Genomic DNA, 57,671 nt, shown 5'->3' with positions numbered 1-57,671 from the left:
TTTGCGACAGCACCGAGCGGTAATCAATACGAAAGGTGCGTTGCGGCGGTTGGTGGGCGATAAAGGCCACTACCGCTGCCATTTCAACACCTTTCAGCAAATCCCTGACGTCGTTGTCATTCCGGTCTTCAAGACAGTGCTTGTGGGCCGGAAGGGTAATGGCCAGATCCAGCGGCAAGCCAGCGTCCAGCGCCTCGTCATCAAGGTTGATCAGTTTGCCCCGGTTAAGGGCTTCTTCACGTGAGTTCAATACGGTATTCATCATGCGTCTCTCCGGTAAAAGGCCAGGGAAACGCCCCGGCGGGGAATCTCCCCGGCTGGGTGAATGCTGTGTGTCAGAACTGCGGTACAGGCTCTGCTGGCGGTGCGGCTGGCGCTGGCTGGGAGTCAGCTTCGCGTTCTGCCCGGTAAACCTCTTCACCGTCAATTTTGATGAGCCCGATGTGCAGCAGATGGGCTTTCAGGCTGACACCGGTTTCGCCTTTACGGTCGCCTTTGCTGTAGACAAAGGTGTCGGCATACAGATCGCCGAGGCGGAACTGGATCAGCACCTTGCGTTTCTGCTCGCAGGCGTCGATACAGCGGCGCACCAGTTTCTGCGCTTCCTTGCCGCTGACGCGGCAGTCGAACCAGGTGTGCTCCGCGTTGCTGGCTTCGCCCCGTAGTGCGGCAATGTCGCAACACAGGAACGGTTCGCCTTTTTTCGGGGTCACTTCCCGGATCCGGTTGAGGTAGCCCAGACCGCTGGTGTACAGGTTGAAGTAGTGGGTATCGTTCATGGTGGTATCTCCGTGTTGAAAGGTGCGGAGGCCCCATGCGCGGGGATGCCCCGCTTCGGGTTTGGCTCATGGGCTGCAAGGCCTCTGAGTTACTGGCAGTACGGGCATTCCGCGCTGTGCGCCTCCGCTTTTCAGGAATGCATGGCGGACTTTGTGATAACGGCATTACAGCAACAGCTTTCGGGGTGAGAGGACAGCGAGATTTGTTACCGGTGGCTGAATAATTTCCGTGACAGGCTGGGAGGAGGATATGTGATTTTCATCACAAAATTTCGCTTCGGTGAGTTGAAAAGTAGCCCAGTAACCTTACATAGAAAGCGGGTAAGGAACACCTGCCCATAAGACATGAACTTTTTGAATATTCTTTTTATTGTTCAGGAGGTACATGATGACTCTCAGAACTTTTCCTGTATTACACGATCTCTCCGATTCTCTGTTTGCGGACCGTTTTAACCGCATCGATCGCCTTTTTAGCCAGCTAACCGGCAGTACGCCGTTGCCCTCCACGCCTTCTTACAATATCCGGCGGCTGGGCGATAACCGCTATGAACTGACGCTCAGCGTGCCGGGCTGGAAAGAGAGCGAACTGGAAATTGAAACCGTCGGCGGTCAGCTGAACATCAGCGGTAAACGTGAAGAGGAGAAAACCGAAAACGGCGAAGAAGGGTGGATCCATCGGGGTATCAGCCGCAGCGACTTCCGGGCCAGTTATAGTCTGCCGGAGCATGTGAAAGTGACCGGCGCTTCGCTGGAAAACGGCTTGCTGGCGATTGAATTACACCAGGATATCCCGGAAGAAGAGAAACCACAGCGCATCGCCATCAACAACAACCCGGCGATTGAACACAAGCCGTAATCGTTGGCTGACGTTGTTTTCACGCCCGGCAAACGCCGGGCGTTTTGCTAACCTGATGGGGCGATTTTCTGACCTCTGACTATTTGAGCCGTGAGCGCTGTAACGGCCTCTTGCTGCTGCACCAGGAACGCCTCCAGCCCCATTTTCCCCTTCGAGATGTCATCCAGCATCTGCTCCCACAGCGCAGTGGTGCCCGGATCTTTCAGCGCTTCCGGCAGGGCGTCAATCAGTGTGCTGGCGGTATCCGTTGCCAGCAGAAAGCGACGTTGCTTAATCAGATAACCGCGCTTAAGCAGTGTCTGGATAATCCCGGCGCGGGTGGCTTCGGTGCCGATGCCTGCGTTCTCTTTCAGCCGCTGCTTCAGGCGCTCATCGCTGACAAAACGGGCGGCGTTTTTCATCGCGGCAATCAGCGTCCCTTCCGTGTAGTGCTCCGGCGGTTGCGTCTGACGGGCACGAACGTCCACCTGTTCCACTTTGCAGGTCTGTCCCTGTTGCAGAGCGGGAAGTGCCTGCGTTTCTTCCGGCGATTGGGTTGCCATCTCGCGTAAAAACAGTTGTCGCCAGCCGCTGACAATCACCACTGAGCCACGGGCAACCAGCGTTTCCCCGGCGCAGTTCAGACGCAGAACGGTTTTGTCCACCTCATGGTCCGGCAGAAACTGCGCCAGAAAATGGCTGCGTACCAGACCGTAGACCTTGCGCTCGCTGTCATTCATCTGTGTCAGATCTACCGTTTTACGGGTCGGGATGATGCCGTGGTGGGCGGTGATTTTGCTGTCGTCCCACAACCGGGAGCGTTGCTGCAGATTCAGTTGCGTGGCGAGGGGCTGGAGTGAGGCGTCGCTGGCAACCAGCGCGGCCAGTACCTGCGGCGCTTCAGCGTGCATGGAGAGCGGCAGCCAGCCGCAGTCAGTGCGCGGATAGGTGGTGGCTTTATGGGTTTCATACAGGCGCTGGGCGATATCCAGTACCTCCTGCGCGCCCATGCCCCACTGTTTCGAGCAGGTCTGTTGCAGGGCGCTGAGGGTGAAGGCCAGCGGTGGCGGCGTTTTCTCCCGCCGGGTGGTCACATCCAGCACCAGCGCGGTTCCGGCCTGTTGCAGGCGTGCAGCGGCCTCGCGGGCGGCGGATTCACGGGTACAGCGCCCTTCGTCGTCGCAGTAAGCTCTATCCGGCTGCCACTGCGCCAGAAAGGAATTGCCCCCTGCATGCAATTGGGCATCTACCCGCCACCAGGGACGGGGCGTGAAGCGGGCAATCTCCCGGTCACGTTCCACCACCAGGCGTAGAGTCGGTGTCTGCACCCGGCCCACGGAGAGCACGCCTTTGTGCCGCCGGTTCATCAGCGTGCAGGCGCGGGTCATGTTTATCCCGACCAGCCAGTCGGCGCGGGCGCGCGCCAGTCCGGCCTGGTACAGCGGAAACGTGCTGTCGCCGGGTCGCAGCGCTGCAAGCGCCTTGTGGATGCTGGCCTCATCCAGCGCCGACAGCCACAGTCGCTGGACCGGACCGCGCCAGCGGCATTGTTCCAGAATTTCGCGGGCGATGGTTTCGCCTTCGCGATCGGCGTCGGTGGCAATCACCACCGCATCCGCCTGTTTCAGCAGCTTCTCGATGATGCGGAACTGCTTGCGTACATCCCTGCGGATCACCAGCCGCCATGCCGGGGGAATAAACGGCAGGTGCTCTGCCCGCCAGTGTTTCAGCGCCGGATCGTAATCCTCCGGCGCGGCCATGCTCAGCAGATGGCCGAAGCACCAGGTGATGGTCACGGTGGCGTTATGCAGGTAGCCGTCGCTGCGGTTATGGGCGTCAAGAACGCGGGCGATATCGCGCGCCTGAGAGGGTTTTTCGCACAGGTAAAGTTGCATGGGCTGTCTCCGGTGAAAGGGCGTTCAGCATGGTGTGCCAGAGGGATAAGGTGACAGGGGAAACTGGAGGGAGAAGGTAAAAATTGCACCTTAGAACGTGCATTAAGTGGATAATGCCTGTTTTCAGGTGCATGGGGTGAGTTTAAAATTTTCGCTAAAGTGACACTCAGAGTTTAACTTTGCGCAAAATTTTAAACCAGCGTGCTTAACGGCTGTATCCGCCGTAGCATAAACATCACCACTGAAAGCTGCGTATTCAGTACCTGCCGCCGCCATTCGAGTGCCATCAGCGCGTCGCGCAGTTTATCGCTCGCGTCAGGCTGTTGAATGGCCTCCTGCAACGCCACGCTCCCCGAACGGTTGTTGTCCAGATTTCGCCAGCGCAGATAGCTGACGCCGGAGCGCGCCGGGTTACTGCACAGGATCAGCGGTACGTTACGCCCAGGCAATTCATACACCGCCTGTTTCAGCACTGGCTGGCATTGTTGCAACTGTACCCGTACCTCCCGTAATTCCTGCACCAGCGCTCGCAGCTCTCCCTTACCCTTAAAGGCCTTTAAAAGGCCCTTTAGCGAGCTTTTGCGGGCGGCGCTTTCTTCGTCGTCTTCACCGATCATCACGCAGGATCTCCGCAAGCATCTTTTTGGGCAAATTCCCGAGCTTATGCGCCATCGTCTGCGCCAGCGGACTGTTCGCCCGCACATCAGCGCGGGTCACGCCGGTGGTGCGAAAGCGGTTCACGAAGCTGAAGAGCTGGAGCATCAGGCGTGGGATGGTGGCAATAAAATCGCGCTTCTCCGCCTGGGTGATAAGGCCGAGGTGCCAGGCAAGCAGGGTGCGGCGGACCAGCAGATCGTAATCAATCAACTGTTGCAGCAGGCGCGAACCGGGCGGTGAGAATAGCGCCAGCGGCAGGATGAATTCGGTCGGGGACGGATTACTGATCTGGGTGGTATGGATAGCGCCCGGCAGGCTGGCGAAGGCATGATCCAGACGACGGTTTTTTTGCTTCAGCAGGTGCGCGATCAGGTTCAGGCGGATGCGCAGTTGCTTCAGCCAGTGGGCGGCCCACGGATCGTCGGCCTCTTCGGCGCGTAGCAGGCGCCTAAGTAACGCCAGACAAAGCAGCATGCCGGTGGGATGTGCCTGCCACAGCCGGGTGGCGACGCGGGTGTGCAGGGTAATGCGGATATCGCTGAACAGGGTTGTGCCAGGCATCGGAAATTCTCCATGGATTCAGATGCCCGCAGTGTCGGTCCGCACAATGAGTCAGGCGACGGGAAACCCATCTGGTCCGCAGAAAGTTAATTTCGCCGATGAATGAGGTTTGATTGATAGCTGGTACACCGGCTTTATGCGGTGCGCATAAAATCCGGGCTATCTGCGCCTGCGCCGAAGCTGATTGAACTCGCCCCGTCTGGCTTTCTCCAGCGTTGCCAGCAGATAGGCGAGGGGGCGGTGGATATCGTGGGCGGCGATCCGCCACAGACAGTCGTCCAGCACCTGCTGGCAGAGGGAGGGATCCAGATTGCGCATGGCACGTTCGGCGGCGCGGCGCTCGCTGGCGCTGAAGGGATTATCCACAGGCCAGTGCAGCAGTTGCGTACGCTTTTGATGTTTATTGTTTAAATCTGTACCAGTATGTACGCAATGCGGCTCCGGCTGCCCGCCAGCCCCCGCCACATCACTGAGTCTTAATTGAAGACTCGGGCATTTTTTACTGAGTCTTCGATTAAGACCTGGGGCGGTCTTCAATGGAGACTCAGTGCAGGTTCGTCCACTGTCCACAGGTTGTTGCAGGGTGAGCAGTAACCCGATGGCAGTGGTGCGGATACGCCGGTTGCGGTGGCGGGAGCAGGCGGTGAGCAGCGCCAGATATTCGCTGTCCATCCGGCAGGCATCGGCATGAGTCAGTGGCGCATCATGCAGGGCGTAGAGGTTGCCGGTGATCCTGCCGCTTTGCTCGTCCCGCAGCCGCTGGTACAGGCTCAGCCAGCGGGTGATCCGCAGCATCATCAGCGCGTTGCTGACGGTGCTGCGCGAGGCCTTCGCGCCCTCAGGCTGGTCAGAGAGCCAGCCCTGCAGTTCGTTGTAGGAGGGAAAGACGCCGCTGCCGTCGTCGCAGGCGTGCAGGCGCAGCAGTTGCCACGTGAACTTGTCGCGTGGAGAGAGGTTGCGCGCCAGCAGCAGGCGCTTTGGCACGCTCTGCTGCGGGTTGCCGAGAAACAACAGCCGATCGTCACTCTTCATGCAGCAGCTTCTCCTGAGTCCACTGGCGCAGCAGGTTCCAGATGACCGTCAGCGACAGATCGTGTTCGCGGGCCATCGCCATCATGGCGGTCAGCGCTTCGGGTGAGTCGAGCTTTTTCACGCCCATTTTTTGCCACTCGTTCCACACCAGCGTCTCCACCTGCTCATCCGGAGCATTGTTGCGCCCTTGCCGGACAAACAGGCCAATCAGCCGCCGCCGGGCGCAGACCTCCGGCGTGGAAAGACCAAAGTAGTGGTTGATGAACTCGATGGATGCGCCGAGCGACAGCGCTTCCTCCAGACGCTGCTGGAACAGCCGCTCCTGCTCCATCCTCGCGAGCATCCGGCCCAGCATTTCGTGGTCAATATGGGTGGTGATGAACTGCACCGCACTGTTGCTGAGAAACAGGATGTCATCGGCGGTAAGGTGCGTCAGCTCGCACAACTCCTGGGGGCTGAAACCCAGCGACTCGCAGTAGCGGATCTGCCCCTCCTTCAGCGCCTGGACAATGTGAATGAGTACGGCCTGGTTAACCGAGGGGGTCATGGTGAACCTCCCGCAGCCGCCGCTGGCGGCACAGGCTGATAAGCTGCATCAATTGCTGGATCTGCGCGTTGTCGTAGTCTGCTGACAGCAGAAGCTCCAGGGCGGGCATCGGCGTGCTGGTGTCGCCATTCAGGGCGGCCAGCACCTGATAACAGCGCTGTGCCGCCGGGTGGGGAAAATCGTGGCAGGGCGCGAGGGTGAAACCCGCCGGAGCGCTGTCGTCCGGGTGGATACAGGTGTCCAGTCCCCAGCTGGCACACAGCGACCGTGCCGTATGTACCAGCGGTGAGGGCCTTGGCTCATCGGGCGCGGCAGGTTCAGTCGGTGGCTCAGGCTCTGGTAGTGCTGCTTTTTCCGTTTCCGGCGGTGGCGGCCAGAGGACCTTTTCGGCCGGAGGCCCCAGCAGCGCCTGCCGCCTGCTCTGGCCATCGGTCAGTTCCGCCAGCAATGTATTCCAGCTTATGCCGCTGCGACAGCTCATCTCGCCGAGCAGTTCGTCCTGTACCAGTTGCGGCACCACGCCCTCCGATTCACCGTCGAAGGTGGTGAGAGCGGCACTGAACAGGCCAGCAAACTCCGTCTGGCGTTCCAGTGGCATCAGTTTTGCCCAGACCTGTTCTGCTGCGCTGCGTAGCGCCAGCAGACGATCGATAACGCGCCGTGTAAGGCCACCGTACAGCGCATTGGGGATGCAGGGCAGCAGCCAGTCGACGGTCTGTAACATTCGGCTGATTTGCGACTGGCTGACGGGATAGCCGTCGCGGGTCAGTTGCTCCGCCAGTGCCAGTTGCGTCGTGCAGTTAATGCCAGCTTCACTGTAAAGATCGCGCAGGTGCAGAATACCTTCCGCCCGTTCGATAAACATTAATCCGTGATGCAGGTCGCTTTCGGCCAGGTGGCCGATCAGACACTGGACTTCGCCCTGCTGCGTTGACAGCGTTTCCGGCCACGGATGGAACGGCCAGCAGACGTGGTGAAAACGCTCTTCCTGTGTTTCCAGCCACAGTTCATTGAGGATGGCGAGACGTGTATTCCCGCCGCTGGCGAGCATATATTTTTCATCACCGGGGCGACGGGTCAACGCTGGCGGATTATCCAGCCCGCGGGCGCGAATTGATGCTTTCAACTCATCATACCCAGGGTTGCGTGTGACACGAGGATTGAGGCTAAACGGCTGGATTTGCTCCAGACAGAGCCGAACCATATCTTGTCCAGCAGTGCCTGACGTACCCTGAAACCAGCGGTTGAACAGATGTGAGGCGCACATAATTTACCTCCGGCATTCAGACATCGCGGGTAAGGTGGATACGCTGGCGGATCCACGCATCCACCTCACTTTCCAGCCAGGCGACATGGCGATTGTTGAGTCGGATAGATGATGGAAATTGTTGCAGGCGTATTTGCTGGTAAATCCACGATTTACCAAGCCCGATTTTTTCTTCCACCTGGCGTAAGCGTAAAAGCCTGTCGTTATGCATAACCTTCCTCCTGCGTTCAGGATTGTTTATATACACATTAATCATCTGGTTATTAAAACAGCAACGCCCCTGTAAGGCAGTAAAAATCCTTACATGTCTGAGACAGAGAAGTGAATAGATCTGATTAGTTGACCGTGTTACGGAGTTGCGTGGCACAGAACTGCGTTTTCCTGAGTGACGTGAGGGAAGTATTTATTGAAGCAGTTGATGTCATAGTTTTTATGCCTGCGTCTGCTATAGGGGCTAATTCAGTATTGATATTGCACGTAAATTTCATTCCGGGAATCACCTGTCTGGTTCACCTTGATACCCCATTGACAGCCATCTGTATTTAACGTTGCGTATTGTATGATGACTCTTTTGGGTGAATTAAGTTTAGTACCAGAGCTGGTAACACAAACCGTCACATTGAACCTGGTAGCGAAAAGTTAATGTTAAGTGAGTATTGAAATGATAGCGCTAATGATTTGGTTATTCATTGTTATTAAATGATGTGGGTGACGTAGAGTAACGAAGTGTAATGAGGGGAAAAACTGTGTTTAGTAGAATTTTATTTTGGTGGGGTTATTAATTTTTTTTTGTGGTTGTCATTTTTTATTATCATGACTGTTTTAATTCATTGATTATTATCTTTATGATGGTTGTTCTCTTGTTTTAAATATTAGTTGAAAAAGTTACGTTTTTTCCTAATTTAAAGTCGTTTACTAATAATGATTAGTGTTTTTTTCGTGTGATAGCATCCACATAAAAAATGTTTTTTTATTGAATGTAGATATTAGTTATGAAACTTTAATGTAAATTCGAGATACTTCCTTTCGCAGGCAATAAATTGAGAGGAAATACTCTCGCATTGATGTCATCCTTTTCAGAAGCATCATAAAGACAGGTAGCCAGGATACGCTTCGATTTTTACTTGTTAAGGAGTAACACTGCCTTTATCGGCCCTTATTGTTTTGAGGATTATGTTATGAACTCGTCCTGGTCACATAATGACAGCATAATTTTGGCTGAGCAGAACCCCGGTATTTCTGAAGAAAACCTTTATAAGAAGGTGATATTGCGAATTATCCCTCTTTTTATGGTGTGTTATCTTTTTGCAAATCTCGACAGGGTGAACATCAGTTTTGCAAAATTGCAAATGCTGGAAAGTCTGAAGTTTACCGATACCGTCTATGCCCTGGGTGCCAGTATGTTTTTCTGGGGTTATTTTATCTTTGAAGTCCCGGCAAATATGATCCTGCACAAGATAGGGGCAAGGCGCTGGATCGCCCTGATATTATTTGTCTGGGGAGGACTCTCCGCGTTAACCATGGCAATACAGCCTCTGTCAGTTCTCACCGGCATTCCGGGTACGACACTTTTTTATACTCTCCGCCTGCTGCTCGGCATTTGTGAAGCAGGGTTTTATCCGGGGGTGATCCTCTATCTGAATTACTGGTTCCCGTCCCATCTGATGAGTAAGGCCACCTCCGTATTTTTACTGGCATTACCCGTAGCATCCGTACTGGGCGGGTCGTTATCCGGCTTAATTATGCAATATTCACATCTGGCTTACGGACTGGAAGGATGGCAATGGATGATGTTGATAGAAGGGGTTCCCGCATCATTACTGGGTATTTTCACTTATTTCTGGCTCAGTAATGGTATTGATGATGCCGGCTGGCTGACAGAAACGGAAAAAAACATTCTCCATCATAATCTTGTCAGCGATAACACCCATAAACAACATTCTTTCAGCGTTGCCCTGAAAGACGTCCGCCTGTGGATCCTTTGCCTGATCATTTTGATGTACAACTCCGGATATTATGGAATGACATTCTGGTTGCCCTCTATTATCAGCTACAGCGGCGTGCAGAATGTCTGGACCATCGGCCTGATCACCGCGGTTCCCTATCTTTTTGGTGCCATAGCTATGGTCCTTATCCCCTGGCATTCCCGCAAAATGAATGAACGGCGACTCCATACAGCCCTTCCTCCGTTAATCGGTGGAGTATGCCTGATGCTGAGCGCATTCTGTATTGCCTGGAGTCTGACATTATCGATGTTCTTTATGACGCTGGCTGCTGTCGGCTTATTCGGTATGATGCCGGTCTTCTGGACTCTTCCGGGAACGTTATTAAGTGGAGCGGCGGCGGCGGCTGGGATCGCCATGATTAATTCATTCGGTGCACTCTCTGGATTTATGGGGTCATTTATAAGCGATGTGGCGAAAAATCTGACCGGTAATATTAATAATGGAACGTATCTACTGGGTTTATGCCTGTTGGTATGTGGCGTTCTTTTTTTATTACTGCCGTCAAAAATATTTCATCAGGAAAAATAATGTTCATCACTCAATAAATGAGGTGAAAAATGAAAATTGTCGATATACAAACTTTGGTGGTCAATGCGGATCTCCGAAACTGGGTATTTGTGAAAGTTATTACGGATGTTGACGGGTTATATGGCTGGGGAGAAGGGACGCTGGAATGGAAAACCCGGGCGGTCGTCAGTGCTGTGGAGGATATTAAACCATTAATGATTGGGCAGGATCCTCGTGATATAGAACAGGCGTTTCGCCGGATGACAAAGTTTCATTTCTGGCAGCCCGGGACGATCGCTATGACAGCGATCAGCGCCATTGAGCACGCGCTCTGGGATATTCTGGGCAAAAGTGTGGGACTTCCGGTATGGCGTTTACTGGGGGGTAAGACACACAATGTTATCAAAGCCTATACCCATCTGGGCCAGGGTAACGCCAAAGCGATCTACGAAACCTTTAATAAAAATGCCTTTGTTGATAAGGCCCTTGAAGTAGTGGATATGGGATACCAGGCGATGAAAATTCTGTTTGTTCCCTATTGTCACTATACCTCGGCGTCCTCAGAAATCAGTATGGTTGAAGAGACGATTGGTGCCGTCCGGCAGGCGGTGGGGAACGATATTGATATTATGGTGGATTTCCATGGTCGACCTGCCTCAACGTCCCTTGCCGTCCAGTACATAAAGGCGCTGGAGCCATCGAATCCATTGTTTGTGGAAGAGCCTGTTCAGCCAGGTGATCCTGCCGCCATGCGGGATGTGATGATGAAGGTCAGTTGCCCGGTTGCAACGGGTGAACGGTTGATCCAGTACAAAGAGTTCGAGCAACTGTTTCTGCACCGGGCGGTCAACATTATCCAGCCAGATTTAAGCCACTGTGGCGGGCTGTGGATGGCGAAGAAAATTGCGGCCGCAGCGGAAGGGGCCTATTGCGGCGTAGCGCCTCATAACCCGGCAGGCCCGATTGCTGGCGCTGTGGCACTGCACTTTGATGTCTCCACACCAAACTTCGTGATTCAGGAAGAGATGATTGGAGCCGTACCGTGGTTCCATGATGTGGTGGACACGCCGATACGGATGGTGGATGGCTGCTGGCAGATCCCGGAAAAACCCGGCCTGGGCGTTGAGGTGAACGAAGCAGAAGCGCGCCGACATCCTTATCAGCCGGAGCCACAAAGTGGTGCTGAGGCACAACTGCGCGAAGGCACAATTGTTAACTGGTAGGTAACCTGCAACCGGAGACCTCCAGCAGGGGTCTCCTGCAATTATAGGAGATTTATTCCATGAGCGTCTCTTGTCTGAGCGGTATTATTCCCCCTGTTCCGACCTGCTTTACGGCAGAGGGAAAATTTGATCGTGAAAACCAGTCCAGGTTGATTGATTTCTTAGTCGGCAGTGATGTAGATGGGTTATTTTTTTTAGGCAGTGCGGGTGAATTTGCGGCGATGTCAGAAAAGCAACGCAAAGAGGTGGCGGAATTTTGTATTCGCCATGTCAATGGACGAAAACCGGTGCTGATCGGAACGGGGTACACCGGCACCGCTCCGGCGATTGGGCTGAGCCTGCACGCACAGGAATCCGGTGCTGATTATGTTGTTGTTATTAACCCTTTTTATCATTTACTGAGTGATACTGCATTATTCTCTCATTATCAGTTAATCAGTAGCGAACTCCACATACCTGTTCTGATTTATAATTTCCCGGCACTCACCGGACAGTCTGTACCTGTTTCGGTGATAACCCGGCTTGCCTGCGAATGCCCTGCTATTGTAGGCCTCAAAGACACTGTCAATGCAATGACCCACATTCGGGAAACCTTATGTTCAGTTAAACCACTACGTCACGATTTCGCCGTGTTCGCAGGATATGATGAAAATTTGCTTGGAACTCTGATTCTGGGCGGCGACGGGGCTATCGCTGCCAGTGCTAATTTCGCCCCACAACTGATGTGCGGGATTTTTCGTGCATGGCAGCGAGGCGATTATGCGCATGCTATCAGTTTACATCAGCAGGTAACGAATCTGGCCGGTCTTTATGAACCTCATCTACCTTTTCATGCTGCGCTTAAATTTGCGATATCTCAGATGGCCATCAATATACCGACACATGTACTACCTCCAGCAGAAGTTCTGGAAACACACCATAAGGAGATGGTTCTGTTAATTCTAAAAGCATTTTCCGCGAATGAGTAAACATTATCTATCGGCACAAAATAAAATTATCATATAGAATTTTCATTCACAACTTAGGTATAAAATCAGGGAGGCATTTAATTCCATGAAGTTAAATGTCTCCTTTAATTTATTTGGATGGAGTAGAGTAGTGCAGAAAACCCCTGCTTATTAGTAGTTGATTAATGTTTTTATGGAGGTGTCATTTAATTAATCATAATTGATAGAGTTTTGATATGTATACTTCATCAATCAGTGAGTTTATGCGAGGTTGCTTGGGGGATGTATTTTTAATTAATTATTTTAAAATAAAAGTATAAACTCTTAGGGATAGCACTCACCGCTCAGGGTCACCTCTTTTTATTACTCTTAAATTACTGAGATGTGACTATTAAGCTTGTGGCGAATTAAAAGGCCTTTCCTGTCGCAGGCGTTCAAATTAACCACTCCAGTCCAGTCCTCCAGCAACTCACCGTCAGGGCTCATCAGCCAGGCCATCTGCACATCCGCGTGCACCAGTTTTGCGGTGATTCTCAGTAGTTCTTCTTCGCTGATATCGCCGGTGCGGAGTACTCGGACGTAGAGCGTGTCAGGCCTGGTAATGGTCAGGTTGTCCAGATTGGTCAGTTCATCCGGACCGAGTACCATCGGAGGAATATCATCTTCTTGGTCGGGTTCTTTTCGCTACATGCGTGGGGCCTCCCATGCCAGGCTCACCACTTCGAGCGTGCGGTCGGTCGGGAGACTGTTTGTTGAGACAGGGGGCGTGTTTCATAACGAGGCATCAGTCGGCTCATCCCTGAGCATGGATTAACGGAATGCGTTGCGGCGTTGTTGCCACTGGCGTATTTCAGCGGCATCGAAGACCACCAGCCGGGAAGAGAGATGGACAGGGCGAGGAAAGTCGGTAGCTTTCATCAGGCGGTAAACAGACGATTCGCTCATCGCCAGAAACTGGACCACCTGCCGCATACGCACGTTGCCGCTTTCGGGAAAAGCATTGTTACTGTCAGCACGGGTTTTCATGATTGCACCTCACGGGAACAGAGTGTCGAAGCGGTTATAGCGCGGAACAAGAAGGAGAGGTATATGTCCGGAGGAAAAACTTAAGTCCAGAAAGAAAGTAATGAGTCCGGGAAGAGTTTCTTTGCCATCAAAAATGATGGCGCTATATTAATTTATTGAAAATGAATGATTTTTATTCAATTGAGCCCATCGAGATAAGATTTGCTATTGTTAACGAATGGCAACGTACGACTACAAACATTTCACAATATATGTCGCTATCTCACCGTCAGTTCTGAGCGAAGAGCGGCTGTCCCATCCAGCGTAAGAACGTAAAAAAAACCGCCGTGAGGCGGTTTAGCTGTCTCGTTAGGAGGTTGCGCTTGCGAGTCGTGCTGCAAATCCAATGAAGAACATACCTACCAGCGCGTTTCCAATGGTTGATAATCTACGGTTGCCTTTCAGACGGCTTAGCAGATAAGAGCCGCAGAAAACGAGGAAACCGAAATAAACGAGAGTAATTGCGAACATTACTGCTGCAAGGATGATAAACGCCATCCAGGAATGTTCAGCCTGAACATTGATGAACTGGGCGAAGAAAGAGATATAGAACAGCAGCGTCTTTGGATTCAGTAGAGTAACCAGCATTCCACGCCCGATAATCCCCTTAGCATCAGCTGACGATTTCTTTTCCTGACTTGTTTCAACAGTTGGCTTAAAGATAGCGCGTATCGTCTGGACACCGAGATAGAAAAGATAGGCAGCACCTGCGTATTTGATGGCGTTAAACAAGGCTGGAGTTGAGCTTATGACTGCGGCCAGCCCACACCATGCCAGCAGAACCAGAAGTACGTCACTCATGAGAATGGAAAATATTGCAGCAAAGCCTCGTTTAATGCCGCTCGTAATGCTTGTTTTAATCACGAACATGGTCTCAGGGCCAGGAGCAAGAACTATCAGTGTCGCACCAAGCAGATACGTCCAGAAATTCACGATACCAAAATCAGCAAACATTTTTACTCCAGTTCTCTCGTTTTCATCGAGGCTATTCTAACGTAACCAGCGTTAATGAAAACACATCACGGCTGCTTTCTATTTATTCGGCCAATGTCCGCTCCTGGCACGAAGCCGACTATACGCCTGAAGTATCATAGCTTAATTGGTTCGCTACACTCGCCACTGGGAGCGACTACTTACGTTCTTTTCTCCCGTCCCATCTTCAGTACCTCATAAACGGTCCCTCGCCCAAGCCCGTCTGACAATAATTCCCGATCCTGAGCCAGCGTTTTCAGCTTTCGAAGTATCCGATCCGAAGCCGGCTTATCAGACGTCCCGTAACGCCCGTCAGTCTCCTCAACCAGAAGCTGAACCAGTAGCCAGCAGAGTCGGGCTGTATTCTCCCGTGCTTTGTCACGCTTATGCATCCCACGCTGGGAAGGTTGTGCTGAAGTAGTAAGATCTGGTAGCGCGTCGTCACCGAGCGTCTTCAGCCACTTGCGGCCACGGCTGTTACGTGACAGTTTCATCACCGCCTTCAGGCTGCGGGCCTTAATTTCTGGTGGCGTGAGTTCGTCATCAATAAGTCGCCAGGCCAGTGCGAACATTTCATCGGCATAGAACATGCGTTTATTCGCCGGGGCGCTGACCATGCCCGTTGCTTTGATGGTGCGGCTGATAGCGTCGTGCAGGATACGGTAATTTTCCTGATGTTCTTCCAGCAGGGCGTTTGCCGGTTGGGATGCATCAAGGCCGAGAAGCAGAAGGGCGAGATGCCGCGCTTCCAGCAGCGGCATATCACATTCCCGTTCAAACAGATTCTGACGAATGGGACTGGTCACATTATTCTCCTTCCACGATCCGCAGCGGTTCTTCTTCACCGAGCAGCGCCTGCCGTCTGGCAGCATCAACGTAGTTTCCCCACCACTGCATCAGCGGTCGCCTTTGTTCCAGATAGTCGCTGCGGTTGTATGCCGCTTCGATCTCGTCTTCTTTCTGGTGTGCCAGTGCAGATTCCAGAACTTCACGGGGGAAATGACCTGCGCCTGCGGTCCTGGCGATGCTGCGCATGCCGTGGGCGACCAGTTCACCGCCGAAACTCATACGGATAAGCGCGGCGTTCGCGGTCTGCTGGTGCATATGCTCCAGCGGTTTGCGAATGCTGGGGAAAACCCACGGACGATGGCGGCTGACTGGCTCCATGATCTGAAGAACGCGCAGTGCCTGTTTGCTGAGCGGCACCGTATGCGAACGGTTCATCTTCATAAAGGTGTCAGGGATACGCCATTCTGCTTTTTTCATATCGATGTCACACCAGCGGGCGCTAACGGCTTCGCCGGGGCGAACCCAGGTCAGTAGCTCCCATTCGATAAGGCAGCGGGTTTCCTTGCGGATAGAGGCGTTCTGTAGTGCCAGCATCAGCCTACCCAACTCGCTGGGGTGGAGTGCGGGCATGTTCTGCTTTTTCGGTTTCTTGAAGCGGGCGACCAGGTTGTCAGCCGGATTGAACTCGATGAGCTCTTCGGAGATGGCAAAGCGGAAGATTTCATTGAGCCGCGAGATAACCCGCCGCAGCGTTTCGAGGATGCCCTGTTCTTCCAGCGGTGTGAGGTGTTCCTTGAGTATTTTCGGGCGGATCTCGGTGACGGGCGTATGGCCCAGAGAAGGAAAGACGTGCATCTCCAGCGAACGCCAGATATCTTTGACGTGATCTTCGCTGAGTCCACAGGTCCGTTTTTTCTCTTCCAGCCACTGTCCGGCTACCTTTTCCAGCGTGCATTCATTCTGGATGCGTTTTTCTTCGGCTATTTCAGCTAAGTGTTGACGAGGATCGATGCCCTGCCAGAGCAGTCGTCTGTACTGTGTGCGAGTTTCGCGGGCCATCGCCAGTGTAACGACCGGGTAAGGGCCAAGGCTGGTTTTGGTGCGCTTTTTGGTGACGGGATGATAATACTCGAAATGCCAGGCCTTCCTCCCTGAAGTCTTAACCAGCAAGTACAGGCCTTCACCGTCCCGTAGCTCATAATCTGTGCTACGGGGCTTCGCGCCAGCGATCTCCACATTTGTTAAGGGTTTCAGTTGCTTAGGCATGTTTTAGCACCACACTTTTTTAGCCCCACGATACCGTGGTGCTAAACATGGTGCCAAAAGGTCAAGATTCATACAGAGATCATGACCACACATGCAACAAAAAAGCCTGCAACTCGTTGAAGTTACAGGCTTTTTTAAGGTTCATGATGCATCATGAATGAATGTTTGGTGGAGCTGGCGGGAGTTGAACCCGCGTCCGAAATTCCTACATCCTCGGTACTACATGCTTAGTCAGTCTTTACATTCGCCTGGCACCTGCGGACAGACACGCCACTACCAGACTAGCCTGATTAGTTTTAACGCTTCAACCCCAGGCAGGGCATCCACGCGATCTCTTTTGGGTTTGACCTCTCTTTGATCCCCGTCTTAAGAGCGGAAGCTAGGGAGAGAGGGCTCAGAGCAGGTTATTAAGCTGCTAAAGCGTAGTTTTCGTCGTTTGCGACTATTTTTTTGCGGCTTTTTACGAGGCCAACCGCCCCTCGGCATGCACCTTGGGTTTCGCGAATCCCGTCGAATCCAGAATCAGCCCCAATGTGTTGCAGCAAGTATAACAGACTTGTGACACGCGTGACCAGCCCCCACAACCCCTTAACCGCAAGGATTTACCGCTCGCGCAGTGCTTCTTTTGCACGATTAAATGGTTTGATTAAATAGTCGACGATGGTTTTTTCACCTGTTTTTATATCCACAGTGGCAATCATGCCCGGTACGATAGAAAAATGACGTCCCAGCTTGTTCTGCAAAAAGTCCTGATGGGTACGTATGAAAACACGGTAGTAGAAGATTTCCGGCTTCACTTTGTCCTGAATGGTATCTGGGGAGATGGTTTCGACCACGCCCTCCAGCCCTCCGTAAATGGCGTAGTCATAGGCAGTAATCTTTACCAGTGCCCGCTGTCCGGGGTGAATAAACGCGATATCGCGCGGTGACAGGCGGGTTTCAATCAGCAAATGATCGTCTACTGGGACAATCTCCATCATTTCACCGTTAGGAGGGATAACGCCGCCAATCGTGGTGACCTGGATGTTTTTTACGATACCGCGCATCGGGGCGCGAACGGTCAGGCGGGTGACGGAATCTTCGCGACCTTTTAAGATGGCCGCCAGCATATCAACCTCGGCGTTGGCCTTCGACAGCGCTTCACGCGCCTGCACGTAATATTGCGAGCGCAGGTCGGTTATTTTGAGTCCAAGATCGCTTTTTTGTCGTTGCAGGCGCAGGACTTCCACATGGCTGGCGGCACCGCTTTTCTCCAGCCGTTGGGTGATCGCCAGTTCTTTGTTCACGGAGACCAGCGCATCCTGTAGTTCCACCATCGAATCGGCAAGCTGCGCCCGGCGGCTTTTATATAACCGGGTTTCAGAGGCGATAAGTTCCGGCCAGGCCTGCAGCGAGCTGGGGAACGTTAGCTGCAAATCGTTGACTTCGGCATTCAGTCTGGCGCTGGATGCTAAAGATGCACGGTATCGGGCGGCGCTTTCACCCACGTTGGATTCAGAACGCGTTGGGTCGAGGCGGGCGACAATCTGGTTGGCCTGAACTTTATCACCTTCGTGCACGCTGAGTTCGGCAAGGATCCCGCCGTCAAGCGACTGCAATATCTGTTCACGCGAGCTGGGGATGACTTTCCCACTGCCGGTAGAGACTTCATCCAGTTTACCGAAATACGCCCATCCCCCCAGGATGGCAAAAAGCAGTGTGCTGAGCAGAATAATGCGGCTGGCACCGGAAAAACGGTGTTCCCGGCGGATATCGAGGTCGTCCATGGCGGCATCATGCGGATTGGTTTTCATTTTTCCACTCCCGACCGTGAGTCTGTGCAGGTGCCCGATTTGCATTTAGCGCCTGCGCTTTTGGGGCATCCATGACCAGCTGACCTTCTTTGAGTACCACCACGCGCTCGACCAGCTCCAGAACCGGAACGCGATGTGTGGCGACAATCAATGTGCGGTTGCCCAGCCACTGGTTTAACCGTTGTATAAATTCCCGCTCGGTGTGTTCATCCAGCGAGGCACTGGGTTCGTCGAGCAGTACGATATTGGGCGATCGCAGTAACATTCTGGCGAGCAGAATCGACTGACGCTGCCCGCCGGAAAGCCCATTACCGCCTTCCATAATGGGGTGTGCCAGCCCTTTGGCGAGTTGTTTGACGAATGCAGATGCGCCACTGACCTCCAGCGCTTCGAATATCTGCGTGTCGCTGGCATGCGGTGCGCCGAGTGTCAGATTCTCGCGTAACGTACCGAAAAAAAGCCGAGCGTTCTGGCTGAGAAAACCGATATTGCGGCGTAAATCAGCCATATCGATTTGCGCCAGACTCAGGTTATCGAGTCGGACATCACCCTGAATAATCTCTACGCCGCCCGCCATGGCCTGTAGCAGGGTTGATTTACCCGCGCCGTTACGCCCGAGAATCGCAATCCGCTCTCCGGGCATCACTTCCAGACGCGAGATGCGTAACGGTACGCGCTGGTCGTCACTGTGGTAGCGAAAGTGCGCATTTTCAAACAGATAGTGGCCGCGGAAGATTTCCTGGTGTATCCGGTCTTCATCGTGCTGCGTCTCGGTGGGAAGTTGCATAATGCTGTCCAGCCCCATTTTGGCTGCTTTGACCTGCTGCCAGCGAGCCAGCACACCACACAGGTTAGCCATCGGGGCGATCATCCGTGATCCGAGCATCGAGGCGGCCACCACGGCCCCGGTGGTCATCGTGCCTTCAATAACCATGGGCGCACCGAACATAATGATGGCGGCGTAAACCAGGCTTTGTACTGACATCCCCCAACCGATCAGCCCCTGGGTAAGCTTGCGTGTGCGTAGCCCGGACTCGCCAGTAATGCGGATATAGCTGTTCCATTGCTGTAAAAAGCGGTTCTCCGCCTGCATTAGCTTGATATCTTCCAGCCCCTGAACGCTTTCGACCAGCACCGCGTTGCGCAGAGTGGATTCATGTGCGGCCTGGTTAGCAAGTACCGCCAGTTTTTTCTGTAATAACAGCCCCGGCAGAATCATCAGAATGGCAGCGACGGGGGCTATCCACGCCAGCGGCGGAGCAATGCACGCCAGTACGACAATAAACAGCAGGAAAAACGGCAGGTCGACGATGGTCGACATGGTTGAGGAGGTGATCATCTCCCGGATCTGCTCCAGCTCGCGGAGTTGGGAAATAAAACTCCCTGTTGAGCGGGGAACCGCGCTATTGCGCAACCGCAGGGCGTGGCTGAACACGCGATCGGAAATACGCATGTCTGCACGTTTACCGAGTAGATCCATAATGTGGGTACGTGCTTCGCGAAGCAAAAAGCCAAACAATACCGCGACCAGGACACCGGTCGAGAGAACATAGAGAGTCGGATATGACTGGGCGGGGATCACCCGGTCGTAAACCTGCATTGAAAAAATTATCCCGGAGAGTGACAGGACGTTAATCAGAAACGCAGCAACCATGACGGGCAGGTAAGGGCGGATATCTTGTAAAACCAGCTCGCGTGTCCAGTCGGGTTTAAAGCGCGAAATATAGCGATCAACCCGACTGTCTTTTAACGCCGATAACGGGCGCAGTGCGGTGATAGTATGGATTTCTGGCAGAAGCTCTGTCACCGCCAGCCGGTTGCGCTGTCCCTCGTCGGCAATAATAAAGACATCCAGTGTATCTTCACCGTTGAAATGTTCTATCACCATGATTTGGCCGTCGTGCAGTTCCGCCACCACCGGTAAACGCCACTGGTTAAGTACCTGCTTTGCGGTATCCAGCGTATGAAAGGAAAGTCCCGCCTGGCGCGCTAATTGCGTCAAAGCAAGGGTTTTGCTTTTCCCCTCGAACCATGGGGCGTTGGCCTGGATAGCGCCTGGCGAGCAAGTAAGGCGATAGTGGCTGGCAATGTGGGTAACTGCCTGCGCCCACTGGCTCAGGGCGGGTTCGCCAATAGCATCTTCAACAACAGGCTCGACGTCGCTCATAGCTGGATCTCCACCGATTGAATGCTGCGGTTATTTAAGGCGAACGCCTGGCGCAACGATCCGGTGTTGTAGAGGCAGTTCAGTTGTAGCTGGCGCAGCTGGCTTTGGGTCTGGAGTTCGGCAAAACGGGCCTGGTACACTTCCTGTTCGGCGTTAAGAACATCAAGTAATGGGCGTGAGCCGAGATCCAGATACTGCTGTTGATACAGTTCACGAGTGCGTTCGCTCAGCCGCTGCTGGCGGCGCAGGATCTGTAATGCAGTCGCGAGGCTCATTGCCTGGCTGCGGGATTCCAGTAATTTTTGCCGTACTTCAAGTCGGGTGCGCTGAATAGAGTACTGTGCGGACTCTACCGCGTGGCTGGCGGCGTTGCGCCGGGCGGTGAGACCGCCGCCCTGATACAGCGGCATTTCGACTTTTACCCACGCTGAGTACTGCGTTTTGTCGAGCACCTCATGGCTGGGGTATTTGTCGTTGAGATAGTGCTGAACAGATGGCTCCAGGGAAATGGTTGGCGTCATCTGTGCGTTGGCGTAATCCAGATTGGCCTGTGCGATGTTCGCCTGCGCCCAGGCTGCCAGCACTGCAGGAACTAACTTATCCTCCGGTTTTACGACATCGCAACTGCTGTCCAGTTTTACCGGAAACTCATTGCTGATGCCGTTCAGTGAGCGCCAGCCGAGATAGCTCATCAACGTCGCTTTGCTACTGTCGAGATTGGCCTGATATTGCGCCAGCTGTGAACGAGCAGACTCAATACGCGCATCGGTTTGTACCACGTCAGACAGCGAGGTCGCCCCTTCATCATTACGTTCTCTGGTCAGTCGACCAATACCGTTTAGCGCGACCAGTTGCTCTTCGGCGGCATCCACCATCTGTTGCCATGTCTGAACCTGGACGATTGCATTGGCGGTGGCGTGGGCGACAGTATCGATGCTGAGTAACACGTTTGCCTGTTGTTGCGCCGAACCGGCGGCTTCGGCGCGCACCTGGCTGGCGACTTTGCCAAAGTCATACAGCATTTGTGACACCGAAATGACCAGTGCAGGGCTGAAGCCATGGTCGGTGTAGGTATTGCTGTAGCCGTTGTTCATTCCGGCTGTAACTTGCGGATAATATTTCGCTTTCGCCACGTCTATCTGCTCATTTTGCGAGAGCAGTTTGCCAATGGATTCACGAATAGAAGGATGCCAGCTCACTGCGCGGCTCACCGCGTCGTTAAGCGTCAGGCTTCCGGGAGCGGCAACGCTTAGCGGCAGATCGGCCACAGAGCCATCCAGAGAGGGAAGCATCTGACTGGTTGCCAGCCCTTCCGGCGTAATAATTTGCGGTTCATCTTCGGCATTCGCATGAACGGAACAGAACGTTAATGCCAGCAGTACAGCGACAGGGGCGACATTTCTCATGGTTTATCCCTTGCAAAATAGGGCAGTGACGACTGTTATTGCCCCGGACGTCATGGCATCCGGGGCTGTTGTTATCTCGTTATAGCGGTATGGCGTTCGTTTCAGGTCACAATGTGATTTTGTTGGATCAGCTCATCGAGCGTGGTGTGTACGTTCTCCAGTGTTACGAGGTTAGTGGTGTGGTACGTGCTGCCTGTACCGTCGCGGTCAATGGAAACGACGGTGTTGTTACCGCTGGTGGTCACCGTGAGGTAGTTACCGAGCGTGGCATTTTGTCCGTTCCAGCCTACCAGCAGGTCGCCGATGTCGATTTTGTCGCCCTGCGCCAGCGAGAAGTTGGTCCAGGTGTCTGCCGTTCCGTTACCGCCCGTTGCATCGCTGGCATTAAGCAGGTGATAAATCAGCGTATCGCCGTAGACCGAGCCGATGATTACGTCATGTTGCGCGGTGCTTGCCATCTGTGGATTCATATTGATGGTCAGCGTCGCGGTGTCCGTATGCCCGTTTTGGTCGTTAAGCGTATAGGTAAATGTCTCTTTGCTGGCCATCGACGCCACGGTTGTACCCGGTTTCAGCGTATAGATGTATGAGCCATCCAGATTCATGGTCAGTGAGCCATAATGACCCTGAATTGTTGTGCTACTGATACTGCTGGTCGGATTGAGTGTGGCGGTACTGCCGTTAAAGCCGGTGATAGTGAGCTGCGTATGGACTGTTGAGAGCTGATCGTGCGCGCCAGCGGCATCACTGCCATCAAAAATATTGCCATTCACCGTCGTGGTGTTAACGTCCCAGGTATTGAGGTGCCATGTCGTGCCCGTGACGTTCGGCGTAATGCTGACGTTGCCAACGGCCAGTCCCCCCATCGTTCCTGTGAAGCTGATGCTGTAATGACCCGCGGCTAGCTCGGCATTACCCAGTGAGACGGCAATTGAACTGCCTAACAGGCTGATAGCACTGGCGGGTACAGAGCCTGAAAGCGAGAATCCGTCAGGACCGGTGATTGTCCAGGTCACGCCCAGCGTACCGACGGTGATAAGGGTGCCGATGCTGAAGTTGAGCGTGGCGCCTTTCAGTACGTCATTTGTTGCGATGTCAAACGAACCTGAACCGGTTGCTTTGCTCCCCAGCGTCGGAATTGTCGCTGTGCCCAGCGCGCCGCTTCCGTATGCCGCAGAATCCTGAACGGTACTCACCGCCATCATGCCGCTGACGTCATTTACTGCGTCCAGCGCCTGCGGGGTCGCCGTAATGTTCAGCGAGGCACTACCTGTATCGCCATTGGGGGCTTTGACCGTATAGACGAAACTGTCCGGTGTGCTGATGCTATCTGCACCCAGCCCGCTTTTCAGGGTATAGGTATAGTTCCCCTTCGCATCGATAGTCAGCGTGCCGTATTGTCCGTTAATACTGGTGGTGCCCGTCCCGTTAATCGCAACACCATTCACTTCGGTGATGACGCTGTTTATCGGAGCCGAGTCATTGACCAGAATATTACCGTTGGTTACCGCGCTGAGACTGTCCACCGCGTAGGTATGATCCGCCTGAATATTCAGGGTATAGCTGGTCAGTAACGTCAGGCCGCCAGAGGCGTTAAGCAGGAAAAGATAGCCACCACCCGGCAGCGTGATGGTATACGCTGAAGAGCTGCCGCCCAGCAGCGCCGTAACCCAGTTTGGCTGCACCCGATATTGTTCATACTGCTGAATAGCCTCATTGAAGCGGTAGACATACAGATCAAAGCCGCCAAGCGTCACACCGAGGACATTCGCCTGGACGGTGAGCGTACGCGTTGCTCCGTCATCAACGTTGAATTTGATTGGGTTGGTCAACCCGTTGACCAGGCTGACGTCGAGGACATCACCCAGCCCGACATTTGCCAGTGTGAAGCCAGTTTGTTTTGACGTGACGTGGTCGACTGCGATCACCTGGGTTCCGTAGGTCAGTGACGCCACGTCATCTGCTGCCGTTACCGTGCTGGTGGTTGGGGCCTGGCCTAGCGTGACAACCAGTTTGGCTGAGGAATGGTCAGAGCCATGCGTCAACGTATAGGTGAAGCTTTCGGAGCGGCCATACACCGATATTGCTGTATTGGTCAGGGTATAGGTATAACTGCCGTCCTGGTTAATATGCAGGGTGCCGTATTTACCCTGTACATTCACGCCGCCTGCCGTGACGTTTACCACATTGCCGTTACCATCGGTAATGGCGGTGACCAGCGTACCGGAAGGGGCGTTATCTTGACCGTTAGTGGGATCGGTATCGGTGATGATGTTACCGGATTCTGTGGTCCCCCCGGTGATGGTTCCGCCGTTGGTTTTCACCACGGCAACGTCCAGGCTGGTGTAAGCGCCGGTCGCCAGCAGGTTCGTGTTGAAGCTGACCACGCGATAATCCCCGCCTGTCAGCCCATCATAATTGAGCGTCACTCCAGAGGCTCCGATGGTCAGCAAACTGGCAAAATTGGGTTTCGAAGTATCGACCACGGTTATCCAGGTGTTGAGCAAGGAGTCATAGCGCTGGATAACAATCTCCATTGAGCTTAATAGTGACAGCACAATGCCGGTCGCCGCGGCGTTAATGGTGATGGAGCCACTACCGCCAGACTGGATGCTGAAATTAACACTTGCCGTGTCGTTACCCAGCACGTTGGCGACGCTACCCAGTGCGTTCACCAGCAGGAAACCGTAATCGCTTTGATGCTCAGTGCTGATTACCACGTCAGTCTGTAGCGGCAAACGGGTGACATTATCTTCAGCCAGCAGAGGGAGTACCGGCGCGATGACGCTGGCAGGCGATGACGTATTGCCTGCTGCATCGGTTGCCGTTGCAGATAACGACTGACCTTCAATCTGGCGTACAGGTAAGGTGGCACTGTAGACCCCACTGCTGTTGGCGACCGCTGTCACGCTGGTGCCGCCAGGCAGGGATATCGTAACCGTACTGCCGGCTTCGGCGATACCGCTCACAGTTCCGCCATCGGCGCTGATCAGAATCGTAGGGGGGGGCGGTGGCGTGGTATCCACAATGACGCTGAACGAGCCAGACAAAACGCTCGAGCCGTTGGCATTTGTGGCGTTGGCGGTAAACGCATGGTTGCCTTCACTCAGGGCGCTGCCTGGCGTAAAACTCCAGATCCCATTCCCGTCTGCGGTTGTGCTACCCATCAACGTGCCGTTGTTATACAGGTTGATAACGGCGTTTGCCTGCGCAGTTCCGCTCAGTGTTGGACGAGTATCATTGGTGGTTTTCCCGGCGGTGACCAGGCCCGTGATAGTGCCGACATCATCGAATACGCTGGAGATCACCGGCGCGGGAGGAACACCGGTAAACGGGGCCAGCACGTTGCCGGCGGTGCCGATATTGCCAGCGGCATCCTGTGCGCTGACCTGCAGCGTTTGCCCACTAATTTGCGGTGGATTCAGGGTAAAGGTGAAGTTACCGGAAGCATTTGCTGTTGTGGTGCCGAGTACCGTTCCGCTACCGGAGGTGATAATGACCGTACTGTTCGCTTCGGCCACACCGGTTAACGTCGTACCATTGGTGTTGACCGCCAGCCCGGTTGGAACAGCGGGTGCGATGGTATCGACCACAATGGCTGCTGCAGACGAAAATCCACTGGTATTCCCCGCAGCATCTGTCGCCGTGATGGTAAACGAATGAGCCCCTTGAGCCAGATCAGTGGACGGCGTGTAATTCCAGTTGCCAGTGCTGTCAGCCGTTACGCTGGTGACAAAACTGCCATTATCATAAATATCGACTCGCGCGTTGGCCTCTGCGGAGCCGTTCAGGGTTGGGCGTGAGTCATTGGTGGGCTGGTTGCTGCCAATCGCACCGGTGTTGGGGCCAACATCATCAATAATGCTACTTATTGAAGGCTGTGCCGGAGCAGCGGTGTCCACTACCACGGTAAAACCTGGTGTTGCGCCGCTGGTATTCCCTGCCGCATCGGTAGCGGTCACGGTGAAGGTATGGGACCCGGTCGCGAGCGGCGTGGTCGGGGTAAATGTCCAGCTATTATTGCTTTGCACCAGAGCGGTACCAAGCAGAGTGTTCCCGTCATAGATACTGACAGTGCTACCGGCTTCGGCGGTGCCGTTGAGCGTTGGGCGGGCATCGTTGGTGAGCTGCCCGTTGTTCAGCGCTGCATTGAAAACACCGCCTGCGATATCATCTATGACCGAGATCAGTTGTGGGATTGGCGGTGGGTTCGTATCGACATTAATAATAAATCCGCTTGAGGTGGCACCGATATTGCCGGCGGCGTCTGTGGCGATAGCAGTGAATGTATGTTGGCCGTTGCTCAGTGTGGGGGGCAGATATTCCCACGTCCCATCTATTGTGGCGGTTACCGTCCCCAGCAGCGTGCCGTTATCGTAAATCGCGACCCGGGCATTCGCTTCCGTTGAGCCACTGAGTAGCGGACGGGTGTCATTGGTCCAGGCCCCACTGGACAGAGTTCCGGTGCCGGGCTGTACGTCATCGACGGCCTGGATAATGGTGGGGGCAAACGGGGCAACGGTATCCACAATGATGTTAAATGTGGCGGATGACTGACTGACGTTTCCGGCTGCGTCCGCGGCGGTCACCGTGAGCGCATGGTTACCATTTCCAAGTACAGCTGTTGGCGTGAAGCTCCAGGCTCCATTGGCGTCTACCGGAGCGGTACCGAGATAGGTGCCATTGTCATAAATTTTGATCGTGGAATTGGCTTCTGCTGTTCCACTGAGCGTGGGTTGCGCATCATTTGTGGCCTGGCCGTTGTTCAGATTACCCGTCAGCGGGCCGACATCATCTGCTACCTGAGAAATGATGGGTATACCCGGCGATACGGTATCAACGATGAGCCCAAAGCCGTTCGATGCAGCGCTGGTGTTACCTGCACTGTCGGTCGCGGTGACGGTCAATGTATGCGGTCCGTTGCTCAGTGCATCCGTTGGGGTAAAGTTCCAGATACCTCCCGCCCCCACGGTGGTGGTGCCAATGGGTTGGCCATCGCTCAGAACGGTAATGGTCGCCCCCACTTCGCCCGTGCCGCTCAGTGCCGGACGTGTTTCGTTTGTCGTCTGCCCATTGGTTATCGCGCCTGTTGTGGGAGCCGTATTGTCCAATACCGTGCTAATGATAGGGGGCTGCGGGGCGATGGAATCCAGTTCGAGGGTGAAGGACGAAGATACGCCTCCCATATTGCCCGCCTGATCGGTGGCAACGGCGGTAAAGATGTGTTGCCCCTGAGTCAGCGGGGTATCCGGCGTGAAGCTCCAGTTGCCGGTCTCATCAACCTGGGTTGTACCAATATCAACGCCTTTATCGCGGATGGTGATAGATGCGCCGATCTCTCCTTTGCCGTTCAGCGTGGGTTGTGCATCGTTAGTCAATTGTCCGTTAGTCAGCGATGTGTTGCCGGGTTGATCGTCAATCACCGAGGTAATGCTCGGTGCTGCGGGCGGCAGCGTATCAACAACCAGAACGAAAGGTGGGCTTGCCGGGCTGATGTTGCCAGCACCATCCGTGACGGTTGCGGTGAACGAATGATTGCCTTCACTAAGTGCTGGAGCCGGTGTAAAGCTCCAGTTACCGTTTTCATCGCTGGTGGTTGTGCCAATTACCGCGCCATTATCGCGAATGGTCACTACTGAATCGGCCTCGGTGACGCCAGCAAGCGACGGGGTGTTGTCGTTGGTTAGCTGTCCGGATGTAAGGGACTGCGGGGTACCGACGTCGTCCATTACCGACACAATAGAGGGCGCGCTTGGGATTAACGTATCGACAATAATCCGGAAGCTGTTGGAGGGATCGCCCAGGTTGCCTGCAGCATCCGTTGCGCGTGCGGTAAAGATATGCTCGCCTTCTCCCAACCCATCAGTTGGTGTATAGCTCCAGTATCCGCTGCCACTCACGGTGGTTATGCCAATCGCGATACCTTTATCGTAAAGGGTGATCGTCGCGCCCGCTTCGCCAGTTCCATTGAGGGTCGGGCGTGAATCGTTGGTAATTTGTCCGGTATCTAACGATCCTGTACCCGGTAACACATCGTCAATTACGCTGGTGATCGCAGGGGCTTGTGGGGCGGCAGTATCGATAGTGATGGCGTAATTGGGCGATATGCCACTGTCTATACCCGCAACAGTTTGCGATACGGTGAAATTGTAAGTCGTGCCGTTTGTCAGCGGAGCGGATAATGGATAGCGCCATGCGCCGGAAACGGCATCGGCGGTGACCGTACCGATTACATTCCCATCCTGATAAATTTTGACCGTTGCTCCTGCCGTGGCGGTTCCTTGTAACAGCGGCAAGGTGTCATTGGTGGTTTTACCGTTGCCAATCGCTCCTGTAACAGGCGAGACATCATCAATGATTTCGAGAGTTGGCGGATGCGGAATGCTGGACGTGGCCGCGTTAAATGGCGTAGGGTCGCTGCTATTGCCCGCCTGATCCTGGGCGATTGCGTTCAGATTCTGCCCCGTAGTTTGTGCGGGTGAGATCGTGACGGTGTAGGCACCTGTGACGCTATTCGCAATGCCCTGGCCCAGTACCGTAGTACCACTTCTGATGATGACGGTGCTGCCCGGCTCGGCTGTCCCGCTTACCAGCGTGCCGTTCGGGTCAACACTGGTGACGATTGGCTCGGCGGGAGGCTGTGTATCGAGTATCAACATTACAGGGTTTCCTGCCGCCAGGGAATTACCCGCGGCATCCCTGGCGCCGAACGTCAGCGTGTGCGGGCCATTGCCCGTCAGCGTAATCTCAATACTCCAGCTACCATTCGCTGCAACGAGGGTTTCGGCAATGGGATTGCCACCATCGAAAATGACTACCGTACTGCCCGGCGCACCGGTCCCGCTGACTGTTGGGGTGGTATCATCCGTGACGCTATTGTTGGTCAATGAACCGATAATAGCACCAGCGTCATCTGCAATATCCGTAACCAGCGGTAGGGTCAGCACGGTGCTGCTAACCGTAAACGAGACGCTGTTTGATGAGGTACTGGCGTTCCCCGCCGCATCGGTTGCAATGGCCGTTAGCGTATAACTTCCGTTTGCCAGCGCCGTCCCAGGAGTAATACTCCAGGTGGTGCCAACAACCGTTGTGGTACCGATAATCGTACTGCCGTTGTACAGCGTGATCGTGTCGCCGTCAGTGCCGGTTCCGCGAATAGTTGGCGTCGTATCATCTGTTATTGCGCCAGGCGCAAGATTGCCTTGAATAGTGCCGACATTATCATTGACGGCGATAATGGTTGGCGCTGCCGGCGGCGTGATGTCGATATTCAGGGTGATGGCATTTGATGGCAGGCTGACGTTGCCGGCAGGGTCAGTTGCGGTAATGGTAATCTGATAGCTGTCTGGATTGATGGGGTCGCCAGGTGTAAAGCTCCACTTACCATCTGCGCCCACCGTCGCGGTACCCAACGGTGCGGGATTATTACCAAGGTAGATGGAAATAAGGTCGCCGACACTCCCCGTGCCGCTGAACGTTGGCGTGGTGTCGTTAGTCATGCCGTTGGTGATGACCCCGGTTATCGGATTGACGTCATCCGTAATGGTGGGTGGGAGCGGTTGCGTTGGCGGCAGATTATCCACCGTCAGCGTAAAGCCCGCCGATGGGATCCCTGTGTTGCCCGCGGCGTCGGTCGCCGTGGCGGTGAATTTATGCGGCCCATCTGCAAGTGAGGTTGGGGTAAATGTCCAGGTGCCGTCTGGCTGTACGGTAGTGATGCCGGCGAGGCCGCCATTCTCATAAATCGTAATTGTCGCGCCCGGTTCACCTGTTCCTGACAGTTTGGGGGTGTCGCTTTTCGTGCTGCCGCCATTACTCAGTACTTTAGTTTCCAGGCCAATAAGCCCTTCCGCTGAGGTGATGATCGGGGCTGCGGGTGGCGTTGTATCGACAGTCAGCATGAAACTTCCGGCGGTACTGGCGTTACCTGCCGCATCTGTCGCGATAGCTGACAATGTGTGCGAGCCTTCACTAAGTGGCTGGGTGACAGGGAAACTCCAGGTTCCTCCGGCCACAACGGTGGTCGTTCCAATCGGTGTGGCACTATCGTAGATAGTGATGGTGGAGCCAACTTCACCCGTCCCCTTCAGTAACGGCAGGTTATCGTTTGAGCGGCTACCAGAAGGCAAGTCAACGGGGGCATTTCCGATGTCATCGGTGGCGGCTGAAATGGCTGGTACCCCTGGAGGCTGGGTGTCAACGGTAATGGTGACAGTGACGGGGGAGGTGACGACGTTACCGGCGGCATCCGTTGCGGATACGGTAAAACGATGGTCGCGATCGGCAAGCTGCTTGTTGTCCGGGACGGTATAGCTCCAGGTACCTGACTTGTCGATGAGCATCACCGTCATCAGCAAACCGTTATCATACAGGTTCACCAGCGAGCCTGGCTCGCCGGTCCCTGAGAGGGTTGGCGTGTTGTCGTTGGTTACCCCGTTGTTATTCGCGATGTTACCGGTGATGGTTCCGACGTCATCGTTGATCAAAGTAATAGCCGGGACGGCCGGCGCGACGCTATCGACAATGATTTTCCAGCTGGCGGCGCTACTGGTGTTGTTGGCGGCATCGGTTGCCGTAACCGTAAACACGTGTGCGCCCTGGCTCAGCGCGGTGCTGGGCGTGTAGTCCCAGTTACCATTGATGTCGGCGGTAACGGTAGTTAGCAGGGTGCCATTATCGTAAATTTTGACCTGCGAGCCTGCTTCCGCGGTGCCTTTAATTTCCGGTTTATCATCGTTAGTCAGCGTGTTGTTATCAATTTTTCCGATGACATCGGGAACATCGTCTAAGACGGCAATAATAATCGGTTGGTCTGGCGCGGTAATATCTGGAGCCAGTGCGGAAGCGGGCAGACTTTCGTTGCCTGCACTGTCCGTTGCGGTCACTTTTACCGTTTCACCATTGATTTGTGACGGGGTGATCGACACAACAAAGTGACCACCACTGTCTGCCTGACCCACGCCAATCGTACTCCCGTTGCTGTCTTTTACGGTGATGGTGCTGCCGATTTCAGCATGTCCACTCACTGAACCACCATCCCCGGCGACAATCACCCCTGTCGGCGCATCAGGTGCGGTGCTGTCTGGCGCTGTGAGTGCTGTGTTACCACTGGTATTGCCTGCGGCATCCGTTGCGTTGGCGACAAGATGTTCGCCGTTAGTTTGTGGCGGAACCAGTGTGGCGGTGAAATCTCCGTCAGCATCAGCGGTGGTTGTGCCAATGATAGTGCCACCAGGATTGAGAATATGTACGGTACTGTTGGGCTCTGCCGTGCCGGAAACCTGATCGCCCGCATTATTGATTGTCAGGTTTGTGGGCGGTAGCGGGGCGGTGATATCGGGAGCGATCGCCGTTTCAGGTAAACTCGTGTTTCCTGCCGGATCGGTAGCGATAGCGGTGATGGTTTCGCCATTGGTTTGTGGTGGGTTTATGGTGACAGTAAACGAGCCATCTGGCCCGGTAACACCACTGCCGATTACATGATTGTTATTGTCGGTTATCGTCACGGTACTGCCGGGTTCAGCCGTACCAGTGACGACAGCGCCATCGGCAGATACGGTCAGATCGTCTGGCGACAACGGCGGCTGAGTATCGATATTGATATTGAAGGCCGTCGACATTCCCCCCGTACCCAGGTGGTTGGTTGCCGTAGCGGTGAAGGCATATGAGCCGTCCCGCAAGTTTGTGCTGGAGGTCCAGTTCCAACTACCGTTGCTGTCGGCGACGACGCTGTCGATATATGCCCCGTTATTGTAAATTTTAACCGTACTGTTAGCCTCAGCTGTCCCGGAAAGCGTTGGGGTCGCATCATTAGTTGACTGATTGTTGAGCAATGGCCCAACGGAGGGAGCGACATCATCCATAACACTGACTATCACGGGTACGCCTGGATAACCGGAATTCGAGGCACTGAATGAGGTGTCTGGCCCGATATTGCCTGCTTCATCCTGAATCTTTGCTGTCAGCGCTTCACCGTGTGTTTGCGCGGGCGATATGCCAATAGTGAAGGTACCGCCTGAACCGACGATTGCTGATCCCAGAACCTGGTTGTTACTGCCAATGATAGTGACAGTGCTTCCTGGCTCAGCACTACCCGTCACTGTAGTGCCTTCCTGATTCACTGAAGAAATTATTGCGGCGGCAGGTGGGGTTGTATCGATGGTAATGACCCAACTGTCTGAGATTGCGCTGCTGCCCACATTGTTTGATGCGCTGACCGTAAACTGGTGAGTACCTTCTGCAAGCGGGGAGGATGGAGTAAACGTCCAGTTCCCGTTGGCATCGATAGTGACCTGACCTATTTCGGTACCGTTATCGAAAATATGTAAGGTTGCGTTCGCGGGGCCAGTGCCCTGAAGTTCTGGCGTATTATCATTAGTAGACGTCTGTTGATTGACAAGACCAGTAATGGGAGCCTGATTGTCAGTGACGCTGGTAATAATCGGTACGCCTGGCATCGTGGGCGTTGTCGTGGGTGGCGAGCCGCCATCACCATTCCCTTCGTTGCCGTTGCCGTTGCCATTTCCGTCACCAGCACCATTTCCTTCATTGCCATTGCCATTGCCATTGCCAGCATTATTGCCATTTCCGCCACCGCCACCGCCACCACCGGCGGCGAGGCCGATTCCCCCCGCCACGGCGACGCCGCCAAGAACCCACGGCCAGACTGCGCCGCCTTCATGACTGCCTTCGCTCGCCATCAATGGGGTGAGGTCGTCCAGATGCTGATAGTGGAATGCGCCATCCGTATCCTGAACCCACCATAACGCACCGTTGCTATCTTCAAGTACGAGCTGGCTTTGTTCATCACCTTTGCCAACGTAAAAGTTTTTAATTGTGATGGTTTCACCGGAGCGGAGTGTGACAATCAGATCCTGATTTACGCGGGTAAGCTGGCTGATTTCTTCACGAGAAACAGACAGCTTCACGATGGAAGGTGAATTGAGCGTGACTTCAGAAGCTTCAATATTTGTGGAAACACCAGTCAATTTTGATACAACGGCGAGTAGACGCATATATTCACTCCTGATGGCAGGCCGAGAGTATTAATCCACAATAGCGTGTTGGGAAAATGAGCTGACAGGTGCCCGTTCATCATATAGATGAGTTTGCACGTGTGATTTCATTGATTAGGTCACGCAGGTATCAGTTTGTTTATCGAATACGTCAGAGCCTTTAAGTCTGAATAGTTCTTTCGTATTAGATGATATAGTCAGAAAGGATGTATTACGCAAATTATCTATATTAAAAATACATTGGGACAATTGAAAAGGATACTTTCCAGTACATGTTTTGGTTTTTTGTTTAAACCTAACTCACTGTATATAAAGTTGTTTTTATTCTGTGCTGTTTTTTTATAAAGCTAATAAACACCAGTAATAATAGTGTTATTGGTGAAGTGTAAAATATAAATAATACGCTCTTGAATTTTTACTTTATTAAGCTATGGCCGCGATAAAATAATGGAAAGACTATTTTAGGTTTGAACGATTCAGCGGAGTAAAAACTATAATCTTGGTGAATGTAATGGGTGGATTTCAATAACTAAACAATAAGGGCCAGCCTCATGATGAGAGACTGGCCGCTGAGAGGGGGATTTATCGACCTGCATTTTTCATAATACGAGCTTTGTCCAACTGCCACTCACGTTCTTTGACATCGGAACGCTTGTCGTGCTGTTTCTTCCCTTTTGCGACGCCAATTTTGACTTTGCACCAGGCATTCTTCCAGTACAGCGAAAGTGCCACGACGGTGTAACCGTCACGATTCATGCGTCCATATAAGGAGTCAAGTTCGCGTTGGTTTAACAGAAGCTTACGGGTGCGGGTAGGGTCACACACGACGTGCGTTGAGGCAACGGCCATCGGCGTGAAGTTGGCGCCAAACAGGAACGCTTCGCCGTCTTTGAGAATGACATAGCTATCGCCAATATTGGCCTTTCCTGCGCGCAGGGATTTGACTTCCCAGCCTTGCAGTGCGAGTCCAGCCTCGAACTCTTCTTCAATAAAGTATTCGTGTCGTGCGCGCTTGTTGAGCGCGATTGTGGCTGAGCCAGGTTTGTGTGCTTTTTTCTTCGTCATAATGCCGCTCAGTATAGGTAATCTGGAATTGAAAAACACCCCATTTCATCCAGCGGGGCGCAAGGCGCTATCTTAGCACGAGTTGGGCTATAGCGTTTTTTTTAGCGGATGATAAATGGTATTATTTGCACGATTGATATTGATGGAAATTGTTATGCCTCAGATTAGCCGGACCGCTTTAGTACCTTACAGTGCGGAACAGATGTATCAGTTAGTGAATGATGTTAAATCCTATCCTCAGTTTTTACCGGGTTGCACCGGAAGCCGTGTCCTGGAGTCGACTCCGGGGCAGATGACAGCGGCTGTGGATGTCTCTAAAGCAGGGATTAGCAAAACGTTCACCACGCGTAATCAACTGACCAGTAACCAGAGCATCCTTATGCATCTGGTCGATGGACCGTTCAAAAAACTCATTGGGGGCTGGAAGTTTACGCCGTTGAGCCAGGAAGCGTGTCGCATTGAATTTCATCTTGATTTTGAGTTCACGAATAAACTGATCGAACTGGCATTTGGCCGTATCTTTAAAGAGCTGGCGTCGAACATGGTGCAGGCCTTCACGGTTCGCGCAAAAGAGGTTTACAGTGTCAGTGTCGGCTAAGATTGTCGTTGAAGTCGCGTACGCGCTACCGGAGAAACAGTATCTACAGCGCGTGACGTTGCCGCAGGGCGCAACCGTCGAAGAAGCGATTCGCGCTTCCGGGCTGCTGGAACTACGTACTGATATCGATCTCAGCAAAAATAAGGTGGGCATCTACAGCCGTCCGGTGAAGCTTGCTGATGTCGTACATGATGGCGATCGGGTAGAAATCTATCGACCGTTGATTGCTGATCCGAAAGAACTGCGCAGGCAGCGGGCAGAGAAATCTGCTAAAAAATAACAAACATTAAAAAAGGTGCTCATTGAGCACCTTTTTTTGATCTCTTAAACCTACTTTTTGTCGGTCAGGGCAGGTTTGTTATCAATGTTGGTCAATACACCACTGCTGTTAAAGGTCAGCGTCAGCGTTTGCTGCGTCACGCCTTCATGACCCGGCTGCTGACGGAACACATAAAACCAGGTATTGGTGCCAAAAGGATCGGACATCATTGGTGTACCCAGAGCATAAGCAACCTGTTGTTGCGTCATACCCGTACGTACTTTAGCGACATCAGTAGGTGTCAGATAGTTTCCCTGGTTGATGTCAGGGCGGTAAACCACTCGCTCCAGAGTGGAACAGCCTGCGGTCAACATCAGTAGTACTGCTGCAGCAGCAGTCAGCGTTTTACAGCGCATAGTGATTTGATTCCTTTTCGGGCCCGAGCAGTACGCGGCTCATATGTAATATGCCGATGATAATAGACCTTTCACCACTTTAAAACCTTTTGGTGTCAGGTCAGTCGGCGATTTTATGTTGAACTCAGACCTTAGCAAGGTAAAAAAGTTTATGCTGCCAGCAGTTCTTTTGCATTCGCGAGGGTATTACGCGTTACTTCGCTACCGCCAAGTAAGCGAGCGAGCTCCTGCAGACGTGCGCGTTTATCAAGCGCCTGCATATGTGTTTCAGTCATTGCGCCGTCCGTTTCTTTGCTGACATAGAAATGCTGATGACCGCAACCCGCAACCTGCGGCAAGTGGGTGACGCACATCACCTGAGTTGATTCACCCAACTGGCGCAGTAGCTTACCCACAACCGCTGCCGTCGGACCACTGATACCAACGTCAACTTCATCAAAAATCAGCGCTGGGGTTTCCATTTTACGCGCGGTAATCACCTGAATGGCCAGTGCGATGCGCGACAGTTCCCCACCAGAAGCGACTTTCGCAATTGGCTGCAACGGTTGGCCTGGGTTCGTAGTGACTTTAAACTCAATGCGATCGGCTCCGTCTATGCTCAGATGGTGTTCATCAAACTTCACATCGATGCAAAAGAGACCGTGCGGCATTGAGAGTGCATGCATACTCTCTGTGATGAGTTGCCCCAATTCCTGAGCGTAATGCTGGCGCTGGCGGTGCAATCTTTTTGCCGTTTCCAGCGCCTGCTGGTGGTGCGTGTTTACCGCCAGGGTTAAGGTTTCGAGCGAGTCAGCCTGATCGTCAAGCTGCTGTTGCTCATCAAGCAGGGACTGGTAAAACTGTGGCAATGCTTCAGGGGCGACGTGATGCTTTCGCGCCAGAGAGATTTGCTTAGAAATACGCTGTTCAAGCTCAAACAAACGGTTAGGGTCTAAATCCAGGCGATCACAGTAGTGTCGCAGTTCGTCGCTGGCTTCGCTGAGCTGAATAGTCGCCTCTTCCAGCATGTCCAGAATACCAGAGAGCTTGCCGTCCATGCCCGCCAGTTCACTGACCAGCTGTTTGGCTGTATATAACTGGCTTTGCAGGTTAATGTCTTCGCCATCGGCCATGATAGCCAGCGCTTGCTGGCTGGTGGTGAGCAACTGCCCGCTGTTAGCCAGACGCTTGTACTCTTCATCAATTTGCTCGAACTCGCCCGCCTGGGGGTTGAATTCGTTCAGCTCTTTTAACTGATATTGCAACAGTTCCGCCCGGGCAGCGCGTTCCTGGCTTTGTTGCTGATGATGGGCCAGATCACGGCAGCTCTGATGCCATAGCTGGTAGCGTGCGGACATTTCCTGAATCAGGGACGCTTCATTAGCGTAACCATCAAGCAGAGACTTTTGGTGTTCCGATTTTGTCAGAAGCTGATGCGCGTGCTGGCCATGGATTTGAATAAGCAACTGACCCAGTTCGCGAAGCTGTGACAGGGGAACGGCAGTGCCGTTGATAAAGCCGCGGGAACGGCCGTCGCTGCTGATTACGCGGCGTAACAAACACTCACGACCTTCTTCAAGCTGGTTCTCTTCCAGCCAGCGTAGCGCCGCAGGGGTATCTTTTAAAGAGAAACGCGCACACAGATCGGCGCGAGTGGCATCTGTACGCACCATGTCGGCATCCGCCCGCCCGCCCAGACACAACCCGAGAGCATCAATGGCAATGGATTTACCCGCACCGGTCTCGCCAGTGATGACGGTCATTCCGCTTTGGAAATCGATCTCCAGTTCACGAACGATAGCAAAATTGCTGATGGTCAGTTGTGCCAACATAGTTGTTTTCCTGTATGAAAAACCATAACTGTGATTACATACAGTATAAACTGGTTTTTTATACAGTAAAGAGGTTGGCGTTAAATTAGAATAATTTTTTTGACCAGCCTAACTTAGTGCTTAATGTGTTGAAATAGCTGTAATCTTTGGGATGAATCAGATTCAGGTGATAATCACAGCGGCGAATCAATACGTCTTCGCCTTCCTGTATAGGTAAGGCAATCTGGCTGTCGCAGCTGATCTCCAGGTCATTACGGCGATGCGAGAAGCGCAGGCGAATCGTGCTGTTACTGTTAATTACCAGCGGGCGCGCGGAGAGCGTATGTGGGAACATCGGTACCAGCGTAATGGCATCCAGGGAAGGGGTGAGAATGGGACCTCCGGCAGACAGCGAGTAGGCGGTAGACCCGGTTGGCGTGGAGATAATCAGTCCGTCTGAACGCTGAGAGAAGGCAAAAATTTCATCTATATAGACTTCAAATTCAATCATGTGCGCAACCTTGCCTGGGTGCAACACCACTTCATTGATTGCAGTGCTGATACGCTTTTGGCAATCCTGCTGGCAGACCTGTGCTTCAAGTAAAAAACGCTTTTCGCTGATATAATGACCTTCCAGTACATCTGCTAATTGCTGTTGGGCATTGTCCGGGTCAAGATCGGTCAGAAAACCGAGGTTGCCGCGGTTAATCCCGATGACCTTGATGTCGTAACGCGCAAGCGTGCGTGCGGCCCCAAGCATATTGCCGTCGCCACCGACAACCACCGCGAGATCCGCCTGTTGACCAATTTCTGCCAGCGTACCGGTCTGCACATTTTTCAGCTGGAGCTCATGGGCGATTTGTTGCTCCACGATAACCTCGTAACCTTTCGTGCATAACCAGCGGTAGAGCATTTCATGTGTCGTCAGTGCAGTAGGGTGACGTGGATGCCCCACAATGCCAATACACTTGAAATGTTTGTTCATTTTATCGAGGTCCTTGTAACGAAGATTGGTGACAATGTGAGTACTTCCCTTGAATCCCTGAATCTGATCCCCATAATAAGCCAAGTTAGCGAGATGAATGCGAAAAAACGCGGAGAAATTCATGAGTAGTAAAGAACAGAAAACGCCTGAGGGGCAAGCCCCGGAAGAAATTATCATGGATCAGCACGAAGAAGTTGAGGCGGTTGAATCAGACGCTTCTGCTGAGCAGGTGGATCCGCGCGATGAAAAGATTGCGAATCTGGAGGCTCAGCTTGCAGAAGCTGAAACGCGCGAGCGTGACAGCGTGTTGCGTATCAAAGCGGAAATGGAAAACCTGCGTCGTCGTACCGAACTGGACGTAGAAAAAGCGCATAAGTTTGCACTGGAAAAATTCGTCAACGAACTGCTGCCGGTGCTGGATAGCCTGGACCGCGCGCTGGAAGTGGCGAACAAAGATAATGACGCGATGGCGGCGATGGTTGAAGGTATTGAACTGACCCGTAAGTCGATGCTGGATGTCGTGGCGAAGTTTGGTGTGCAGGTGGTTGCGGATATCGATGTGCCGATGGACCCGAACGTGCATCAGGCGATTGCCATGGTTGAGTCTGATGAAGTTACTGCCGGTAACGTACTGATGGTAATGCAGAAAGGCTATACCCTTAACGGACGTACCATTCGCGCTGCAATGGTGTCTGTGGCGAAAGCAAAAAGCTAATCAGCTTCAGACCGGGTAGTGCTGATGCGTTACCCGGTCTGAATTATCCTCACTGGTCAGATACGCTCTCGCGAAGTGGTTTGACTGGCAATACCTGCACCTGCTTAATCATATTGTCCTGTACGTCGAGAATATCGATATCGTACTGACCAATGCGCACTCGCGTGCCGGTAACGGGGATCTCTTCCAGTGCTTCAAGGATAATACCGTTTACCGTTCGCGCATCATCTTCCGGCAAATGCCAGTTAAAAGCCTTATTGATTTCACGAACGTTGGCGCTGCCATCAATAATCACTGAGCCGTCATTCTGTGGCGTAACTTCTTCGGCAAGCGTCGGGGACATTGACGTGGTGAAGTCACCGACAATCTCCTCCAGAATATCTTCAACGGTGACCAACCCCTGAATATCGCCATATTCGTTAACCACCAGGCCGACCTTCTTCTTATTACGCTGAAATTTGATCAACTGAGTACTGAGCGGGGTGCCTTCCGGGACAAAGTAGATCTCGTCGGCGGCGCGTAGCATGGTCTCTTTGGTGAACTCCTTTTTCTCGGCCATGAGTCGCCAGGCTTCACGGACGCGCAGCATACTAATGGCATCATCCAGTGAGTCGCGGTACAGCACGATACGCCCGTGCGGGGAGTGCGAAAGTTGGCGGACGATTGATTTCCAGTCATCGTTAATATCGATACCGATGATTTCGTTACGCGGGATCATAATGTCATCGACGCTGACTTTTTCCAGGTCCAGCACGGACAGTAGCATATCCTGATTACGGCGAGAGATTTGCGAGCGCGATTCATTCACCAGCGTTCGTAGTTCATCTTTACTCAGCGAACCGCTCACCACGATATCTGTTTTGATGCCCATCATACGCATCAGCAGACGTGTGATGGTATTCAGTAACCAGACAAGCGGCATCATCAGTATTTGCAGTGGCGCTAACAACACGCTGCTGGGATAGGCCACTTTTTCTGGATACAGCGCGGCAATGGTTTTGGGCAATACTTCAGCAAATACCAGTACCACAAAGGTCAGAACCCCGGTGGCGATTGCCACGCCCGCATCGCCATACAGACGCATACCGACAATGGTTCCGAGCGCTGAGGCCAGTATATTCACCAGGTTGTTACCAATGAGGACCAGGCTTATCAGACGGTCGGGCTTACGAAGCAGTTTCTCAACGCGTTTTGCCTGACGATTTCCCTGTTTTGCGCGGTGTCGCAGACGGTAGCGGTTCAGGGTCATCATTCCGGTTTCGGAACCGGAAAAATAGGCGGAAATAACCACCATGATGAGAAGTGTAACAATAAGCGTGGTGGTGGAGATGTGTTCCACGTAGGTTCCTTAAAAGACTTAACTCACAAACTGCTGCAAGATGCGGCTGCCAAAATAGGCCAGCGTCAGAATGCCTGCACCTGCGACGTTAAACCAGACGACACGACGTCCGCGCCAGCCTTCATGGTAATGCCCCCACAACAGAACGATATAGACAAACCATGCCACGATAGACAGAACGGCTTTATCAATATTTTCTGTGCTGAACAAGTTGTGCATATAAAACAGACCAGTACACAGCGTCAGCGTCAGCAGAACCACGCCTATCTGGGTGATATGAAACATTTTGCGCTCAATGCTCATCAATGGCGGCATTTCATTGTTGAACGCCAGTCTTTTATTTTTGAGCTGATAATCGATCCATGCCAACTGCAGTGCATACAGCGCGGCAATGATTAAGGTGGCATAGGATAAGAGCGATAGCCCGATGTGAATCATCATGCCCGGTGTGGCTTCAAGGTGGGTGATGTATTCGTTGGGCATAAACGTAGCGCATGCCAGATTGATTAATGCAAAGGCATACACGATCGGCAGCAATAGCCAGCCGCGGTTGCGCGAGGCCACAATGGTCATTACCGTACAGATCATCAGGCTAACCAGAGAACCGACGTTCAGCAGGCTCAGGTTTTGTCCGCTTTCACCACCTGGCAGAATACGTGCTTCCAGGGCAAACGCGTGACAGACCAGCGCGATAACCGCAGAAAGAATAGCCATACGCCGCCAACCGCTGTTTTTTTGCAGCAGGGCGGGAACGATCAGCGCAAGGCTGACGGAATAGGCGACAAGGGCTAACAGAGCAAAAACGGGCATATGGGTGTCGACAGTTGGCCAAGAGTAAAGAAAAGCAGTATAGCGTTACGTGACCTCTGCTCCAACCGTTGCATAACAACAAAGGCGGCTTCATGTTATACTGCGGCAAATTTCTGTTGATGTGTCGCTGTTGCGACCGACCGTTTCCACCCCAGGCGAGAGACAATGTTTGATAATTTAACCGATCGTTTGTCGCGCACGCTGCGCAATATCAGTGGCCGTGGACGCCTTACTGAAGACAACGTTAAAGAGACGCTGCGCGAAGTGCGCATGGCGCTGCTGGAGGCTGACGTCGCGCTGCCGGTAGTGCGTGAGTTTATCAATCGCGTAAAAGAGAAAGCGGTTGGTCATGAAGTGAATAAGAGCCTGACGCCGGGTCAGGAGTTCGTCAAAATTGTTCGTAACGAACTCGTCGCGGCGATGGGCGAAGAGAACCAGACGCTGAACCTGGCGGCCCAGCCACCGGCAGTGGTGTTGATGGCGGGTCTGCAGGGTGCGGGTAAAACGACCAGCGTAGGTAAGCTGGGTAAATTCCTGCGCGAGAAGCACAAGAAGAAAGTACTGGTGGTCTCCGCGGACGTCTATCGCCCGGCGGCGATCAAACAGCTGGAAACGTTGGCCGAACAGGTCGGCGTGGACTTCTTCCCTTCTGACGTCGGTCAGAAGCCGATTGATATCGTTAACGCCGCGCTGAAAGAAGCTAAACTCAAATTCTACGACGTGCTACTGGTGGATACCGCCGGTCGTCTGCACGTTGATGAAGCGATGATGGACGAAATCAAACAGGTCCACGCGTCTATCAATCCAGTAGAAACGCTGTTTGTTGTCGATGCTATGACGGGTCAGGATGCTGCGAATACTGCGAAAGCGTTTAACGAAGCTCTGCCGCTGACCGGTGTGGTACTGACTAAAGTCGACGGTGACGCCCGTGGCGGTGCGGCACTGTCTATTCGTCATATCACCGGTAAGCCGATTAAATTCCTCGGTGTCGGTGAGAAAACGGAAGCGCTGGAGCCGTTCCACCCGGACAGGATTGCCTCCCGTATTCTCGGCATGGGTGATGTGCTGTCGCTGATCGAAGATATCGAAAGCAAAGTTGACCGCGCACAGGCAGAGAAATTAGCCAGCAAGCTGAAAAAAGGCGACGGCTTCGATCTGAACGATTTCCTTGAACAGCTTAAGCAGATGAAAAACATGGGCGGCATGGCCAGCCTGATGGGCAAACTGCCGGGCATGGGTCAGATCCCTGACAACGTGAAATCGCAGATGGACGATAAAGTGCTGGTGCGTATGGAAGCCATCATCAACTCGATGACGATGAAAGAACGCGCTAAGCCGGAAATCATCAAAGGTTCCCGCAAACGCCGTATCGCACTGGGCTGCGGGATGCAGGTACAGGATGTTAACCGTCTTCTGAAACAGTTCGACGACATGCAGCGCATGATGAAGAAAATGAAGAAGGGCGGGATGGCGAAGATGATGCGGAATATGAAGGGGATGATGCCGCCTGGCTTCCCTGGGCGCTAATTTTTCCGGCCTGGCTCACTGGCTATTTCGGCTCCGGGGTGTGCTCGCCATCCTCACGTACTGCGTGTACGCTGCGGTGGCTGCGCGCACGCCGGCACCGAACTTGCTGCGCCGCCGACGGCCTTCTACGGCAGAGTTATTAACTGTTGATTGCTTTTTTCTCAGAAATCAGTAAAATTTTCGGGCTTTTAATATGACACCGGGTCCCTTCCCTCGATGGGGCCCGGTGTTTTATTCACACAAGAGGATGTTATGGTAACTATTCGTTTAGCTCGTCACGGCGCTAAAAAGCGTCCGTTCTACCAGGTTGTTGTCACCGACAGCCGTAATGCACGCAACGGTCGCTTCATCGAGCGCGTTGGCTTCTTTAACCCGATCGCTAGCGAAAAAGAAGAAGGCACTCGCCTGGATCTGGATCGCATCGCTCACTGGGTTGGCCAGGGCGCGACTATTTCTGATCGCGTAGCTACGCTGATCAAAGCAGCAAACAAAGCAGCTTAATCTGTCACGGTGGTCATGATGAGCAAGCAACTCGCCGCACAGGCACCCGTGGAACCCATCGTTTTGGGGAAAATGGGGTCTTCTTACGGTATCCGTGGTTGGCTCAGAGTGTTTTCTTCCACTGAAGACGCCGAAAGCATTTTTGACTATCAGCCCTGGTTTATCCAGAAGGCGGGTCAGTGGCAGCAAGTACAGCTGGAAAGCTGGAAGCACCACAATCAGGATCTGATCATCAAGCTGAAAGGCGTTGACGATCGTGATTCGGCGAATCTACTGACTAATTGTGAAATTGTCGTGGATTCCTCGCAGTTGCCTGCGCTGGAAGAGGGTTCCTACTACTGGAAAGACCTTATGGGTTGCCAGGTAGTGACCACTGAAGGCTACGATCTCGGAAAAGTCGTCGATATGATGGAAACCGGATCGAATGACGTGATCGTCATTAAGGCAAACCTGAAAGATGCGTTTGGTATCAAGGAACGTTTAGTACCGTTCCTCGATGGGCAGGTTATCAAGAAAGTCGATCTCGCTACTCGTACTATCGAAGTAGATTGGGATCCTGGTTTTTAAACCACCGGATAAACGGTAAAAGTCGGCGTTATGGGGATTGGCTTGTGTTTATAGGTATCGTTAGCCTGTTTCCAGAAATGTTCCGTGCAATTACCGATTACGGGGTAACTGGCCGGGCAGTAAAAAATGGCCTGCTGAACATCCAGAGCTGGAGTCCTCGTGACTTTACGCATGACCGGCACCGTACCGTGGACGATCGTCCTTACGGCGGCGGACCGGGGATGTTAATGATGGTGCAACCTTTACGGGATGCCATTCATGCAGCAAAAGCTGCGGCTGGTGAAGGCGCAAAGGTGATTTATCTGTCACCTCAGGGACGCAAGCTTGATCAAGCGGGCGTTAGCGAACTGGCAACGAATCAAAAGTTGATTCTGGTGTGCGGTCGCTATGAAGGAATAGATGAGCGCGTGATTCAAACCGAAATTGATGAAGAATGGTCAATCGGCGATTACGTTCTCAGCGGTGGTGAGTTACCGGCAATGACGCTGATCGACTCCGTTTCCCGGTTTATTCCGGGCGTACTGGGTCATGAAGCATCAGCAATCGAAGATTCGTTTGCTGACGGGTTGCTGGACTGTCCACACTATACCCGACCTGAAGTGTTAGAACAGATGGAGGTACCGGCGGTATTACTGTCGGGAAACCACGCTGAAATACGTCGCTGGCGTTTGAAGCAGTCGCTGGGCCGGACCTGGCTTAGAAGACCTGAACTTCTGGAAAACCTGGCTCTGACTGAAGAGCAAGCAAGGTTGCTGGCGGAGTTCAAAAAGGAACACGCACAACAGCAACATAAACATGATGGGCAGGCGTAAGCCCCCAATATCAGTTTACCCAGGATAAGAGATTAAATTATGAGCAACATTATTAAGCAACTTGAACAAGAACAGATGAAGCAGGACGTACCTTCCTTCCGTCCGGGTGATACCGTGGAAGTGAAAGTATGGGTTGTTGAAGGTTCCAAAAAACGTCTGCAGGCATTCGAGGGCGTGGTTATCGCTATTCGTAACCGCGGTCTGCACTCTGCATTCACTGTTCGTAAAATTTCCAACGGCGAAGGCGTTGAGCGTGTCTTCCAGACTCACTCTCCGGTAGTTGACAGCATTGCTGTTAAACGTCGTGGTGCTGTTCGCAAAGCTAAACTGTACTACCTGCGTGAGCGTACTGGTAAGTCTGCTCGTATCAAAGAGCGTCTTAACTAAGATATCGCTCAGGCGACATCCTGATAGAAGGGGCTGGCCATTTTTGGCTGGCCCCTTTTTTTATATCGACAGAATATCGATATCAGCGGTTAGCCGGGTAAATTGATTTTGCGGCGTTTAAGGCTTAATGGAAAGGTGATTGTTACGTTACCGGCGAGGTGCTGAGTCGTGTGGGGCGGGTGTTTCGTTCGTCATTGCAATCGACTGACTGCGCGAGTTCAGTACGTCCTATTCTCTGTTAGCGCAGCCAGCCGGGTAATGATTAAGGTGTACTGATTACTACCGCAACGCGGCGGTTTTCAGCGCGCCCTTTTGAAGTCTGGTTGCTGGCAATCGGGTATTTCTTTCCGAGCCCTTGGGTTGTCAGGTTAGTGCGTGGAATGTTGGCACCCTGAGCCCAGGCATCTGCAACCACATTGGCTCGTTTGAGCGACAGAGCTTCGTTGTAGCTGTCCTCACCATAGTTATCGGTATGCCCATCCAGACGAGCATGGTTTAACCCGGTAGCAGCCAGTTTGGACGCCATTTCCTGAATTTGCTTTTCACTTTCAGGGCGGAGTTTATAGTCGTTTTTGTCAAACAGGATGGTGTCAGACAAACCCAGAGACCAGTCTCCTGAAGCTTCAGTGAATCCGTACGATTTCATGGCTGCAATTTGCTCTGGGGTAAATTTCCCCTGAGGCGCCTGACAACCTGCCAGAATCAGCATGATGAGAATAAACGGGGATAATAAACGTTTTAGCATGTGTGTAATTCCTTATTTTTTAATAATGCGCTCAGCGCGCAAATTTTTAGCCTGATACATATTGTGATCGGCAAGTTCTTGTAATTTCTCGGCAGAGGCATGTTCCCACGTCAGTGCAAAACCAATACTGAGTGTCATGCTTGCCAGATGACCGTTATGCAGGTCAAAAGGTCGATTAAACTCTTGCGACAACGCCGCGCAGATACGTTGAACTTCGTATTCAGAATGGACGCTGTAAAGCACCATGGCAAATTCATCGCCGCCAAGTCGGTATGGGTGATGCCGATTACCACCAAATTCGGCCAACCTTTTTGCGACTTCGATCAGGACCCGATCGCCCGCAGCGTGTCCCCAGGTATCATTAATAAATTTAAAATTATCGCCATCAAGGAATAACAACGCAGAGCTGCTGTGGGCCGCGTCGTCGTTCATCAGTGCGTTAATACTGCTACGAAATGCGGCACGGTTCGCAAGACCGGTCAAAGGGTCATGTAGCGCGGTACGCAACAGTTGGGCATTCTTTGCCTGCAGACGTAGTTGCCACTCTTCCATCTCATCCAGCAGGCTATTAAAGTCCTGCGCAAACAGATGAAATTCTTCAATCCGCTCTTCAGATACGCGCCGCGAGAAATTTCGATTGGTACGAACATCATGTACCACTTCAGTAATATTTTGCAGGGCGTCCACGACGCCATTGTGTAAATAACGAGTAAGCATCAACGCAATACCCGATGCCAGTAAAATGCATCCGGTAAGAACGGCTAGCGACAAATAAATAAAATGGCTAATAACGCTATCGCGGGCAATCAAGCGCACCTCACCAATAACGTCTCCATTGTGCAAAATGGGCTGAGTCACCGGTTGCGGGAACAGCCAGTGGCTGATGATGCTGCTGATTTTGTCAGTGGTATCCTGCGCGTCATAGTGCCAGGTGGCGATCACTTTCTGCTTTTGATTGCGGACCTCTGCAACTGAAAATTGCCCTTGCTGCCCCAATGCAGCCAGCGTTTCCGATGCTGCGACACTATCCGAAAAGACTAATGCTGCTTCGAGCGTGCGGGTCATGGTTGCTGCCGTGAGATCCAGGTTCTTTTGTGCGTATTGCTTCAAAGCCAGCACAGAAGAAATGCTAAGCAGCAGCCAAATCAGCGTCATGGTTACCAGTACGCTGACGATGCTGATACGCCGTAGTGTCCGCTTAAACGTTGGGCGTTTTATGGGAGAAGGACCCTTATTCATGCTTTTTATTCCGCGCAAGCATCAATACGTCCGGACTCACCCTTACACCGCTGCGTGACAGGGAATCCATATTTACGGAAAATCTCACGTCTTCATCTTTAATTATGAGGCAAAAAGCGCTGCCAATAACGCATTCGGGATTCTGTTCGGCAATTAATAACAATGCCTTAGTAGGATATTTATTCTTTAATTCCGCCTGATATGTAGGGCTTTCTTTTCCAAAATAAAAGCCATCACACTGCGCAACTAAAACTTCTTGTTCCGTATGAATGATGACAGGAAGATAGGGTAGTGCTCCTGCTCGGGTATCTTCCAGCACGCTGGAAAAGCGCGAAGAAGAGAATATACACAGTTTTGGTGGCCCTGAAAGTGCGGGCCAGCGTGTATAACTGACGATACCGGAAACCATAGAGCGCACAGATTTTGCCTCTTCCGTAACGCTGTGAGCGTACAGAGGTAATCCGGTCAGAAGCAGTGCCAGTAGAAGTATGAGTCGGTAAGAAAAGCTCATGAATAGGTACCTACCAGCGTTTGCCGTAATGCGTCGATATACATTCAAGATCGTTTGCAACAAAATAACATTATTTTCCCAGGGCGTCATTATTCCTGGAATGAGTGTATTGAGTATTTAAGCTAAATCTCATTAATTTATAAAATTTAAGCTCTTGTTTAATTTAACCTTGTTGAGGCCGCACCTTCATTTGCTCCTTTTTGCCATGCGTCATGTAACTGGCTGACATTGTCTACCGTGTCGCAACTGGCAGGGAAGGTTTTTCCGGTCAATCCTCTTGCGTAAACAAAGTCCTGCTGACAGGTTTTCCTTTGTCCTTCGGCGTACCCTTTAAGATATTGGGCGCGATCGACCTCTGGGTCATTGTAGTTGTCGGCAAGTGTCTCGTTATCTTTAACGACATAGCCTGAAATGGCATCTTGTATCCCGGCATCAAACCAGTCGGTACCTGTCCAGGTGGGGGAGAAAGTATAGGGATCTATCTGACATCCGCTGAGAAATAATACAAATAAGGTACAGATGAGTTGCTTCATTGCCTGTTCTCCCCGTTTTTTTAAAGCATAGCGGATTCATATATAGAAGTGTGTAAATTTAAATGTACGTTGTCTTGCGGTGTTTTTGCTGAAAAATTGCTTGGTGTAAATAAAAATTTACGGAATGTGGATTGAAATCTTTACCTGTTGTGTTATCGTGATTACCTCCTCGCTGAGGAAAACTATCGCAAACGAGCTAAACAGGATCACCATCATGCAAAAAGACGCGCTGAACAACGTACACATTACCGACGAACAGGTTCTGATGACCCCAGAGCAGCTTAAAGCGGAATTTCCGCTGAGCCTCGCACAGGAGGCGCAAATCGCTCAGTCGCGTAAAACCATTTCAGACATTATCTCTGGCCGCGACCCGCGACTGCTGGTGGTGTGTGGTCCATGCTCGATTCACGATCCTGAAGCGGCTATTGAGTACGCTCGTCGATTTAAAGCCCTTGCCGCAGAGGTCAGCGATAGCCTCTACCTGGTGATGCGCGTCTATTTTGAAAAGCCCCGTACCACCGTCGGCTGGAAAGGGTTGATTAACGATCCTCATATGGATGGCTCTTTTGATGTTGAAGCGGGTCTGAAAATTGCGCGTCAATTGCTGCTTGAATTGGTGAATATGGGGCTACCGCTGGCAACAGAAGCGTTAGATCCAAACAGCCCGCAATACCTGGGCGATCTGTTTAGCTGGTCAGCTATCGGTGCACGTACCACTGAATCACAGACGCATCGTGAAATGGCTTCTGGTCTTTCCATGCCGGTTGGTTTTAAGAATGGTACGGATGGGAGCCTGGCGACGGCAATTAATGCTATGCGCGCCGCAGCACAATCACACCGCTTTGTGGGTATTAACCAGGCGGGGCAGGTTGCACTGCTGCAAACGCAGGGTAACCCAGATGGTCACGTGATCCTGCGCGGTGGTAAAGCGCCGAACTACAGCCCGGCTGATGTCGCCCAGTGCGAAAAAGAGATGGAGCAGGCAGGACTACGACCTTCTCTGATGGTAGATTGCAGTCATGGTAATTCCAATAAAGATTACCGTCGCCAGCCAGCCGTGGCTGAATCTGTGATTGCCCAAATCAAAGATGGCAATCGCTCGATCATCGGCTTGATGATTGAAAGTAATATTCACGAAGGCAACCAGTCCTCCGAACAGCCACGCAGCGAAATGAAATACGGTGTCTCCGTAACTGATGCCTGCATTAGCTGGGAAATGACGGATGCGCTACTGCGTGAAATTAGTCAAGATTTAAACGGCCAGCTGACGGCGCGTGTAGCATAAGAGGTTGGTATGGTTGCTGAATTGACCGCATTGCGCGATCAAATTGATGAAGTTGATAAGGCATTGCTGGATTTACTGGCACGCCGTCTGGACCTGGTTGCCGAAGTCGGTGAAGTCAAAAGCCGCTTTGGGTTGCCGATCTACGTACCAGAGCGGGAAGCTACAATGCTGGCTTCCCGCCGCGCAGAAGCTGAAGCGCTGGGGGTGCCGCCAGATCTGATCGAAGATGTATTGCGTCGGGTTATGCGCGAGTCTTATTCCAGTGAGAATGACAAAGGCTTTAAGACGCTTTGCCCTTCTTTGCGTCCGGTGGTGATCGTCGGTGGTGGCGGGCAGATGGGGCGGCTGTTCGAGAAGATGCTGACGCTGTCTGGCTATCAGGTGCGGATACTGGAACAGCAGGACTGGGAGCGCGCCACTGAGATCGTCGCCGATGCAGGCATGGTGATCGTCAGTGTGCCGATCCACGTTACCGAACAGGTAATCGCGAAATTACCGCGCCTGCCGTCTGATTGTATTCTGGTCGATCTGGCCTCGGTGAAAAATGGCCCTCTGCAGGCGATGCTGGCGGCACACGACGGTCCGGTTGTGGGGTTACACCCGATGTTTGGTCCGGACAGCGGCAGCCTGGCAAAACAGGTCGTGGTTTGGTGTGATGGGCGGCAGCCGGAAGCCTATCAGTGGTTCCTTGAGCAGATTCAGGTTTGGGGCGCGAGACTGCATCGGATTAGCGCCGTTGAGCACGACCAGAATATGGCGTTTATTCAAGCGCTACGTCACTTTGCGACATTTGCTTACGGGCTGCATTTAGCGGAGGAGAATGTGCAACTGGAGCAATTGCTGGCCCTTTCTTCACCTATTTACCGTCTTGAACTGGCAATGGTTGGTCGTCTGTTTGCCCAGGACCCTCAGCTCTATGCCGATATTATTATGTCGTCAGAGAGTAATCTTGCGCTCATCAAACGTTATTACCAACGTTTTGGCGAAGCGATTGGTTTGCTGGAGCAGGGGGATAAGCAGGCTTTTATCGACAGTTTCCGTAAGGTGGAACACTGGTTTGGCGACTATGCGCAGCGCTTCCAGAGTGAAAGTCGCACCTTGTTGCGCCAGGCCAACGATAGCCGTCAATAAGCAAGATGCCTGATGGCGGCTTCGCCTTCTCGGCCTACAAAAATCGCCTGAATTGTAGGCCGGATAAGCGCAGCACCATCCGGCATTGTCACGTTAGCTCGGGTCGACCGGCACCACGTTTTCACTCGGATAACATCCCAATACTTTCATCGAACGCGTAATCTCCCCCAACTCCTTCAGGGCTTTTTGCATCTGGGATGATTCCAGGTTGGCCTGGATATCGAGATAAAACATCTCTTCCCACGGATTGCCGTGAATCGGGCGGGATTCCAGCTTGGTCATAATCAGATTATGGTTACGCAGTACCAGCAGCGCTTCAACCAGCGCACCTGCCTGTTGTCCTGTCGCCATCAGCAACGTTGTTTTCGCTGGAACCTGGTCAGAAACATTGATTGCTTTACGTGCCAGAACCACGAAGCGGGTAATGTTTTGCGTCTGATTAGCTTCAATATGCTCAAGTACCTGCAGACCATGCAATACACCACCGGCTTCGCTCCCCAGGGCTGCTACGCGTGGTGAGTTAGCCTGGGCGACCTTTTCCATCGCAGCTGAAGTGCTTTCAGTGTATTCAATCTTCCAGTGCGGGTAGCGGTTCAGGAACTTGCTGCATTGTTGGAACGGTTGCGGGTGGCTGTATACCGTGTCGATGCTCTCCAGATCGGTTGTTCCCGACACCAGTACGCAATGGTCGATAGTAATCGTCATCTCTCCGACGATAGAGAGGCTGGTGTGCTGCAGAAGATCGTAAACGTCATTAATCGCACCGGAACTGGTGTTTTCAATAGGCACTACCGCGTAGTCTGCCTGTCCGGTTTCAACCTGATTAAAGATATCGGCAAATTTCGCGCAGCCGCTTTCAATAAACTGCTCAAAATGACGTGCGGCGTACTGACGTGCTGCAAGGTGTGAGTAAGACCCTTTTGGTCCCAGGAAGGCAACACGAGCGGAATGCGGGTTGATCTTGTTCAGATGCTGCTGAAGGAGCGCCTGCTGGGTCAGGACGGAGTCTTCGATAATAAGCTGGAACAAGCGCGTGATGTAGTGGGCATCGAGGTGATGTGCTTTACCAAGCTGAATTAAACGGTCCAGTAGGTCGCGTTCCCGATCAATATCGCGTACCGGGCGATGAGACAGCAACTTGGCTTTACCGACTTCTACCGCCAGACCACGTCGTTCTGCCAGCAGGGCCAGTAATTTTTCATCCAGCGAGCTGATCTTTTCTCGCAGCGCCAGTAATGGGTTTTCCGATGTCATAGTGTTGCCTTTCTTGTTATCAATAAAAAAGCCCCCCGTTGTGGGAGGCCTTATTGTTCGTCTTCGCATTCTTTATCACACGACGAAACGCCTCCCATTCAGGGGAAGGTAAAAAAGAATGCGAAGAAGAACGGGACAAGTTTCATGTAATTTTCCTTTGGCTACATCAGTAAAGTACCCGTACTGTTTTCACCCTGTCAACAAAAAACGCGCCCGAAGGCGCGTTGGCGATACACTCAATGTAAGGGACTACTCTTCTTCTGCTTCGACGAAGTTGGCGTCTTTTACTGAAGTTGTTGCACGACGGGCTTCGCCTTTGTGCTGCACTTTATTGAGCTGCCGTTCCAGCTTGTTGATCAAATCGTTAATGGCGGTGTACATATCCTCGTGTTTTGCGCTGGCGACCAGATGTCCATTCGGGGTGTTGATGGTGGCATCAGCAATGAAACCCTGTGGCTCCTTAGACAGAATGATATGTGGATTAATCAGATGAGTTTGCCATTTATCCAGTTTGGAGAGACGGTCTGCGACATGCTGGCGAATTGCCGGAGTAATTTCCATTTGTTTACTGGTAATGTTCATTGTCATAAATTTTACCTCTTGTCTTTCCCGTCTTGGTGATTCCAGCATACCGTTCCTAATGTCAAAATGTGTGATCTAAATCACATTATTTTGTCGCTTTTTGTCAAGAAAACCTTTTTGTGAGGCACCGCAGGAACAGGCGATTTTTTACTTGAGGAATACCTGAAAGCAGGCCATATTTGATAGGATGCGTCGCAGCTAAACCGCTTCAGTTGTGGCGTTAACGAATAAAAAAACGGCAGCCCAGTGGCTGCCGTTTTGCATTCTGAGGTCAATCAGGTGTTGCTGCTGTTAGCGGCAATGATTTTCGCTACTTTTTCTGCCTGGGCATTCATCTGCATTTGGCGATAAGCGTTTTCCATCAACGGCAGGGCATCACGCGTTGCCTGGGTATCCGGATAGTCGCGCAGCATACCTTCCACACGGTTCACGACTGCAACCCATGCGCCACGGGCGGTATAGTACTCAGCAACAGAGTATTCATACTTCGCCAGACGATCTTTCAGGAATACCAGACGCTTAGTGGCATCGGTTGTGTACTGGCTGTTCGGATAACCACGTACCAGTTTGGAAAAGTCATTAAACGCAGCTCGGGCATGCTGTGGATCGCGATCGCTACGATCGACGCCAAAGAATCCTTGCAGTGCGCTATCGTCCAGCGCCATATTGGTCAGGCCACGCATGTACATGACATAATCAATGTTAGGGTGAGTTGGGTTCAGACGAATAAAACGATCGATGGCAGCCTGAGCAAGTGGCAGATCGGCGTTTTTGTAGTAGGCGTAGATGAGATCTAATTGCACCTGCTGAGAATACGGTCCAAATGGATAACGGTTATCCAACGCTTCCAATTGCGTTATTGCCTGTTTCCAGTTACCGTCCTGCAGCTTTTGCTGAGCAGTCGCGTAGATTTCATTTGGCGGATTATCGGGCACCTCTTCCTTTGAACCAGAGCAACCCGCCAAAAACAGGCTCAACGTGGCTGCTGCCACCAGATATTTCATGCGCGTCATGACGTTTTGACTTTCCTCAAAATGTAATACGGGAGATTCTCTGTTCCTGCTCCCGGTTAAGACCAGCTACAATAGCACACTATATTAAACGGCAAAGCCGTAAAACCCAACGTTAAACGAAGAAGCAGTTTATGGCACAACGAGTAGAACTCACCGCAACAGTCTCCGAAAATCAGCTTGGTCAACGCTTAGATCAGGCTTTGGCCGAATTGTTCCCTGATTATTCGCGATCGCGCATAAAAGAATGGATCCTCGACCAGCGCGTACTGGTAAATGGCAATCTTTGCGATAAGCCGAAAGAAAAAGTGTTAGGTGGAGAGCGTGTCTCCATCAATGCTGAAATTGATGAAGAGATTCGTTTTGAAGCTCAGGATATCCCGCTGGATATCGTTTATGAAGATGACGACATTCTCGTCATCAACAAACCACGTGATCTGGTGGTTCATCCGGGCGCGGGCAATCCTGATGGTACGGTTTTGAATGCGTTGCTGCATTACTACCCGCCAATTGCGGATGTCCCACGAGCCGGTATTGTGCACCGTCTGGATAAAGACACAACCGGGCTTATGGTTGTGGCAAAAACTGTCCCGGCGCAAACACGCCTGGTCGAGTCATTGCAGCTGCGCGAAATCACTCGCGAGTATGAAGCTGTGGCGATTGGCCATATGACCGCGGGCGGTACGGTCGAAGAACCGATCAGCCGTCATCCCACCAAACGTACGCATATGTCAGTGCATCCAATGGGGAAACCTGCGGTAACGCACTATCGCATTATGGAGCATTTCCGTGTGCACACGCGTCTGCGGTTGCGTCTGGAAACCGGACGTACGCACCAGATCCGCGTGCACATGGCGCATATCACCCATCCGCTGGTAGGCGATCAGGTCTACGGTGGTCGTCCGCGCCCGCCGAAAGGCGCTTCTGACGAGTTTATCTCCGTGCTGCGTAAGTTTGACCGTCAGGCGCTGCACGCGACCATGTTGCGTTTGTATCATCCGATTTCCGGTATCGAGATGGAATGGCATGCGCCAATTCCGCAAGATATGGTGGAGCTTATCGAAGTGATGCGCGCTGATTTTGAAGAGCATAAGGATGATGTTGCCTGGTTATGAGTAAGCTAATTGTCCCGCAGTGGCCGATACCTCAGGGTGTCGCAGCCTGTAGTTCTACCCGCATTGGCGGCGTCAGTATGTCGCCTTATGATTCGCTGAACCTGGGTGCCCATTGTGGCGATAACCCGGAGCATGTGGAAGAGAACCGCAAGCGGCTGTTTGCTGCGGGCAATCTGCCTTCGAAACCCGTCTGGCTTGAACAGGTACACGGTAAAGATGTCCTGAAATTAAGCGGCGGGCCATACTTATCTAAACGTGCAGATGCGTCCTACAGCAATACGCCAGGCACCGTATGTGCAGTGATGACGGCGGACTGTCTGCCGGTGCTGTTTTGTAATCGTGCTGGAACAGAAGTGGCGGCGGCCCATGCGGGCTGGCGCGGGTTATGTGAAGGTGTGCTGGAAGAAACGGTGGCGTGCTTTGCCGACAAGCCGGAAAACATTATTGCCTGGTTAGGGCCGGCGATTGGTCCGATTGCGTTTGAGGTAGGTGCAGAAGTTCGCACCGCGTTTATGGCAAAAGATCCGCAAGCTGACAGTGCATTTGTGCCGCGTGGTGAAAAATATCTGGCGGATATCTATAAGCTTGCACGTCAACGTCTGGCAAATGTAGGGGTAGAGAGCGTCTACGGTGGCGACCATTGCACCTTCAACGAAAGTGAGACGTTCTTCTCTTATCGTCGCGACAATACCACGGGTCGTATGGCAAGTTTTATTTGGCTGATATAACCTAAAGAATCAAGACGATCCGGTACGTGTAATTTTCTTTTCACATAATTCAGGTCATTCACCTTGAATAATTGAGGGATGACCTCATTTAATCTCCAGTAGCAATTTTGACCTGTTATGGGAGGAGTTATGCGTCTGGATCGTCTTACCAATAAATTCCAGCTTGCTCTTGCCGATGCCCAGTCACTCGCACTGGGGCACGACAACCAATTTATCGAACCACTTCATCTAATGAGCGCCTTGCTGAATCAGGAAGGGGGATCGGTTCGTCCTTTGTTAACGTCCGCTGGCATCAATGCTGGCCAGTTACGCACAGCGATTGATCAGGCATTGAGCCGTTTACCACAGGTAGAAGGTACCGGCGGTGATGTTCAGCCTTCTCAGGATTTGGTGCGTGCACTGAATCTTTGCGACAAGCTGGCGCAAAAACGTGGAGACAATTTCATTTCGTCAGAACTGTTCGTTCTGGCAGCGCTTGAGTCGCGCGGTACGCTGACCGATTTATTAAAATCAGCAGGAGCGACAACCGCCAATATCACTCAGGCAATTGAACAAATGCGTGGAGGTGAAAGCGTGAATGACCAGGGGGCTGAAGACCAACGTCAGGCCTTGAAAAAATATACCGTCGACCTGACCGAACGCGCCGAACAAGGCAAGCTCGATCCGGTTATCGGTCGTGATGAAGAAATTCGCCGCACGATTCAGGTGCTGCAACGTCGTACTAAAAACAACCCGGTTTTGATCGGTGAGCCAGGTGTTGGTAAAACCGCTATCGTCGAAGGGTTGGCACAGCGAATCATTAACGGTGAAGTACCTGAAGGGTTAAAAGGTCGTCGCGTGCTGGCGCTGGATATGGGCGCGCTGGTGGCCGGGGCGAAGTATCGCGGTGAGTTTGAAGAACGTTTAAAAGGTGTGCTCAACGATCTCTCGAAACAGGAAGGCAACGTCATTCTGTTTATCGATGAGTTGCATACTATGGTCGGTGCAGGTAAAGCCGATGGCGCAATGGACGCCGGTAACATGCTGAAACCGGCGCTGGCGCGCGGGGAGCTGCACTGCGTAGGGGCCACCACGCTGGATGAATACCGCCAGTACATCGAAAAAGATGCGGCGCTGGAACGTCGTTTCCAGAAAGTGTTTGTGGCTGAGCCAAGCGTTGAAGATACCATCGCGATTCTACGCGGCCTGAAAGAGCGTTACGAGCTGCACCACCATGTGCAGATTACTGACCCGGCGATTGTTGCGGCAGCCACGCTGTCTCACCGCTACATTGCTGACCGTCAGTTGCCGGATAAAGCTATCGACCTTATCGATGAAGCAGCGTCCAGCATTCGTATGCAGATTGACTCTAAACCGGAAGAGCTCGACAGACTCGATCGCCGTATTATCCAGCTCAAGCTGGAACAGCAGGCGTTAATGAAAGAGTCTGATGAGGCAAGTAAAAAACGTCTTGATATGCTTAATGAAGAACTGGACGACAAAGAGCGCCAGTATTCAGAGTTAGAAGAAGAGTGGAAAGCTGAAAAAGCGTCCCTCTCTGGAACGCAAACCATTAAGGCAGAGCTGGAACAGGCGAAAATCGCTATCGAACAGGCGCGTCGTGTCGGTGATCTGGCGCGCATGTCTGAATTGCAGTACGGCAAAATTCCGGAACTGGAAAAACAGCTGGAAGCGGCAACCCAGTCTGAAGGTAAAACTATGCGTCTGCTGCGTAATAAAGTGACGGATGCAGAAATTGCCGAAGTGCTGGCGCGCTGGACCGGTATCCCGGTGGCTCGTATGTTGGAAGGCGAGCGGGAAAAATTGTTGCGGATGGAACAGGATCTGCACAGCCGCGTGATTGGCCAGAACGAAGCGGTAGAAGCGGTATCTAACGCCATCCGTCGTAGCCGTGCAGGATTGTCCGATCCGAATCGTCCGATTGGTTCATTCTTGTTCCTGGGGCCAACCGGTGTCGGTAAAACCGAGCTGTGCAAAGCACTGGCGAACTTTATGTTCGACAGTGACGATGCGATGGTCCGTATCGATATGTCCGAGTTTATGGAGAAACACTCGGTATCTCGTCTGGTAGGTGCGCCTCCGGGATATGTCGGTTATGAAGAAGGTGGGTACCTGACGGAAGCGGTGCGTCGTCGCCCTTATTCGGTCATTCTGCTGGATGAAGTGGAAAAAGCGCATCCGGATGTCTTCAACATTCTGCTGCAGGTGCTTGACGATGGTCGTTTGACTGACGGGCAGGGGAGAACGGTCGATTTCCGTAATACGGTTGTCATCATGACCTCGAACCTGGGCTCTGATCTGATTCAGGAGCGTTTCGGCGAGCTGGATTACAGCCATATGAAAGATATGGTGCTGGGCGTTGTGAGCCAGAACTTCCGCCCGGAATTCATCAACCGTATAGATGAGGTTGTTGTATTCCATCCGCTGGGTGAGAAACACATTGCTTCTATTGCTCAGATCCAACTGCAGCGTCTGTACAAACGTCTGGAAGAGCGTGGTTATGAAATCCACATCTCTGACGAAGCACTTAAATTGCTGAGTGTGAATGGTTATGATCCTGTATACGGTGCACGTCCATTGAAACGTGCTATCCAGCAACAGATCGAAAACCCACTGGCACAGCAAATCTTGTCTGGTGAGCTGATTCCGGGCAAACCGATTCGCCTGGAAGTGAATGACGATCGTATTGTGGCAGTGCAGTAAGTCACAAAACCTAAATAAACGGGCCCTGCGGGGCTCGTTTTTGTTTAAAAACCAGGCCAGAATCGAACTTCTGGTTGAAAAGTAATCGCTTGATAAGTTTTTTGTATTTTTAACTTGTCAGCCTGAAATAACTCCCTATAATGCGCCTCCACTGACACGGAACAACGGACTGCAAGCCGCCGGGTCAGCGGGGTTCCACTGAGAACTCCGGCGAAGAAAGCGAAATTAAATGCTTGACTTCGTAGCGGGATGGCGTAATATGCACACCCCGCGCCGCTGAGAAAAAGCGAAGCGGCACTGCTCTTTAACAATTTATCAGACAATCTGTGTGGGCA

49 protein-coding genes, 1 other RNA gene, 1 pseudogene and 1 other annotated feature (1 of these 52 running past the window's edge) are annotated in these 57,671 nt (G+C 52.5%); of the genes and pseudogenes, 17 read left to right on the top strand and 34 right to left on the bottom strand.

The features are described 5' to 3' along the window. Together NNO08_RS13850 and NNO08_RS13845 are read right to left on the bottom strand one after the other, a co-directional pair. A protein-coding gene (locus tag NNO08_RS13850; protein WP_271456931.1) for a hypothetical protein crosses the window boundary here: on the bottom strand, window positions 1-265 show its 5' portion. Its footprint begins 119 nt before the window's first position; the window shows 265 of its 384 coding nt (coding positions 1-265); its start codon is at window positions 263-265; its stop codon lies off the left edge, out of view. 70 nt (window positions 266-335) lie between these two features. Continuing rightward, entirely contained in the window at window positions 336-779 is a 444-nt protein-coding gene (locus NNO08_RS13845; protein WP_069579380.1) for an STY4534 family ICE replication protein, read from the bottom strand. 385 nt (window positions 780-1,164) lie between these two features. Here NNO08_RS13845 and NNO08_RS13840 point away from each other — a divergent pair, with 385 nt between their 5' ends. Beyond that, complete coding sequence (locus NNO08_RS13840; RefSeq protein ID WP_023182588.1) at window positions 1,165-1,635, top strand: Hsp20 family protein; 471 nt, start codon at window positions 1,165-1,167, stop codon at window positions 1,633-1,635. 47 nt (window positions 1,636-1,682) lie between these two features. Here the strand turns inward: NNO08_RS13840 and NNO08_RS13835 are convergent, their stop codons facing one another. The 7 genes from NNO08_RS13835 to NNO08_RS13805 all read right to left on the bottom strand — a co-directional run bounded on the left by NNO08_RS13835 (window position 1,683) and on the right by NNO08_RS13805 (window position 7,784). Next, window positions 1,683-3,509, bottom strand: coding sequence for a DNA topoisomerase III (locus tag NNO08_RS13835; protein ID WP_271456930.1), 1,827 nt, complete (start codon window positions 3,507-3,509; stop codon window positions 1,683-1,685). A gap of 191 nt (window positions 3,510-3,700) precedes the next feature. Then, window positions 3,701-4,126, bottom strand: coding sequence for a DUF3158 family protein (locus NNO08_RS13830; RefSeq protein WP_271456952.1), 426 nt, complete (start codon window positions 4,124-4,126; stop codon window positions 3,701-3,703). After that, the gene (locus NNO08_RS13825) at window positions 4,116-4,727 is read right to left on the bottom strand and encodes a PFL_4669 family integrating conjugative element protein (RefSeq protein ID WP_271456929.1); all 612 of its coding nucleotides are present in this window, start codon (window positions 4,725-4,727) and stop codon (window positions 4,116-4,118) included. The genes NNO08_RS13830 and NNO08_RS13825 overlap by 11 nt, the downstream gene beginning before the upstream one ends. A gap of 159 nt (window positions 4,728-4,886) precedes the next feature. Further along, a complete protein-coding gene (locus NNO08_RS13820; RefSeq protein ID WP_271456928.1) occupies window positions 4,887-5,759 on the bottom strand; it encodes an STY4528 family pathogenicity island replication protein in 873 nt (290 codons plus the stop codon). Continuing rightward, window positions 5,749-6,306, bottom strand: coding sequence for a DUF2857 domain-containing protein (locus NNO08_RS13815; protein WP_271456927.1), 558 nt, complete (start codon window positions 6,304-6,306; stop codon window positions 5,749-5,751). Before NNO08_RS13815 ends, NNO08_RS13820 begins: the two co-directional genes overlap by 11 nt. Next, entirely contained in the window at window positions 6,290-7,573 is a 1,284-nt protein-coding gene (locus tag NNO08_RS13810; RefSeq protein WP_267456671.1) for a ParB family protein, read from the bottom strand. The genes NNO08_RS13815 and NNO08_RS13810 overlap by 17 nt, the downstream gene beginning before the upstream one ends. A 16-nt stretch (window positions 7,574-7,589) precedes the next feature. Then, complete coding sequence (locus NNO08_RS13805) at window positions 7,590-7,784, bottom strand: helix-turn-helix transcriptional regulator (protein WP_271456926.1); 195 nt, start codon at window positions 7,782-7,784, stop codon at window positions 7,590-7,592. A 967-nt stretch (window positions 7,785-8,751) separates the two neighbouring features. Here NNO08_RS13805 and NNO08_RS13800 point away from each other — a divergent pair. The 3 genes from NNO08_RS13800 to NNO08_RS13790 are packed head-to-tail and all read left to right on the top strand — an operon-like array spanning window position 8,752 to window position 12,277. Next, window positions 8,752-10,107, top strand: a complete 1,356-nt coding sequence (locus tag NNO08_RS13800; RefSeq protein ID WP_271456925.1) for an MFS transporter — start codon at window positions 8,752-8,754, stop codon at window positions 10,105-10,107. 29 nt (window positions 10,108-10,136) lie between these two features. Then, window positions 10,137-11,309 carry a galactonate dehydratase gene (gene dgoD / locus NNO08_RS13795; RefSeq protein WP_271456924.1) on the top strand — a complete coding sequence of 391 codons (1,173 nt, stop codon included), beginning with the start codon at window positions 10,137-10,139 and terminating at the stop codon, window positions 11,307-11,309. Window positions 11,310-11,368: 59 nt separating this feature from the next. Next, window positions 11,369-12,277: a dihydrodipicolinate synthase family protein gene (locus tag NNO08_RS13790; RefSeq protein WP_271456923.1), complete on the top strand. Its 909-nt coding sequence runs from the start codon at window positions 11,369-11,371 to the stop codon at window positions 12,275-12,277. 391 nt (window positions 12,278-12,668) lie between these two features. Here NNO08_RS13790 and NNO08_RS13785 read toward each other — a convergent pair. From NNO08_RS13785 to smpB, 11 genes and pseudogenes are all read right to left on the bottom strand, one after another. Next, window positions 12,669-13,031, bottom strand: a pseudogene (locus NNO08_RS13785) (DUF927 domain-containing protein); the annotation flags it as partial. Between the two features lie 35 nt (window positions 13,032-13,066). Further along, window positions 13,067-13,282 carry an AlpA family transcriptional regulator gene (locus NNO08_RS13780; protein ID WP_267445937.1) on the bottom strand — a complete coding sequence of 72 codons (216 nt, stop codon included), beginning with the start codon at window positions 13,280-13,282 and terminating at the stop codon, window positions 13,067-13,069. Between the two features lie 348 nt (window positions 13,283-13,630). Further along, window positions 13,631-14,275, bottom strand: coding sequence for a leucine efflux protein LeuE (leuE, locus tag NNO08_RS13775; protein WP_044613265.1), 645 nt, complete (start codon window positions 14,273-14,275; stop codon window positions 13,631-13,633). Between the two features lie 179 nt (window positions 14,276-14,454). Then, entirely contained in the window at window positions 14,455-15,099 is a 645-nt protein-coding gene (locus tag NNO08_RS13770) for a hypothetical protein (protein ID WP_267449565.1), read from the bottom strand. 1 nt (window position 15,100) lies between these two features. Continuing rightward, a complete protein-coding gene (locus tag NNO08_RS13765; RefSeq protein ID WP_267455565.1) occupies window positions 15,101-16,348 on the bottom strand; it encodes an integrase domain-containing protein in 1,248 nt (415 codons plus the stop codon). A 166-nt stretch (window positions 16,349-16,514) separates the two neighbouring features. Further along, window positions 16,515-16,878, bottom strand: a transfer-messenger RNA (tmRNA) gene (gene ssrA / locus NNO08_RS13760). Between the two features lie 72 nt (window positions 16,879-16,950). Then, window positions 16,951-18,114: an HlyD family efflux transporter periplasmic adaptor subunit gene (locus NNO08_RS13755; protein WP_271442581.1), complete on the bottom strand. Its 1,164-nt coding sequence runs from the start codon at window positions 18,112-18,114 to the stop codon at window positions 16,951-16,953. 7 nt (window positions 18,115-18,121) lie between these two features. After that, window positions 18,122-20,308: a type I secretion system permease/ATPase gene (locus NNO08_RS13750; RefSeq protein ID WP_271456922.1), complete on the bottom strand. Its 2,187-nt coding sequence runs from the start codon at window positions 20,306-20,308 to the stop codon at window positions 18,122-18,124. Continuing rightward, the gene (locus tag NNO08_RS13745) at window positions 20,305-21,714 is read right to left on the bottom strand and encodes a TolC family outer membrane protein (RefSeq protein ID WP_271456921.1); all 1,410 of its coding nucleotides are present in this window, start codon (window positions 21,712-21,714) and stop codon (window positions 20,305-20,307) included. Before NNO08_RS13745 ends, NNO08_RS13750 begins: the two co-directional genes overlap by 4 nt. 101 nt (window positions 21,715-21,815) lie before the next feature. After that, window positions 21,816-32,729 carry a BapA/Bap/LapF family large adhesin gene (locus NNO08_RS13740; protein ID WP_271456920.1) on the bottom strand — a complete coding sequence of 3,638 codons (10,914 nt, stop codon included), beginning with the start codon at window positions 32,727-32,729 and terminating at the stop codon, window positions 21,816-21,818. Window positions 32,730-33,311: 582 nt separating this feature from the next. Next, window positions 33,312-33,794 carry an SsrA-binding protein SmpB gene (gene smpB, locus NNO08_RS13735; RefSeq protein WP_003031211.1) on the bottom strand — a complete coding sequence of 161 codons (483 nt, stop codon included), beginning with the start codon at window positions 33,792-33,794 and terminating at the stop codon, window positions 33,312-33,314. A 154-nt stretch (window positions 33,795-33,948) separates the two neighbouring features. Here smpB and ratA point away from each other — a divergent pair, with 154 nt between their 5' ends. Continuing rightward, a complete protein-coding gene (ratA, locus tag NNO08_RS13730) occupies window positions 33,949-34,392 on the top strand; it encodes a type II toxin-antitoxin system toxin RatA (protein WP_040234063.1) in 444 nt (147 codons plus the stop codon). Next, window positions 34,382-34,672 (top strand): RnfH family protein, encoded by a 291-nt coding sequence (locus tag NNO08_RS13725; protein WP_137383498.1) that lies wholly within the window; start codon window positions 34,382-34,384, stop codon window positions 34,670-34,672. Before ratA ends, NNO08_RS13725 begins: the two co-directional genes overlap by 11 nt. A gap of 50 nt (window positions 34,673-34,722) precedes the next feature. On the opposite strand, the gene bamE is transcribed toward NNO08_RS13725, so the two are convergent. From bamE to nadK, 3 genes are all read right to left on the bottom strand, one after another. Then, window positions 34,723-35,067: an outer membrane protein assembly factor BamE gene (gene bamE / locus NNO08_RS13720; protein WP_200009169.1), complete on the bottom strand. Its 345-nt coding sequence runs from the start codon at window positions 35,065-35,067 to the stop codon at window positions 34,723-34,725. Between the two features lie 149 nt (window positions 35,068-35,216). Further along, complete coding sequence (gene recN / locus NNO08_RS13715) at window positions 35,217-36,878, bottom strand: DNA repair protein RecN (protein ID WP_271456919.1); 1,662 nt, start codon at window positions 36,876-36,878, stop codon at window positions 35,217-35,219. Between the two features lie 85 nt (window positions 36,879-36,963). After that, complete coding sequence (nadK, locus tag NNO08_RS13710) at window positions 36,964-37,842, bottom strand: NAD(+) kinase (RefSeq protein WP_137383492.1); 879 nt, start codon at window positions 37,840-37,842, stop codon at window positions 36,964-36,966. Between the two features lie 121 nt (window positions 37,843-37,963). Between nadK and grpE the strand changes: the two genes are divergently transcribed. Next, window positions 37,964-38,557, top strand: a complete 594-nt coding sequence (gene grpE, locus NNO08_RS13705) for a nucleotide exchange factor GrpE (protein ID WP_271456918.1) — start codon at window positions 37,964-37,966, stop codon at window positions 38,555-38,557. A 49-nt stretch (window positions 38,558-38,606) separates the two neighbouring features. On the opposite strand, the gene NNO08_RS13700 is transcribed toward grpE, so the two are convergent. Together NNO08_RS13700 and NNO08_RS13695 are read right to left on the bottom strand one after the other, a co-directional pair. Further along, window positions 38,607-39,896 carry an HlyC/CorC family transporter gene (locus tag NNO08_RS13700; protein WP_271456917.1) on the bottom strand — a complete coding sequence of 430 codons (1,290 nt, stop codon included), beginning with the start codon at window positions 39,894-39,896 and terminating at the stop codon, window positions 38,607-38,609. An 18-nt stretch (window positions 39,897-39,914) separates the two neighbouring features. After that, a complete protein-coding gene (locus NNO08_RS13695; RefSeq protein ID WP_137383491.1) occupies window positions 39,915-40,706 on the bottom strand; it encodes a cytochrome C assembly family protein in 792 nt (263 codons plus the stop codon). A gap of 165 nt (window positions 40,707-40,871) precedes the next feature. Here NNO08_RS13695 and ffh point away from each other — a divergent pair, with 165 nt between their 5' ends. From ffh to rplS, 5 genes are all read left to right on the top strand, one after another. Beyond that, window positions 40,872-42,233, top strand: coding sequence for a signal recognition particle protein (gene ffh / locus NNO08_RS13690; protein ID WP_271442422.1), 1,362 nt, complete (start codon window positions 40,872-40,874; stop codon window positions 42,231-42,233). Between the two features lie 252 nt (window positions 42,234-42,485). Beyond that, on the top strand, window positions 42,486-42,734 hold the full coding sequence (gene rpsP / locus NNO08_RS13685) for a 30S ribosomal protein S16 (RefSeq protein ID WP_003031228.1): 249 nt from the start codon (window positions 42,486-42,488) through the stop codon (window positions 42,732-42,734). Between the two features lie 18 nt (window positions 42,735-42,752). Further along, a complete protein-coding gene (rimM, locus tag NNO08_RS13680) occupies window positions 42,753-43,301 on the top strand; it encodes a ribosome maturation factor RimM (RefSeq protein WP_271450281.1) in 549 nt (182 codons plus the stop codon). Between the two features lie 44 nt (window positions 43,302-43,345). Next, on the top strand, window positions 43,346-44,113 hold the full coding sequence (trmD, locus tag NNO08_RS13675) for a tRNA (guanosine(37)-N1)-methyltransferase TrmD (RefSeq protein WP_003031232.1): 768 nt from the start codon (window positions 43,346-43,348) through the stop codon (window positions 44,111-44,113). A gap of 39 nt (window positions 44,114-44,152) precedes the next feature. Then, the gene (rplS, locus tag NNO08_RS13670; RefSeq protein ID WP_002914145.1) at window positions 44,153-44,500 is read left to right on the top strand and encodes a 50S ribosomal protein L19; all 348 of its coding nucleotides are present in this window, start codon (window positions 44,153-44,155) and stop codon (window positions 44,498-44,500) included. 262 nt (window positions 44,501-44,762) lie between these two features. Here rplS and NNO08_RS13665 read toward each other — a convergent pair whose 3' ends face one another. From NNO08_RS13665 to NNO08_RS13650, 4 genes are all read right to left on the bottom strand, one after another. Further along, window positions 44,763-45,245 carry an OmpA family protein gene (locus tag NNO08_RS13665; protein ID WP_045446366.1) on the bottom strand — a complete coding sequence of 161 codons (483 nt, stop codon included), beginning with the start codon at window positions 45,243-45,245 and terminating at the stop codon, window positions 44,763-44,765. 12 nt (window positions 45,246-45,257) lie between these two features. Further along, window positions 45,258-46,484, bottom strand: a complete 1,227-nt coding sequence (dgcN, locus tag NNO08_RS13660) for a diguanylate cyclase DgcN (RefSeq protein ID WP_271450275.1) — start codon at window positions 46,482-46,484, stop codon at window positions 45,258-45,260. Then, window positions 46,477-46,995, bottom strand: a complete 519-nt coding sequence (locus NNO08_RS13655; RefSeq protein ID WP_040234078.1) for a YfiR family protein — start codon at window positions 46,993-46,995, stop codon at window positions 46,477-46,479. The genes dgcN and NNO08_RS13655 overlap by 8 nt, the downstream gene beginning before the upstream one ends. A gap of 158 nt (window positions 46,996-47,153) precedes the next feature. Further along, window positions 47,154-47,528, bottom strand: a complete 375-nt coding sequence (locus NNO08_RS13650) for a DUF2799 domain-containing protein (RefSeq protein WP_271442425.1) — start codon at window positions 47,526-47,528, stop codon at window positions 47,154-47,156. A 214-nt stretch (window positions 47,529-47,742) separates the two neighbouring features. Here NNO08_RS13650 and aroF point away from each other — a divergent pair, with 214 nt between their 5' ends. Together aroF and tyrA are read left to right on the top strand one after the other, a co-directional pair. Beyond that, a complete protein-coding gene (gene aroF / locus NNO08_RS13645; protein ID WP_005130422.1) occupies window positions 47,743-48,813 on the top strand; it encodes a 3-deoxy-7-phosphoheptulonate synthase AroF in 1,071 nt (356 codons plus the stop codon). A 9-nt stretch (window positions 48,814-48,822) separates the two neighbouring features. Continuing rightward, entirely contained in the window at window positions 48,823-49,944 is a 1,122-nt protein-coding gene (gene tyrA, locus NNO08_RS13640) for a bifunctional chorismate mutase/prephenate dehydrogenase (RefSeq protein ID WP_271456916.1), read from the top strand. Window positions 49,945-50,037: 93 nt separating this feature from the next. Here the strand turns inward: tyrA and pheA are convergent, their stop codons facing one another. The 4 genes from pheA to bamD all read right to left on the bottom strand — a co-directional run bounded on the left by pheA (window position 50,038) and on the right by bamD (window position 52,793). Next, window positions 50,038-51,198: a bifunctional chorismate mutase/prephenate dehydratase gene (pheA, locus tag NNO08_RS13635; RefSeq protein WP_271456915.1), complete on the bottom strand. Its 1,161-nt coding sequence runs from the start codon at window positions 51,196-51,198 to the stop codon at window positions 50,038-50,040. A 21-nt stretch (window positions 51,199-51,219) separates the two neighbouring features. Beyond that, window positions 51,220-51,345 (bottom strand) — a sequence feature (Phe leader region). Then, complete coding sequence (pheL, locus tag NNO08_RS13630) at window positions 51,297-51,344, bottom strand: pheA operon leader peptide PheL (RefSeq protein ID WP_100250063.1); 48 nt, start codon at window positions 51,342-51,344, stop codon at window positions 51,297-51,299. It overlaps the preceding feature by 48 nt. 102 nt (window positions 51,346-51,447) lie before the next feature. Next, window positions 51,448-51,786, bottom strand: a complete 339-nt coding sequence (gene raiA / locus NNO08_RS13625; protein WP_271442428.1) for a ribosome-associated translation inhibitor RaiA — start codon at window positions 51,784-51,786, stop codon at window positions 51,448-51,450. A 269-nt stretch (window positions 51,787-52,055) separates the two neighbouring features. Then, window positions 52,056-52,793 (bottom strand): outer membrane protein assembly factor BamD, encoded by a 738-nt coding sequence (gene bamD / locus NNO08_RS13620; RefSeq protein WP_005130417.1) that lies wholly within the window; start codon window positions 52,791-52,793, stop codon window positions 52,056-52,058. 131 nt (window positions 52,794-52,924) lie between these two features. Between bamD and rluD the strand changes: the two genes are divergently transcribed. The 3 genes from rluD to clpB all read left to right on the top strand — a co-directional run bounded on the left by rluD (window position 52,925) and on the right by clpB (window position 57,336). After that, on the top strand, window positions 52,925-53,905 hold the full coding sequence (gene rluD, locus NNO08_RS13615; protein WP_271442429.1) for a 23S rRNA pseudouridine(1911/1915/1917) synthase RluD: 981 nt from the start codon (window positions 52,925-52,927) through the stop codon (window positions 53,903-53,905). After that, the gene (gene yfiH / locus NNO08_RS13610; RefSeq protein ID WP_271442430.1) at window positions 53,902-54,633 is read left to right on the top strand and encodes a purine nucleoside phosphorylase YfiH; all 732 of its coding nucleotides are present in this window, start codon (window positions 53,902-53,904) and stop codon (window positions 54,631-54,633) included. Before rluD ends, yfiH begins: the two co-directional genes overlap by 4 nt. 129 nt (window positions 54,634-54,762) lie before the next feature. After that, entirely contained in the window at window positions 54,763-57,336 is a 2,574-nt protein-coding gene (gene clpB / locus NNO08_RS13605) for an ATP-dependent chaperone ClpB (RefSeq protein WP_271442431.1), read from the top strand. Between the two features lie 44 nt (window positions 57,337-57,380). Here the strand turns inward: clpB and NNO08_RS13600 are convergent. After that, the coding region (locus NNO08_RS13600; protein WP_271456914.1) for a hypothetical protein at window positions 57,381-57,671 on the bottom strand (291 nt) is incomplete at its 5' end.

It is taken from the genome of Citrobacter sp. Igbk 17, from assembly GCF_028069775.1.
Lineage (GTDB): Bacteria > Pseudomonadota > Gammaproteobacteria > Enterobacterales > Enterobacteriaceae > Citrobacter.
This window is presented reverse-complemented; position numbering and strand designations above follow the sequence as displayed.

Bases quoted from the DNA above. Each gene is read 5' to 3' on its own strand.
- nadK (WP_137383492.1), bottom strand. From the start codon at position 37,842: ATGAACAAACATTTCAAGTGTATTGGCATTGTGGGGCATCCACGTCAC.
- yfiH (WP_271442430.1), top strand. From the start codon at position 53,902: ATGAGTAAGCTAATTGTCCCGCAGTGGCCGATACCTCAGGGTGTCGCA.
- NNO08_RS13845 (WP_069579380.1), bottom strand. From the start codon at position 779: ATGAACGATACCCACTACTTCAACCTGTACACCAGCGGTCTGGGCTAC.
- NNO08_RS13755 (WP_271442581.1), bottom strand. From the start codon at position 18,114: ATGGACGACCTCGATATCCGCCGGGAACACCGTTTTTCCGGTGCCAGC.
- NNO08_RS13835 (WP_271456930.1), bottom strand. From the start codon at position 3,509: ATGCAACTTTACCTGTGCGAAAAACCCTCTCAGGCGCGCGATATCGCC.
- NNO08_RS13840 (WP_023182588.1), top strand. From the start codon at position 1,165: ATGATGACTCTCAGAACTTTTCCTGTATTACACGATCTCTCCGATTCT.
- NNO08_RS13790 (WP_271456923.1), top strand. From the start codon at position 11,369: ATGAGCGTCTCTTGTCTGAGCGGTATTATTCCCCCTGTTCCGACCTGC.
- ffh (WP_271442422.1), top strand. From the start codon at position 40,872: ATGTTTGATAATTTAACCGATCGTTTGTCGCGCACGCTGCGCAATATC.
- NNO08_RS13765 (WP_267455565.1), bottom strand. From the start codon at position 16,348: ATGCCTAAGCAACTGAAACCCTTAACAAATGTGGAGATCGCTGGCGCG.
- NNO08_RS13805 (WP_271456926.1), bottom strand. From the start codon at position 7,784: ATGCATAACGACAGGCTTTTACGCTTACGCCAGGTGGAAGAAAAAATC.
- aroF (WP_005130422.1), top strand. From the start codon at position 47,743: ATGCAAAAAGACGCGCTGAACAACGTACACATTACCGACGAACAGGTT.
- ratA (WP_040234063.1), top strand. From the start codon at position 33,949: ATGCCTCAGATTAGCCGGACCGCTTTAGTACCTTACAGTGCGGAACAG.
- leuE (WP_044613265.1), bottom strand. From the start codon at position 14,275: ATGTTTGCTGATTTTGGTATCGTGAATTTCTGGACGTATCTGCTTGGT.
- NNO08_RS13830 (WP_271456952.1), bottom strand. From the start codon at position 4,126: ATGATCGGTGAAGACGACGAAGAAAGCGCCGCCCGCAAAAGCTCGCTA.
- NNO08_RS13800 (WP_271456925.1), top strand. From the start codon at position 8,752: ATGAACTCGTCCTGGTCACATAATGACAGCATAATTTTGGCTGAGCAG.
- NNO08_RS13780 (WP_267445937.1), bottom strand. From the start codon at position 13,282: ATGAAAACCCGTGCTGACAGTAACAATGCTTTTCCCGAAAGCGGCAAC.
- rplS (WP_002914145.1), top strand. From the start codon at position 44,153: ATGAGCAACATTATTAAGCAACTTGAACAAGAACAGATGAAGCAGGAC.
- NNO08_RS13745 (WP_271456921.1), bottom strand. From the start codon at position 21,714: ATGAGAAATGTCGCCCCTGTCGCTGTACTGCTGGCATTAACGTTCTGT.
- pheA (WP_271456915.1), bottom strand. From the start codon at position 51,198: ATGACATCGGAAAACCCATTACTGGCGCTGCGAGAAAAGATCAGCTCG.
- bamE (WP_200009169.1), bottom strand. From the start codon at position 35,067: ATGCGCTGTAAAACGCTGACTGCTGCTGCAGCAGTACTACTGATGTTG.
- tyrA (WP_271456916.1), top strand. From the start codon at position 48,823: ATGGTTGCTGAATTGACCGCATTGCGCGATCAAATTGATGAAGTTGAT.
- clpB (WP_271442431.1), top strand. From the start codon at position 54,763: ATGCGTCTGGATCGTCTTACCAATAAATTCCAGCTTGCTCTTGCCGAT.
- bamD (WP_005130417.1), bottom strand. From the start codon at position 52,793: ATGACGCGCATGAAATATCTGGTGGCAGCAGCCACGTTGAGCCTGTTT.
- NNO08_RS13810 (WP_267456671.1), bottom strand. From the start codon at position 7,573: ATGTGCGCCTCACATCTGTTCAACCGCTGGTTTCAGGGTACGTCAGGC.
- NNO08_RS13820 (WP_271456928.1), bottom strand. From the start codon at position 5,759: ATGAAGAGTGACGATCGGCTGTTGTTTCTCGGCAACCCGCAGCAGAGC.
- smpB (WP_003031211.1), bottom strand. From the start codon at position 33,794: ATGACGAAGAAAAAAGCACACAAACCTGGCTCAGCCACAATCGCGCTC.
- NNO08_RS13650 (WP_271442425.1), bottom strand. From the start codon at position 47,528: ATGAAGCAACTCATCTGTACCTTATTTGTATTATTTCTCAGCGGATGT.
- NNO08_RS13750 (WP_271456922.1), bottom strand. From the start codon at position 20,308: ATGAGCGACGTCGAGCCTGTTGTTGAAGATGCTATTGGCGAACCCGCC.
- NNO08_RS13665 (WP_045446366.1), bottom strand. From the start codon at position 45,245: ATGCTAAAACGTTTATTATCCCCGTTTATTCTCATCATGCTGATTCTG.
- NNO08_RS13695 (WP_137383491.1), bottom strand. From the start codon at position 40,706: ATGCCCGTTTTTGCTCTGTTAGCCCTTGTCGCCTATTCCGTCAGCCTT.
- recN (WP_271456919.1), bottom strand. From the start codon at position 36,878: ATGTTGGCACAACTGACCATCAGCAATTTTGCTATCGTTCGTGAACTG.
- raiA (WP_271442428.1), bottom strand. From the start codon at position 51,786: ATGACAATGAACATTACCAGTAAACAAATGGAAATTACTCCGGCAATT.
- NNO08_RS13815 (WP_271456927.1), bottom strand. From the start codon at position 6,306: ATGACCCCCTCGGTTAACCAGGCCGTACTCATTCACATTGTCCAGGCG.
- rluD (WP_271442429.1), top strand. From the start codon at position 52,925: ATGGCACAACGAGTAGAACTCACCGCAACAGTCTCCGAAAATCAGCTT.
- NNO08_RS13825 (WP_271456929.1), bottom strand. From the start codon at position 4,727: ATGCCTGGCACAACCCTGTTCAGCGATATCCGCATTACCCTGCACACC.
- NNO08_RS13740 (WP_271456920.1), bottom strand. From the start codon at position 32,729: ATGCGTCTACTCGCCGTTGTATCAAAATTGACTGGTGTTTCCACAAAT.
- rimM (WP_271450281.1), top strand. From the start codon at position 42,753: ATGAGCAAGCAACTCGCCGCACAGGCACCCGTGGAACCCATCGTTTTG.
- NNO08_RS13655 (WP_040234078.1), bottom strand. From the start codon at position 46,995: ATGAGCTTTTCTTACCGACTCATACTTCTACTGGCACTGCTTCTGACC.
- dgoD (WP_271456924.1), top strand. From the start codon at position 10,137: ATGAAAATTGTCGATATACAAACTTTGGTGGTCAATGCGGATCTCCGA.
- grpE (WP_271456918.1), top strand. From the start codon at position 37,964: ATGAGTAGTAAAGAACAGAAAACGCCTGAGGGGCAAGCCCCGGAAGAA.
- rpsP (WP_003031228.1), top strand. From the start codon at position 42,486: ATGGTAACTATTCGTTTAGCTCGTCACGGCGCTAAAAAGCGTCCGTTC.
- dgcN (WP_271450275.1), bottom strand. From the start codon at position 46,484: ATGAATAAGGGTCCTTCTCCCATAAAACGCCCAACGTTTAAGCGGACA.